This window comes from Kitasatospora sp. NPDC056181 (assembly GCF_042266225.1).
Lineage (GTDB): Bacteria > Actinomycetota > Actinomycetes > Streptomycetales > Streptomycetaceae > Kitasatospora.
In genome coordinates this window covers 1-42,381 of sequence record NZ_JBHJUK010000074.1, presented here as the reverse complement: position 1 = coordinate 42,381, position 42,381 = coordinate 1, and the positions used below count along the sequence as shown (strand labels likewise).

The 42,381-nt window shown below is 74.1% G+C and carries 39 protein-coding genes, 2 pseudogenes and 1 riboswitch; of the genes and pseudogenes, 24 read left to right on the top strand and 17 right to left on the bottom strand.

The features are described from left to right. Nucleotides 1-51: 51 nt before the first annotated feature. A complete protein-coding gene (locus ACFC1F_RS25615; RefSeq protein WP_376161625.1) occupies nt 52-1,140 on the bottom strand; it encodes an alcohol dehydrogenase catalytic domain-containing protein in 1,089 nt (362 codons plus the stop codon). 172 nt (nt 1,141-1,312) lie between these two features. Between ACFC1F_RS25615 and ACFC1F_RS25610 the strand changes: the two genes are divergently transcribed. From ACFC1F_RS25610 to ACFC1F_RS25590, 5 genes are all read left to right on the top strand, one after another. After that, on the top strand, nt 1,313-2,686 hold the full coding sequence (locus tag ACFC1F_RS25610; RefSeq protein WP_376161623.1) for a M48 family metalloprotease: 1,374 nt from the start codon (nt 1,313-1,315) through the stop codon (nt 2,684-2,686). 176 nt (nt 2,687-2,862) lie between these two features. Beyond that, entirely contained in the window at nt 2,863-3,516 is a 654-nt protein-coding gene (locus ACFC1F_RS25605; RefSeq protein ID WP_376161621.1) for a class I SAM-dependent methyltransferase, read from the top strand. A 239-nt stretch (nt 3,517-3,755) separates the two neighbouring features. Continuing rightward, complete coding sequence (locus tag ACFC1F_RS25600; protein ID WP_376161619.1) at nt 3,756-5,102, top strand: hypothetical protein; 1,347 nt, start codon at nt 3,756-3,758, stop codon at nt 5,100-5,102. Nucleotides 5,103-5,109: 7 nt separating this feature from the next. Further along, on the top strand, nt 5,110-6,153 hold the full coding sequence (locus ACFC1F_RS25595) for an N-acetylmuramoyl-L-alanine amidase (RefSeq protein ID WP_376161617.1): 1,044 nt from the start codon (nt 5,110-5,112) through the stop codon (nt 6,151-6,153). Between the two features lie 209 nt (nt 6,154-6,362). Then, nucleotides 6,363-7,295 carry a hypothetical protein gene (locus tag ACFC1F_RS25590; protein WP_376161615.1) on the top strand — a complete coding sequence of 311 codons (933 nt, stop codon included), beginning with the start codon at nt 6,363-6,365 and terminating at the stop codon, nt 7,293-7,295. A 171-nt stretch (nt 7,296-7,466) separates the two neighbouring features. Here ACFC1F_RS25590 and ACFC1F_RS25585 read toward each other — a convergent pair whose 3' ends face one another. The 3 genes from ACFC1F_RS25585 to ACFC1F_RS25575 all read right to left on the bottom strand — a co-directional run bounded on the left by ACFC1F_RS25585 (nt 7,467) and on the right by ACFC1F_RS25575 (nt 10,846). Continuing rightward, nucleotides 7,467-8,546, bottom strand: a complete 1,080-nt coding sequence (locus ACFC1F_RS25585; RefSeq protein WP_376161613.1) for a prenyltransferase — start codon at nt 8,544-8,546, stop codon at nt 7,467-7,469. Next, nucleotides 8,543-9,382: a class I SAM-dependent methyltransferase gene (locus tag ACFC1F_RS25580; protein ID WP_376161611.1), complete on the bottom strand. Its 840-nt coding sequence runs from the start codon at nt 9,380-9,382 to the stop codon at nt 8,543-8,545. Before ACFC1F_RS25580 ends, ACFC1F_RS25585 begins: the two co-directional genes overlap by 4 nt. A 153-nt stretch (nt 9,383-9,535) precedes the next feature. Next, nucleotides 9,536-10,846: a glycosyltransferase family 4 protein gene (locus ACFC1F_RS25575; protein WP_376161609.1), complete on the bottom strand. Its 1,311-nt coding sequence runs from the start codon at nt 10,844-10,846 to the stop codon at nt 9,536-9,538. Nucleotides 10,847-11,212: 366 nt separating this feature from the next. Here ACFC1F_RS25575 and ACFC1F_RS25570 point away from each other — a divergent pair, with 366 nt between their 5' ends. From ACFC1F_RS25570 to ACFC1F_RS25540, 7 genes are all read left to right on the top strand, one after another. Beyond that, on the top strand, nt 11,213-11,896 hold the full coding sequence (locus ACFC1F_RS25570; RefSeq protein ID WP_376161607.1) for a TetR family transcriptional regulator: 684 nt from the start codon (nt 11,213-11,215) through the stop codon (nt 11,894-11,896). 280 nt (nt 11,897-12,176) lie between these two features. Continuing rightward, nucleotides 12,177-12,250: riboswitch (cobalamin riboswitch) on the top strand. A 104-nt stretch (nt 12,251-12,354) separates the two neighbouring features. After that, the gene (locus tag ACFC1F_RS25565) at nt 12,355-13,638 is read left to right on the top strand and encodes a prenyltransferase/squalene oxidase repeat-containing protein (RefSeq protein ID WP_376161605.1); all 1,284 of its coding nucleotides are present in this window, start codon (nt 12,355-12,357) and stop codon (nt 13,636-13,638) included. Nucleotides 13,639-13,832: 194 nt separating this feature from the next. Further along, complete coding sequence (locus tag ACFC1F_RS25560) at nt 13,833-14,498, top strand: SCO2322 family protein (RefSeq protein ID WP_376161604.1); 666 nt, start codon at nt 13,833-13,835, stop codon at nt 14,496-14,498. Nucleotides 14,499-14,945: 447 nt separating this feature from the next. Next, entirely contained in the window at nt 14,946-16,076 is a 1,131-nt protein-coding gene (locus tag ACFC1F_RS25555; RefSeq protein ID WP_376161602.1) for a CbiQ family ECF transporter T component, read from the top strand. Then, nucleotides 16,073-16,219, top strand: coding sequence for a hypothetical protein (locus ACFC1F_RS25550; RefSeq protein ID WP_376161600.1), 147 nt, complete (start codon nt 16,073-16,075; stop codon nt 16,217-16,219). Before ACFC1F_RS25555 ends, ACFC1F_RS25550 begins: the two co-directional genes overlap by 4 nt. Continuing rightward, the gene (locus tag ACFC1F_RS25545) at nt 16,216-17,826 is read left to right on the top strand and encodes an ABC transporter ATP-binding protein (protein ID WP_376161598.1); all 1,611 of its coding nucleotides are present in this window, start codon (nt 16,216-16,218) and stop codon (nt 17,824-17,826) included. Before ACFC1F_RS25550 ends, ACFC1F_RS25545 begins: the two co-directional genes overlap by 4 nt. Beyond that, the gene (locus ACFC1F_RS25540) at nt 17,823-18,770 is read left to right on the top strand and encodes an ECF transporter S component (protein WP_376161596.1); all 948 of its coding nucleotides are present in this window, start codon (nt 17,823-17,825) and stop codon (nt 18,768-18,770) included. Before ACFC1F_RS25545 ends, ACFC1F_RS25540 begins: the two co-directional genes overlap by 4 nt. Before the next feature lie 454 nt (nt 18,771-19,224). Here ACFC1F_RS25540 and ACFC1F_RS25535 read toward each other — a convergent pair whose 3' ends face one another. Next, on the bottom strand, nt 19,225-20,073 hold the full coding sequence (locus ACFC1F_RS25535) for a helix-turn-helix domain-containing protein (RefSeq protein ID WP_376161594.1): 849 nt from the start codon (nt 20,071-20,073) through the stop codon (nt 19,225-19,227). Nucleotides 20,074-20,219: 146 nt separating this feature from the next. Here ACFC1F_RS25535 and ACFC1F_RS25530 point away from each other — a divergent pair, with 146 nt between their 5' ends. Continuing rightward, complete coding sequence (locus ACFC1F_RS25530; RefSeq protein ID WP_376161592.1) at nt 20,220-20,825, top strand: NADPH-dependent FMN reductase; 606 nt, start codon at nt 20,220-20,222, stop codon at nt 20,823-20,825. Between the two features lie 146 nt (nt 20,826-20,971). Beyond that, nucleotides 20,972-21,751, top strand: coding sequence for a class I SAM-dependent methyltransferase (locus ACFC1F_RS25525; protein WP_376161590.1), 780 nt, complete (start codon nt 20,972-20,974; stop codon nt 21,749-21,751). A gap of 250 nt (nt 21,752-22,001) precedes the next feature. Here ACFC1F_RS25525 and ACFC1F_RS25520 read toward each other — a convergent pair whose 3' ends face one another. Continuing rightward, nucleotides 22,002-22,334: an antibiotic biosynthesis monooxygenase gene (locus ACFC1F_RS25520; protein ID WP_148645357.1), complete on the bottom strand. Its 333-nt coding sequence runs from the start codon at nt 22,332-22,334 to the stop codon at nt 22,002-22,004. Nucleotides 22,335-22,483: 149 nt separating this feature from the next. After that, complete coding sequence (locus tag ACFC1F_RS25515; RefSeq protein ID WP_376161587.1) at nt 22,484-22,861, bottom strand: cupin domain-containing protein; 378 nt, start codon at nt 22,859-22,861, stop codon at nt 22,484-22,486. Nucleotides 22,862-22,920: 59 nt separating this feature from the next. Here ACFC1F_RS25515 and ACFC1F_RS25510 point away from each other — a divergent pair, with 59 nt between their 5' ends. Beyond that, nucleotides 22,921-23,397 carry a MarR family winged helix-turn-helix transcriptional regulator gene (locus ACFC1F_RS25510; protein WP_305852855.1) on the top strand — a complete coding sequence of 159 codons (477 nt, stop codon included), beginning with the start codon at nt 22,921-22,923 and terminating at the stop codon, nt 23,395-23,397. 82 nt (nt 23,398-23,479) lie between these two features. Here the strand turns inward: ACFC1F_RS25510 and ACFC1F_RS25505 are convergent, their stop codons facing one another. After that, nucleotides 23,480-25,561: an MFS transporter gene (locus ACFC1F_RS25505; protein WP_376161586.1), complete on the bottom strand. Its 2,082-nt coding sequence runs from the start codon at nt 25,559-25,561 to the stop codon at nt 23,480-23,482. A 422-nt stretch (nt 25,562-25,983) separates the two neighbouring features. Here ACFC1F_RS25505 and ACFC1F_RS25500 point away from each other — a divergent pair, with 422 nt between their 5' ends. Next, nucleotides 25,984-27,270, top strand: a complete 1,287-nt coding sequence (locus ACFC1F_RS25500; protein ID WP_376161584.1) for a peptidoglycan-binding protein — start codon at nt 25,984-25,986, stop codon at nt 27,268-27,270. Between the two features lie 7 nt (nt 27,271-27,277). Here the strand turns inward: ACFC1F_RS25500 and ACFC1F_RS25495 are convergent, their stop codons facing one another. From ACFC1F_RS25495 to ACFC1F_RS25480, 4 genes are all read right to left on the bottom strand, one after another. Beyond that, the gene (locus tag ACFC1F_RS25495) at nt 27,278-27,862 is read right to left on the bottom strand and encodes a TMEM165/GDT1 family protein (protein WP_376161582.1); all 585 of its coding nucleotides are present in this window, start codon (nt 27,860-27,862) and stop codon (nt 27,278-27,280) included. A gap of 282 nt (nt 27,863-28,144) precedes the next feature. Continuing rightward, nucleotides 28,145-28,954, bottom strand: a complete 810-nt coding sequence (locus ACFC1F_RS25490) for an ABC transporter permease (protein ID WP_376161580.1) — start codon at nt 28,952-28,954, stop codon at nt 28,145-28,147. Further along, nucleotides 28,933-30,552, bottom strand: coding sequence for a dolichyl-phosphate-mannose--protein mannosyltransferase (locus ACFC1F_RS25485; protein ID WP_376161578.1), 1,620 nt, complete (start codon nt 30,550-30,552; stop codon nt 28,933-28,935). Before ACFC1F_RS25485 ends, ACFC1F_RS25490 begins: the two co-directional genes overlap by 22 nt. 149 nt (nt 30,553-30,701) lie before the next feature. Continuing rightward, nucleotides 30,702-32,009 (bottom strand): MFS transporter, encoded by a 1,308-nt coding sequence (locus ACFC1F_RS25480; RefSeq protein ID WP_376161576.1) that lies wholly within the window; start codon nt 32,007-32,009, stop codon nt 30,702-30,704. Nucleotides 32,010-32,178: 169 nt separating this feature from the next. Here ACFC1F_RS25480 and ACFC1F_RS25475 point away from each other — a divergent pair, with 169 nt between their 5' ends. Then, nucleotides 32,179-32,739, top strand: coding sequence for a MarR family winged helix-turn-helix transcriptional regulator (locus ACFC1F_RS25475; RefSeq protein ID WP_209413442.1), 561 nt, complete (start codon nt 32,179-32,181; stop codon nt 32,737-32,739). A gap of 134 nt (nt 32,740-32,873) precedes the next feature. On the opposite strand, the gene ACFC1F_RS25470 is transcribed toward ACFC1F_RS25475, so the two are convergent. From ACFC1F_RS25470 to ACFC1F_RS25460, 3 genes are all read right to left on the bottom strand, one after another. Further along, nucleotides 32,874-34,682, bottom strand: a complete 1,809-nt coding sequence (locus tag ACFC1F_RS25470) for a glycosyl hydrolase family 18 protein (RefSeq protein WP_376161574.1) — start codon at nt 34,680-34,682, stop codon at nt 32,874-32,876. Nucleotides 34,683-34,979: 297 nt separating this feature from the next. Continuing rightward, nucleotides 34,980-35,624, bottom strand: coding sequence for an FxLYD domain-containing protein (locus ACFC1F_RS25465; RefSeq protein WP_376161572.1), 645 nt, complete (start codon nt 35,622-35,624; stop codon nt 34,980-34,982). Between the two features lie 318 nt (nt 35,625-35,942). Continuing rightward, the gene (locus ACFC1F_RS25460; protein WP_376161571.1) at nt 35,943-36,503 is read right to left on the bottom strand and encodes a DoxX family protein; all 561 of its coding nucleotides are present in this window, start codon (nt 36,501-36,503) and stop codon (nt 35,943-35,945) included. A 135-nt stretch (nt 36,504-36,638) separates the two neighbouring features. Here ACFC1F_RS25460 and ACFC1F_RS25455 point away from each other — a divergent pair, with 135 nt between their 5' ends. Together ACFC1F_RS25455 and ACFC1F_RS25450 are read left to right on the top strand one after the other, a co-directional pair. After that, the gene (locus tag ACFC1F_RS25455; protein WP_376161569.1) at nt 36,639-36,956 is read left to right on the top strand and encodes a barstar family protein; all 318 of its coding nucleotides are present in this window, start codon (nt 36,639-36,641) and stop codon (nt 36,954-36,956) included. Between the two features lie 22 nt (nt 36,957-36,978). Further along, nucleotides 36,979-37,614 carry a MarC family protein gene (locus ACFC1F_RS25450; RefSeq protein WP_148645345.1) on the top strand — a complete coding sequence of 212 codons (636 nt, stop codon included), beginning with the start codon at nt 36,979-36,981 and terminating at the stop codon, nt 37,612-37,614. A 26-nt stretch (nt 37,615-37,640) separates the two neighbouring features. Here the strand turns inward: ACFC1F_RS25450 and ACFC1F_RS25445 are convergent, their stop codons facing one another. Next, the gene (locus tag ACFC1F_RS25445) at nt 37,641-38,183 is read right to left on the bottom strand and encodes an NADPH-dependent FMN reductase (RefSeq protein ID WP_209413437.1); all 543 of its coding nucleotides are present in this window, start codon (nt 38,181-38,183) and stop codon (nt 37,641-37,643) included. 159 nt (nt 38,184-38,342) lie between these two features. Further along, nucleotides 38,343-38,777: an Lrp/AsnC family transcriptional regulator gene (locus ACFC1F_RS25440; protein WP_376161566.1), complete on the bottom strand. Its 435-nt coding sequence runs from the start codon at nt 38,775-38,777 to the stop codon at nt 38,343-38,345. Between the two features lie 236 nt (nt 38,778-39,013). On the opposite strand from ACFC1F_RS25440, the gene ACFC1F_RS25435 reads away from it, so the two are divergent. The 5 genes and pseudogenes from ACFC1F_RS25435 to atpF all read left to right on the top strand — a co-directional run bounded on the left by ACFC1F_RS25435 (nt 39,014) and on the right by atpF (nt 42,288). Then, nucleotides 39,014-39,844 (top strand): tryptophan 2,3-dioxygenase, encoded by an 831-nt coding sequence (locus ACFC1F_RS25435; protein ID WP_376161564.1) that lies wholly within the window; start codon nt 39,014-39,016, stop codon nt 39,842-39,844. A 53-nt stretch (nt 39,845-39,897) separates the two neighbouring features. Then, on the top strand, nt 39,898-41,124 hold the full coding sequence (gene kynU / locus ACFC1F_RS25430) for a kynureninase (RefSeq protein ID WP_209413483.1): 1,227 nt from the start codon (nt 39,898-39,900) through the stop codon (nt 41,122-41,124). A gap of 33 nt (nt 41,125-41,157) precedes the next feature. Further along, a pseudogene (locus ACFC1F_RS25425) lies at nt 41,158-41,352 on the top strand (TetR family transcriptional regulator); the annotation flags it as partial. Between the two features lie 114 nt (nt 41,353-41,466). Further along, nucleotides 41,467-41,598, top strand: a pseudogene (locus ACFC1F_RS25420) (SDR family oxidoreductase); the annotation flags it as partial. A gap of 192 nt (nt 41,599-41,790) precedes the next feature. Next, nucleotides 41,791-42,288: a F0F1 ATP synthase subunit B gene (atpF, locus tag ACFC1F_RS25415; RefSeq protein WP_376161562.1), complete on the top strand. Its 498-nt coding sequence runs from the start codon at nt 41,791-41,793 to the stop codon at nt 42,286-42,288. Nucleotides 42,289-42,381 lie beyond the last annotated feature (93 nt).

Genomic DNA, 42,381 nt, shown 5'->3' with positions numbered 1-42,381 from the left:
GTCGCACGATGTGTCGACCGGCGGGCCCTGCCGCGTTCCGGCGCCGGGAACTCAGTCCAGCGTCACGACCGTCCGCAGCGCCTCGCCGCCCCGCATCTGCGCGACGGCCTCGTTGACGTCCGCCAGCCCGACCCGGTGCGTGATCATCCCCGCGAGGTCGATCCGCCCGGCCCGCCAGAGGTCCACCACCAGCGCGATGGTGCGGGGCACCGACGTCCCGCCGTACAGCGAGGGCAGCAGACGCTTCTCGTTGAAGAACAGCTCGCCCATGGTGAACTGCGCGAGGTCGTCCTGCGCCCCGGCGCCGATCACCACCACCGCGCCCCCGCGCCTCGCCGCGTCGTACCCGGCCCGGACGGTGGCCGCACGGCCGACCGCCTCGAAGACGTAGTCGAAGCCGCCGCCCGGCAGGCCCTTCGCGACGGCCTTCAGCTCCTCCGGGGCGAGCGCGTCGGTGGCCCCGAAGGCCAGCGCCCGCTCCCGCCTCGACACGACCGGGTCGACCACGGCGATCCGGCCCGCGCCGCAGACCCGGGCCCCCTGCACGGTCGCGACGCCCACCCCGCCCGCGCCGATGACCGCGACGGAGGACCCCGGCTCGACCTGCGCGGTGTGGACGGCGGCACCGATGCCGGTGGTCACCCCGCAGCCGATCAGGGCGGCCAGCTCGTACGGCAGGTCGGCCGGGACCTTGATCACGGCGTCGCGCTCGACCACAACCTCCTCGGCGAACGCACCGGTGCCGTAGAAGCCGGAGGCGTCCACCGGAGCACCGCCGCCGTCGAACCGGAAGCCCGGGGCGCCGAGCCGGCGCAGGCTGGAGACGCAGAGGTGCCCGCGGCCCCGCTCGCAGTGGGCGCAGCGACCGCAGGGCGCCATCCAGCAGAGCACCACCCGGTCGCCCGCCTCGACGCCGGTCACGCCCTCGCCGACCTCCACCACGTCACCGGCTCCCTCGTGGCCGGGGACGAACGGCGCGGGCTGCGGCAGGACGCCGCTCATCGCCGAGAGGTCGGAGTGACAGAGGCTGGCCGCCCGCAGGCGGACTCTCACCTTGCCGGGGCCGAAACCGACCGCCACCACGTCGTCGCGGACGTCGAGCGTGTCCTGGCCGGTCTTGTGCAGGATGGCTGCGCGCATGGGGCTGCTCCCGGATTCCCCTCGGATCGGTGGTCGGGCCGATTCTGGCACGCCCCGCCCGCCCGGAGTAGAACACGTTTCACCGGCTGGGGCCCGGCCCGGACGGGGAGGGAACCGGCCCGCCGGGAATCGGGGTGTCGGCGAAGGGCCCCCGCTGGCATGATCGTCCGCCGTGCCCACTCCCCCCGTGCCCACTCCCGCCGCGGCCACTTCTGCCGTGCCCGCCCCTGCCGCGGCCCCCGCCGCCGCCCCGCAGACCTGCCCGCGCTGCGCCGCCGCGCTGGACGTCGACCCGCGGTTCACCGTCTGGTGCCCGCACTGCGGCTGGAACCTCACCCCGGGGCCGGAGCGCGCCGCGGCCACCCGGCAGGAGGCGGCCGCAGCCGCCCGGACCGACCGGCTCTACGAGGACGTCGCGGCCGGCCGTACGGCCACCGCCGGGCGGCGGGACTGGCTGGCCGCGTCCGCCATCGCCACCGTCGTCCACCTCGCCACCGCCTCCCTGTTCTCCTGGGGTCTCTGGCTGCTCGTCACCGGCAACACCCCGCTGCGCTGCCTCGGCGCGATCGTGCTCGCGGTCGTGGTCCTGCTGCGGCCGCGGCTCGGCCGCACCCCGCGCGACGAGGGCGTGCTGGACCGGGCCCAGGCACCCGCCCTGTACGAGCTGGCGGACCGGGTCGCCGCCGAGGTGGGGGCCGGGCCGGTCGGGGTGATCCGGGTCGACGGAGAGTTCAACGCGAGCGTGGAGGCGGTCGGGCTGCGCCGGCGGAACGTGCTCACTCTCGGCCTGCCGCTCTGGGAGGCGCTCGGCGAGCAGGAGCGGGTGGCCCTGCTCGGCCACGAGTTCGGCCACCGGGTCAACGGCGACCACCGGCGGGGCCTCTGGCTCGGCTCGGCGATCCACGCGATCGCGCACTGGCACGAGCTCACCCGGCCGCGCACCCACGCCGGCGGCGGGGTGGGCCTGATGCACCTGCTGCTCCACTTCACCGACCTCGTCACCAACGCCGTGCTCGGCGTCGTCGCCTGGATGCTGCGGCGGGTGTTCGGGCTGCTCGACCGGCTCACCGCGCGGGCCGGACAGCAGGCCGAGTACCACGCGGACACGCTGGCCACCCGGGTCGCGTCCACCGGGGCGACCCGCCGCCTGCTGCGGACGCTGCTGCTGCTCGGGACCGTCGACACCGTGGTGACCCGTGTGCGCGCGGAGCTGCAGGGCCGCCCCCGTGCGCCCCGCCGCGGCGCGGACCCTTCGGCGACGGGGCCGGCCCCGCAGGCCACGGCCACCGAGGAGCTCTGGGAGAAGCTGCGCGACCACCTCGCCGCCGTCCCGCCGCTGGAGCACGAGCGCCTGCTGCGCCGCTCCGCCCTGGACCGGGGTGCCGTGGACTCCACCCACCCGCCGACCCACCTGCGGCTGGCCCTCCTGGACCGGAGGCCGGACCTCCCGGCCGCCGTCACCACGACTCCCGCCGAGGCCGCCGCCATCAACGCCGAGCTGGCCCCCCACCGCACCCGCATCGCCCGCACGCTCCTCGCCGGCTGACGGCGCCGGCCGGCGGACCCGCTGACGCCGCCCGGCGCGGGAAGGCCGACGGCGCCGGGCCCGCCGCTCCGTGCCGCTCCGTGCCGGTCGGGGCGGTCGGGACGACGGGACGTACCGTCGAGTAGGGTCCGACGGCGAGCACGGAGTACCGACCACCCCCGGCAAGGAGCTGCAGCATGTCCGACCTCCTGGAGAACACGCGACCCGGGGCCGAGGTGCTGGCGGCGTTCGAGGCCGCGACCGGGTTCATGCCGGTGGACGAGGGGCTGGCGCTGTACGCGGCGGCGGTGACCGCCGCCCGGCGGACGGGACTTCCGGTACTGGAGATCGGCACCTACTGCGGGCGCTCGGCGATCCTGCTGGCGGCGGCGGCCCGGGAGGCCGGGACGGTGGCGCTCACCGTCGACCACCACCGCGGGTCGGAGGAGCAGCAGCCCGGCTGGGAGTACCACGACCCGACGCTGGTGGACCAGGAAGTCGGCCGGATGGACACCCTCCCGCGCTTCCGCCGCACGCTGCACGCGGCCGGGCTGGAGGAGCACGTGGTGGCGCTGGTCGGCCGTTCGCCGCAGATCGCCGCGCTCTGGGGCGGCCGCCTCGGCCTGGTCTTCATCGACGGCGGCCACACCGACGAGCACGCCACCGGCGACTACGAGGGCTGGGCGCCGCACCTGGCGCCCGAGGGCCTGCTGGTGGTGCACGACGTCTTCCCCGACCCGGCGGACGGCGGGCAGGCTCCGTACCGGGTCTACCTGCGCGCGCTCGCCGAGGGGTTCGAGGAGGTCTCGGTGACCGGTTCGCTGCGGGTGCTGCGCCGTACCGCCGCCTGATCCGGCCGAAGCGAGATCCGCGGACCCGCCCCACGGGCGATCACGGATGCTCTAACGTCGAGCCGGGGCTGTCGGGCGGGGGTTCGAACGGTACGGTGTCCGCGCGGCGCCGACGGGTGCCGCACGCGACGGAACGGCGACCGGGCGGCAACCGGGCGACACGGCGGTACCGGGGCACAGTGGTACCCCGGCACGGCACCAGGCAGAGCATCCGGGCAGACGGTGGGGGCTAGAGCGCAATGACCGACCAGCAGAACACCGCTCCGGCGGTCTGGGACCCCACCGCGCGCGGCGGCGCCGGCGGCTGGGTCCGCGGGCCGCAGCAGCAGCCTGCCCCGGGCGCCGCACAGAACCCCGCCGCACCCGCGCCCGCCACGCCCGCGGCGGCGCCACCCGCCGGGGCACCCCAGCCGCCCGCGTTCCAGCCCCCCGCGCCGCAACCGCCGGCCCAGCCGGCGCCGGGACAGCGGCCGCCGATGCAGCAGCCGCCCGCGCCGGGCGCCGTCGGCGACCAGGGACCGCCGCTGGGGGCGCGCCCGTACCTGTCGGGCGCCCCCGGCTACGACGCCCCGACCGCGCCCGCCTTCCCTGCGACCGCCCCGCAGCCGGTCACCCCGCCCCCGGCCGCCCCGCCCTCCGGCGGCTTCCCGGGCCACGCCACCCCGCAGAACCCGGGCCCGGGCGCGCACCAGGGCCAGCCCGGCGGCTACGGACCCCCGGCCGCCCCGCAGCAGCCCCCCTACCCCCAGCAGCCGTACGGGCAGCAGCCCTACCCCCCGCAGCCGTACGGCCAGCCGCCGTACGGACAGCCGGACTACGCCACCGGCTACGAGGACCCCGAGGACGAGGACCGCCCCGGCAGCAAGCGCGCGCCCGTGCTGATCGGCTTCGCCCTGCTCGTCGTGCTGGCACTCGGCGGTGGCATCCTCTGGGCGGTGAAGGGCGACGGCGACCCGGCCGAGAAGGCCGCCGCCCCCGGTCCGTCCGCCACGGCCGCGCCCACCGACGCGCCGGCCGCCGGCAACGCGCAGCCCGCCCCGACACCCACCGGTGCGCCGACCCCGGCCGCCACCGACACCGCCTCCGCCTCCGCCTCCGCGAGCCCGACCGCCGGTGCGGCCGGTCCCAACGCGCCGACCCAGGCCAAGGCGCTGGACGACCTGCTGACCCAGGGCGAGAGCGCGAAGGCGCCGATCGGCAGTGCGGTCGCCAAGGTGAGCAGCTGCCCGTCCAAGGCGGACATCGACAGCGCGGCCCAGGTCTTCGACTCCGGCGCCAAGCAGCGCGACCAGCTGCTCACCAAGCTCGCCACCCTGGCCGTCACGGACCTGCCCGGCGGTGCGGACGCGGTGGCGTCGCTGAAGTCGGCCTGGCAGCTGTCCGCCGACATCGACCGCGCGTACGCGAGCTGGGCCCGTGCGGTGTCCGCGCAGGGCTGCTCCGGTTCCGCGCCGAACACCACGGACAAGAAGCACGCGGACGAGCTCAATCCGCAGGCCACCCAGGCGAAGAAGGACTTCGTGACGAAGTGGAAGGCCATCGCCGACACGTACGGCCTGACCGCGCGCACCCAGGACAGGATCTGAACCACCCGTGACCCGCACCACCCAGGGCAACCCGCACGACGAACCACCGCGCCGCTCCCGCCTGTTGCTCACCACCACGGTGGCCGGCGCGCTGGTGCCGCTCGGCCTGGCCGGCTGGCTGCTCTGGCAGGCCGTCGGCGACCCCGGCAAGGCGGGCGACGCGGGGCCGTCGGTCCACGCGGCGGAGGCGGCCGCCCCGCCCGCGCCCTCGGCCACGACGGCCGCCGGGACGGCCCCGACCTCCCCGGACGCCACCGCCGCCTCCACCCCGACCGGACCGGAGCCGACGAGTGCCGCGCCGGCCACCCCCGAAGCCGGCGCCACCACTCCCGCCTCCGGCCCGGCCACCACTCCCGGCGCCTCCGCCCCCGGGTCCACCGGCCTCGCCGGCCGGACGGTGCTGCTCGACCCCGGCCACAACCCCGGCAACTTCGCCCACGCCACCGAGATCAACCGCCTGGTCGACATCGGCAACGCCCGCAAGGAGTGCGACACCACCGGCACCTCCACCAACGCCGGCTACACCGAGGCCGAGTTCTCCCTGGACGTCTCCCGCCGGGCCCGCGCGATCCTCACCGCCCGCGGCGCCACGGTGGTGCTGGTCCAGGACGGCGACCGGCCGTGGGGACCGTGCATCGACGAGCGCGCCCGGGCGGGCGCGGAGGCGCACGCCGACGTGGCGGTCTCGGTGCACGGGGACGGCGGCCCGGCCGGCGGCAGCGGGTTCCACGTGATCACGCCTGCCAAGGTGGTCGCGGGGAAGGCGGACAACTCCGCGATCGTCGCCCCCTCGCAGCGGCTCGGCCTGCTCCTGCGCGACGGCTTCCGCGCGGCCACCGGCGAGCAGTACGCCGACTACACGGCGAGTCAGGGGCTCGACACCCGCTCCGACCTCGGCGGGTTGAACCTCTCCACCGTGCCCAAGGTCTTCATCGAGTGCGGTAACATGCGCAACTCGGTCGACGCCAGGCGGATGACGGACCCTCAGTGGCGCCAGCAGGCGGCCCAGGGGATCGCCGACGCGCTGACGACGTTTCTGACCACGCGGTAGGCGCCTGCGGCCGAGGGGCCTGCCCGACCATCAGGTGGACGGCAGGAGTCGGGCCCGCGCAGTTTGCAACGACTTCGCCCCATTCCCGAGCCCGCTGTGCACCCGCGAGGCGGTTGGCCCTAGGCTTCTGGTCCGTTCGGAGTTTTCCGGACCGGTCAAGCCGACCGAGCACCACCGCCGTCCACGACACACCAACGAGGGGAACGTTAGTGAATCTGCGCGCTCTCACCAGGGGAGACGCCGCCGTCGCAGGTGCGGCCGTCCTGCTCTTCATCGCCTCCTTCCTGCCGTACTGGACCGTCGACTGCAGTGGCAGGTACTGCGGCGACACGTCGCAGAACGCCTGGGACAGCGTCCTGTTCCCCGTCCTGCCCTCGGTCTTCCTGCTCGGCATCCTCGCCGCCGTGCTGATCCTGGTGCAGCGCTTCCAGGGTGAGGCCGCCGCCAACCGCCAGGTGCTCGGCCTGCGGCTGGACCAGTGGGGCATCGCCTTCGCCGTCGCCGCGCTCTGGACCTCGATCTGGTCCCTGGGCGGCGGCCCGAAGGGCCTGGACCACGGCTTCGGCGCCTGGCTCGCCGTCATCTCGCTGATCGTGCTGGCCGGTGCCGCCGCGGCGAGCCCGCTGATCCCCGCGCTCAAGGCGCCCCTGGTCACCGACAAGCCGGCCGTCCCGCAGGGCTACCCGGGCGGCTACCCGGGCCCGCAGGCCGGCCAGCCGGGCCAGCCCGGCCAGTACGGTTACCCGGCCCCCGGCCAGGACCCGCTCCAGGCGCAGCCGCCGGCGTTCGGCGGCCAGCCCGGCGGTTACGGCTACCCGGCCCCGCAGGGCGGTCAGCCCCAGGCCGGCCAGCCGCAGGACGCCGCGGCCCAGCACGCCGCCCAGCAGGCTCCGGCCCCCCAGGCCCAGCCCGCCCCGGCGGCTCCGGCGGCTCCGGCTGCCGACTTCGCGCCGTTCTGGTTCGCCGTCCCGGCGCCGCGTCAGCTGGCCCCGAAGGACAACCCGGCCGGGGCCCCGGTCGGCGAGCTGGTCCCGGGCACCTGGTACCTGGCGGTCGAGCAGCGCGGCGCCGCGCTGGTCGCCCAGCTCCAGGACGGCTCGCAGGGCCTGCTGACCGACACCACGGGCATCCAGCGCGGCTGACCCGTCGCCACCGCCGCACGGCGGTCGCACGCAACGCCGAAGGGCGGGACCGGATCGATCCGGTCCCGCCCTTCGGCGTTCGTTCCCCGTGGCGGCCACCGAGGTCGTCGGCCCCCCGTGGCGGCCGCCGACGCCCGCCTCAGTGGCGGCGTGCGCGGGCGGGTGCGCGCCTCAGCAGCAGTCCTGCACCACCAGTCCGGCGGGCAGCTGCTCACCGCCGAAGACCGCGACCGTGGCCGGGTCGCCGCCGAGCGCGGCGACGGCCAGCAGCAGCGCGCCCGCCGTCCAGGTGGTGCGCTCCTCGGGCCAGATGGCGTCGTCCTCGAACACGTACCCGGTCCAGTACGAGCCGTCGGTGTGCCGCAGGTGCTTCTGGATCCAGCGCAGGATGTCCACCGCACGGTCGGACTCGCCGACCGCCCAGAGCGCGAGGGCCAGTTCGGCGCTCTCCCCGCCGGTCACCCAGGGCCGGTCGCTGACGCAGCGCACGCCGAGGCCGGGGACGACGAAGCGGTCCCAGTCCCGTTCGATCCGCTCCAGTGCGGCCGTTCCGCGCAGCGCGGTGCCGAGCACCGGGTAGTACCAGTCCATCGAGAAGCGGTCCTTGTCGAGGAACCGCTCGGGGTGGTGGGCGATGGCGTGCCGCAGCCGGCCGGCCGCCAGCTCCCAGTCGGGCTGCGGCTCCTCCAGGTAGTCGGCGATGGCCAGGCCGCAGCGGAGCGCGTGCAGGATCGAGGACGAGCCGGTGAGCAGCGCCTCGTCGGGCGCCTCGCCGTTCTCGTCGACCCGCCAGGAGATCGGCCCGCCGGGCAGCCGCAGGCCGACGATGAAGTCCAGGGCGCGCCTGACCACGGGCCAGATCCAGTCCAGGAAGGCGTCGTCGCCGGTGCTGAGGTGGTGGTGCCAGACCCCGACCGCGATGTAGGCGCAGAAGTTGGTCTCCTTGGCCGGGTTGGAGACCTCGCCGTCGGTGCCGCCCTGCCCGTAGGCGTAGGCCGCGTACCAGGAGCCGTCGGGGTTCTGGCGGGCCGCCAGCCAGCGGTAGGCGGCCTCGGCGGCGGCGTGCTCGCCCGCGGTGTCGAGGGCCATCGCGGCCTCGGTGTGGTCCCACGGGTCGAGGTGGTGGCCGGTGAACCACGGTATGGCGCCATCGGCCTGCTGCTCGGCGAGGATGCTGCCGACCGTGCGGGCGGCCTGCTCGGCGTCGAGCACCCCGTCCAGCAGCAGCACCTCGGGAACGGCGGCGGTCACTCGCCGGCCCGCCCGGTCTCGGCCCGGTCCGCCTCGGCACCGGCCGGCTCGGCACCGACCGGCTCGGCACCGACCGGCTCGGCACCGACCGGCTCGGCGCGGTTGGGCTCGGCGCGGTTGGGCTTGGAGGCGTAGGCGACGAAGCTCTTGCCGATGACCGGGTTGAGCGCCTTCTCGGCGGCCTTGGTGAGGGTGCTGATCACCGGGGTGCCGACGATGTCCCAGACCAGCAGCTGGTGGTAGGCCTTGACCGGCAGCGCCTTGTCGTTGTCCACGCCGACCGCGCACTTGATCCACCAGTACGGCGCGTGCAGCGCGTGCGCGTGGTGGGTGCCGTACGGCTCCAGGCCGGCGTCCTTGAGCTTGCCGAGCAGTTCGTCACCGCGGTAGATGCGGATGTGGCCGCCCTCGACCTCGTGGTACTCGTCGGAGAGCGCCCAGCAGATCTTCTCCGGCAGCCAGCGCGGCACGGTGACGGCGAGCAGGCCGCCGGGCTTGAGGACGCGGAACATCTCGTTGAGCACGCCCTTGTCGTCGGGGATGTGCTCCATCACCTCGGAGATGATGATCTTGTCGAAGTACTCGTCCTCGAACGGCAGGGCCAGCGCGTTGCCCTCCATGGCGACCGCCGACGCGCCCTCGGGGGCCTCGCCCGCCTGCTCCATGGCCGCGAACCACTTCCTGACCTCGGCGATCTCCTCGGTGTTCTGGTCGAGGGCGATCACGTTGGCCCCGCGTCGGTAGCACTCGAACGCGTGCCGCCCCCCGCCGCAGCCCAGGTCGAGCACCCGGTCGCCGGGGGCGAGCGGGAAGCGCGAGAAATCAACGGTCAGCACTGCGGGGCTCCCATTCCTTTGGTACCAAGCGTTTCTGACGCCACGTCAGAACTGTGGGGGACAGCGTGAGAACAGGGTGACCTGCCGGACGGCCGACGGGGCGACGCGCCGGGTACCGTCCCGGCCGGGCGGCCGGTCCGGTCCGGCGGCCCGTCAGGCCACGTAGCGCCAGCCCGGACCGGAGCGGGCCCGCTGCCCGACGCCGGTGGCGATCGCCGCCCGGTAGCCCTCGACGGTCAGTTCGGCGGCCCGCTGCCAGGTGAACCGTTCGAGCACCCGCTCGCGCCCGGCCCCGCCGAGCGCGACGCGCAGCTCCGGATCGTCCAGCAGCCGGCCGAGTGCCGCCGCCAGCGCGTCCGCGTCGCCCGGCGGAACGGCGAGACAGCTCTCGCCGTCCGGCCCGGCCACCTCCGGGATCGCCCCGCCGGTGGTGGCGACCAGCGGCGTCGCGGTGGCCATCGCCTCGGCGGCGGGCAGCGAGAAGCCCTCGTACAGGGAGGGCACGCAGGCCACCTCGGCCGAACGGTAGAGGTCGACCAGCTCCTGGTCGGTCAGGCCGCTGCGGAACTCGATGTGCTCCTCCAGGCCGAACCGGCGCACCGCGTCGGCGACCGGCCCGCGCTCCTTCTGCGGCTTGCCGACCACGACCAGGTGGGCGTCCCGCTCGGTGCGGACCTTGGCCAGCGCCTCCACCAGGTACACCAGACCCTTGAGCGGGACGTCCGCGCTGGAGGTGGTGACGATCCGGCCGGGCACCCGGCGCACCGTCTCCGACGGGGACCAGAGCCGCGTGTCGGCGCCGATCGGCACCACCGAGACCGCGCCGGGCGCGGCGCCCAGGTGCTCGACGATCTCCCGCTTCGAACTGCCGGAGACGGTGATGATGTGGTCCAGCCGGGCGGCCACCCGGCGCTGCATCCGGGTGAAGGCGTACCAGCGGCGCAGCGACAGCCGCCGCAGCCGGGTGGGGGCCGCGTCCAGCTCCAGCTGCCGGTCCACGGTGATCGGGTGATGGATCGTGGTGACCAGCGGGAAGCCGTGCCGTCCCAGGCCGAGCAGGCCGTAGCCGAGGGTCTGGTTGTCGTGCACCACGTCGTAGCGGCCCTTGTGCAGGGCGAGGTGGCGGCGGGCGCGCAGCGAGAAGGTCAGCGGCTCGGGGAAGCCGCCGGTGCGCATGGTGGCGACCTCCAGCACGTCCACCGGCCCCCGGTACTCGGCGAGGCCCGGGGTGCGGAACGGGTCGTCGGCGCGGTAGAGGTCCAGGCTGGGCAGCTCCACCAGCCGGACCGAGCCGGGGCCCTCGACCTCGTCCAGTACGGGGTAGGGCTGAGCACCGATCACGTCCACGTGGTGGCCGAGCCGGGCCAGTTCACGGGAGAGGTGTCGTACGTAGACGCCCTGGCCGCCGCAGAACGGGTCGCCGCGGTACGACAGCAGGGCAATCCGCAGCGGTTGCGCGGTCATCCTCGGCCCCCATCTCTGCTACTAGGTGTGCTGCCGGTCGCTAAAGTAGATCAGGTTTCAGTGTGGTGTGGAGTTCACCAGTGACCATGTGAACAATGAGAGACCTCGAAGATACCGGCCCGTAGCTTCCCGTCAGGAGCCAGGGCTGGTGATTCACGCCACGCCGGAGCACCCGACCGACCTGCCGGACCCACCTCGCGGGACCGGCCGGCCCGGCATGCTCCGGAGCTGTTCCGGACCTGCTCCGGCACTCCAGGAGCACCCCGCCACTCTCGCGCACCGGGAGCACCCTTGCACTCGCCAGCCGCACCGAATGCCGCACCGCCCGCCGACGCACCATCCGCTCCCCGCACCGCACCGGGCTCCGTGCCGAACCCCGTGCCGAACCCCGCGACGCCCGCCGACGCGCACCCGGCGCCGGCCCCCGCGACGCACCCCGCACCGGCCACCGCGCCCTCCGCCGTACCGCCCCCCGACGGCCCGCCGCTGACCGCCCGACAGGCCGAGCGGCGCCACCGGATCCTGCGGTCCGCGACCGTGCTGGCGGCCCGCGGCGGGTACGAGGCGGTGCAGATGCGGGAGGTCGCGGAGGGCGCGCAGGTGGCGCTCGGCACCCTGTACCGCTACTTCCCGTCGAAGGTACATCTGCTGGTCGCGGTGATGCTGGAGCAGTTGCAGGGCCTCCAGGAGCAGGTCCGGCGGCACCCGCCGGCCGAGCGCGAACCGGCGCCGCGGGTCGCCGAGACGCTCACCCGGGCGTTCCACGCGCTCCAGCGCGAACCGCTGCTCGCGGAGGCGATGGTCCGGGCGCTCTCCTTCGCCGACCGCTCGGTCAGCACCGAGGTGGACCTCGTGAGCACGGCCACCGGGCAGCTGATCCTGGACGCGATCGGCCAGTCCGGACCGCCCACCGAGAGCCAGCGTGCCGCCGTCCGGGTGATGGAGCACACCTGGCACTCGGCGCTGGTGTCCTGGCTCTCCGGCCGGTCCTCGATCGCCGAGGTCCGCGCCGACCTGAACACCGCCGCCCGACTGCTCACGCTGCCCTGACCGCCCGGCCCCGGCGGCTGCCGCTCCGCCGGCCGGCCGCCGCCCTGACACCGGCCCGACGCCCGCCCGCCACCGCCGCGGCGGCCGCACCGCCGGTGCCCGGCGGACGCCGTGCCGGTGCCGTGTCAGCACCGAGGCGCCGCTCCGCCGCCGGCGTCCCACCGCCGTGCCGCCACGCACCCCGCCCAAGTGGAACCTGTTCTCGTCAGGGCGGGTCGGACGGGCGCCGAACGGCGGCTAGAGTCGACCCGCAGGACAACTCCATCCCGCTTCTCCTCCGGGGAAAGCCGGTGCGAATCCGGCACTGACCCGCAACCGTGAGCCCGGTGGACAGCCGGGCGAGTCGGAGTGCCCGGGGAGGGGCGAGCGGCCGGACCGGGCACACCCGTGCCCGGCACCGTCGAGGACTACGGAGGGCCCCCGGGCCGCCACCGCTCACCGAAAGGCTCATCTCCACCATGCACACCGCCGCCCGTCTGGGCGCCGCCGCCCTGTCCGCCGCACTGCTCACCGGCACCGCCGCCGCACCGGCCCTCGCCGACAGCCCCTCGCCCGGTGCCGTCACCGTCCCCGAGGGCCTGTACGGCAAGAGCGACCCGCAGTTCGACGGCGTGTGGCGGCAGTCGCTCGCCCTCACCGCGCTGGCCGGCGCCAAGGTGACGCCCGCCGACTCCGCCGTCTCCTGGCTCACCGGCCAGCAGTGCGCGGACGGCGGCTGGCCCTCGTTCCGCGCGGACGCCACCGCGGCCTGCGACGCCACCACCGAGGACAGCAACGCGACCACCCTCGCCATCCAGGCGCTGGTCGCGCTCGGTGGGCACCAGGACGCCGTCGACAAGGGCGTCCAGTGGCTGAAGACCAACCAGAACGCGGACGGCAGCTGGGCCTACAACCCCGGCAGCCCGGGCGACGCCGACTCCACCGGTCTCGCCGTCAGCGCCCTGTTCGCCGCCAAGGTGGACCCGGCCGGCGTCGCCAAGGCCGGAAAGAACGCCTTCGACGGGCTGGCGCTCTTCCAGCTCGGCTGTGCCGCCCCGGCCGACCAGCGCGGAGCCTTCGCCTACCAGCCCAAGCCGGACGGCACGTTCGAGCCGAACGCCCTCGCCACCGGCCAGGCCTCGCTGGCCGCGGCCGGCGGGAAGCTGCCGGTCACCAACACCAACCGGACCGACGCCGCGCCCAAGGCGCTCGTCTGTGCGGACGGCTCCACCGGCGCCACCGGCGCCACGTCGACGGCCGTGCCGCGCGCCGACTCCGGCGAGGCCGCCGGCGCCTACGTCACCGCGCAGCTCGCGGCGGGCGGGCAGCACCTCACCCTCACCACCCCCGGTGCCGCTCCCACCCCCGACCACACGGCCACCGCGTGGGCCGCGCTCGGCCTGATCCAGGGCGGCCACCCGCAGCAGGCCGCCGGCGCGGTCGACTGGCTGGCCAAGGAGGGCACCACCTGGACCAAGGGCGGCACCGACGCCGCCGCCACGGCCAGCCTGCTGCTCGTCGCCCAGGCCGCCCACCGCGACCCGGCCTCGTTCGGCGGCGACCTGGTCGCGCAGCTGACCGCCCTCGGCCCGGCGCCGAAGGCGGCCGCCCCGGCGGCTTCGGGTTCGGCCTCTGCTCCGGCGAAGGAGGAGAAGAAGGACGGCGGCATCAGCCAGTGGTGGCTGATCGGCGTCGGCCTCCTCATCGGCATCGGCGGCGGCCTGGTCCTGAGCCTCCAGCGCAAGCGCGGCCCGAAGCTGTGACCAGCCCCGGCGAGCCGGCCGGCGCGGACGGGTCGGCCGGCGCTGGCGGAACGGCGGGCCCGGACGGGACGGCGGGCCCGGACGGGACGGCCCGCGCGAGCGGGTCGACCGGCGCGAGCGGGTGCCCGGGGGACCGGTCGGACTCGGCCGGCCTGAGCGGGTCGGCCGGGGCGGCTGTCCGCTGTGGCCGGCGGGTGACGCCCGCGGTCGTCCGGTTCGTCGCCGGGGTGGTGGCCGGGGTGCTGATCCTGCTGGTGCTCGGGGCGGCCCCGGCCCAGGCCGCCGGGTACCGGTACTGGTCGTTCTGGAAGTGGTCCGGCAGCGCCTGGGCGTACCAGCAGCAGGGGCCAACGGTCTACGTGCCGCAGGACGGCGGCGTGGACGGGTGGCGCTTCGCCGTCAGTCCGGACGGCGGCCGGGACGCCGCCCGTCCCGGCACCGACGCGGACTTCGCCACCATCTGCGGAGCCACGCCCGAGCAGCAGGGGCGCAAGCGGGTGGGCGTGGTCCTGGACTTCGGCACCGCCGCCGACTCCGCCGGCGAAACCCCGCCCGGACGCCGCACCGCCTGCGCCGTCGTGCCCGGCAACGCCAGCTCGGCGGAGGTGCTGGCCACCGTAGCCCCGCCGCTGCGGTACGACAGCAACGGACTGCTGTGCGCCATCGCCGGCTACCCGAAGTCCGGGTGCGCCGACCAGCTCGGCGCAGCCGGGCAGCCCTCGTCCGAGGCCACCCTCGTCGCCGTCCGCGACGATCCCGCGCCCGGTTCCGACGGCCCGGACCTCGGAGTGATCGGCGGCGCCGTACTCGTCACCGCCCTCGCCGCGGGCGCCGTCTGGCAGGTGCGCCGACGACGGTGAACCCGGGCGAATATGTAGACCGGTCCATAGATGCCGACGCGGCCAACCTGGCCGACTCAGTCGACCCGGCCAACCCCGCCAACCCGGCCAACCCGGCCAACCCGGCCGGCATGAATCGAATATACCGATCGGTCTACATATGTAGACCGGTCCATATATACCGACCGGTCTACAGATAACGGCCCCACCGCGAACACGCCGGAGTGGGAAGTCGGCCCAGTCGACTTCCCACTCCGGGCCTAGCCCCCAGCGCCCGGCCCCCGGCGCCCGGCGCCCGGCGCCCGCCCGCGAACGCCCCAGCCCACCAGCCGCCGCCCATCCGCCGACCCGCTCGCCCACCGGCCACCGGCCACCGGCCACCGGCCACCGCCCACCGGCCCATCACCCCGCGACCCGCCAACCGCTCCCTCCCCCAGCCCACCCGCGCCGACCTGGACCCCCTCCGCCGTGACCACACCCCGCGCCGCCGGCCCGCCCCGCGCCGCCCGCTCCCGCCGCCCGCCCATCGGCCCCCGCCAACTGCATCCCGGGGCCTGGTGGCTGTGGGCGCTGGGCCTGGGCGCGGCGGCGACCCGCACCACCAATCCGCTCATCCTCCTGCTCCTCGCCGCCGTGGCCGGCTACGTCGTGGCCGCCCGCCGCGGCGATGCGCCGTGGTCGCGCTCGTACGGCGCGTTCCTCCGGCTCGGACTGCTGGTGCTGGGCATCCGCCTGGTGTTCGCCGTAGTGCTCGGTTCGCCGGTCCCGGGGACGCACGTCCTCTTCACCCTCCCCGAGGTGCCGCTGCCCACCTGGGCACAGGGCGTGCGGATCGGTGGCCGGGTCACCGTCGAGGGTCTCCTCGCCGCGTTCTACGACGGCCTGCGCCTGGCCACCCTGCTGGTCTGCGTCGGCGCCGCGAACGCCCTCGCCAGCCCGGCCCGCCTGCTGCGCACGCTTCCCGGCGCGCTCTACGAGGCGGGCGTGGCCGTCGTCGTGGCGATGACCTTCGCGCCGAACCTGGTCGCCGATGTCCGGCGGCTGCGGGCCGCCCGCCGTCTGCGCGGGCGCACCGACCGGGGCATCGCCGCCGTACTGAGCGTCGGGATTCCCGTCCTGGAGGGCGCGTTGGAGCGCTCGGTGGCGCTCGCCGCTGCAATGGACACCCGCGGCTTCGGCCGCACCACCGACATCCCGCCGCGTCTCGCCCGCACCACCGCCGCGCTCACCCTGGCCGGCCTGCTCGGCGTCTGCCTCGCCACGTACGGGCTGCTGACCGCCGGCGGCACCGGCTGGGCCCTGCCCGTGCTGCTGCTCGGCCTGGCCGCGGCCTTCACCGGACTGCTGCTCGGCGGACGCCGTTCCACCAGGACGCGCTACCGGCCCGACCCGTGGGCGCTGCCGGAGTGGCTGACCGCCGGTTCGGGCGTGGCCGTGGCCGGGCTGACGATCTGGCTGTCCGCGCGCGACCCGGCCGCCTTCGCCCCCACCGTCGTCCCGCCGACCGCCCCCACCCTGCCACTGGCCGCCGTGGTCGCCGTCCTGATCGGCCTGGTCCCGGCGTTCGCCGCGCCGCCACCACCCCGGAGGGCTTCGTGACCACCCCGGAGGACCTCATGGCCACCCCCACCCGGCCCACCACCCCGCACCGGGCCGCCACCCGAGCCACCGCCCGGCTCACCACCCCGCACCGGGCCACCACCCGGCCCACCACCCCGCACCAGCCCCGGAGGGCCTCGTGATCACCTTCGACCAGGTCTCCGTCCAGTACTCCGACGCCGCGGCCCCCGCCCTGAGCGGTGTCGACCTGACGATCCCCGAGGGCGAACTCTGCCTGCTGGTCGGCCCGTCGGGCTCCGGCAAGTCCACCCTCCTGGGCACGGTCAGCGGCCTCGTCCCGCACTTCACCGGCGGCGTGCTGCACGGCCGGGTCACCGTCGGCGGGCGCGACACCCGCGAGCACCGGCCGCGCGAACTCGCCGATCTGGTGGGCACGGTGGGCCAGGACCCGCTGGCACACTTCGTCACCGACACGGTCGAGGACGAACTCGCCTACGGCATGGAGTCGTTGGGCCTGGCCCCGGACGTGATGCGCCGCCGGGTCGAGGAGACGCTCGACCTGCTCGGCCTTGCCGACCTCCGTGACCGCGCCCTCGGCTCCCTCTCCGGCGGCCAGCAGCAGCGCGTCGCGATCGGCTCGGTGCTCACCGTCCACCCGCGCGTGCTGGTCCTGGACGAGCCCACCTCCGCGCTCGACCCGGGCGCCGCCGAGGAGGTGCTGGCCGTGCTGCAGCGGCTGGTCCACGACCTCGGCACCACCGTGCTGATGGCCGAGCACCGGCTGGAGCGGGTCGTCCAGTACGCCGACCAGGTCCTGTTGCTCACCCCCGGCGCGCCACCCGTCCTCGGTGAGCCCGCCGCGGTGATGGCGCACTCGCCCGTCCACCCGCCCGTGGTCGGCCTCGGCCGGCTCGCCGGCTGGGACCCGCTGCCGCTCTCCGTCCGCGACGCCCGCCGCAAGGCGGCCGGCCTCCGCGCACGGCTCGACGGCCTGCACCCGGACGCCGCTCCCGCGCCCACCGGCACGCCCGTCGCCGAGACGGGACGCCTCGCCGTCAGGCGCGGCCCCGTCCCCGCCCTCCGTGGCGTGGACCTCGCCCTCCACCCCGGCGAGATCACCGCGCTCATGGGCCGCAACGGCGCCGGGAAGTCGACCCTGCTCGGCGCCCTGGTCGGCCTGCACGCGCCTGCCGCCGGCAGTGCCCGGGTCGGCGGGCTCACCCCGCACCGCAGCCGGCCCGCCGACCTGATCCGCCAGGTCGGACTCGTCCCCCAGGACCCGCGCGACCTGCTCTACGGCGAGAGCGTCACCGCCGAGTGCGCCGCCGCCGACGCCGACGCGGGCGCCACCCCCGGCACCTGCCGCGCCCTGGTCGAACGGCTGCTGCCCGGCATCGCCGACACCACCCACCCCCGCGACCTCTCCGAGGGCCAGCGGCTCACCCTGGCCCTGGCCGTCGTCCTCACCGCCCGGCCCCCGCTCCTGCTGCTCGACGAGCCGACCCGCGGCCTCGACTACGCCGCCAAGTCCCGCCTGGTCGAGATCCTGCGCGCGCTCGCCGCCGACGGCCACGCCGTCCTGCTCGCCACCCATGACGTGGAACTGGCCGCCGAACTCGCCCACCGCACGGTGATCCTGGCCGAGGGCGAGATCGTCGCGGACGGTCCGACGCCCGAAGTGGTGGTCTCCTCGCCCGCGTTCGCCCCGCAGGTCGCCAAGATCCTCACCCCCTCCCCCTGGCTCACCGTCCACCAGGTCGAGCGGGCCCTCGACGGGAGCGCCGGATGAGCCGCCCGACCCCTCCCGACGGCCCCGTCCCTCCCGACGGCCCCGTCCCACCCGGCAACCCGACCCCACCCGGCAGCCCGGCCCCTCCCCCCAACACCCTCCCCCTCGGTCGCCCCGTCCCCCTGGGCCGCCGCTCGGTCGCGACGCTGCTCCTCACCTCCCTGGTCGGCGTGGCCGCCTTCGGCTGGCCGCTGCTCGCCGCGACCGACTCCGCGCTGGTCGGCCACGCGACCGACGCCCCTTGGCTGTTCGCCCTGCTCCTGCCGCTGCTGCTCGCCGTCGTGGTCGCCCAGATCTCCGAGGGCCGCACGGCGGGCGGCGGCGCTCCGGGACTGGACGCCAAGTCGGTCGCCCTGCTCGGCGTGCTGGCCGCCGCGGGAGCGGCCCTGCGCCCGCTCGGCGCCGGCACGGCCGGGCTGGAGCCGATGTTCTTCCTCATGGTGCTGTCCGGACGGGTGCTCGGCCCGGGCTTCGGCTTCGTGCTCGGCTCGCTCTCGATGTTCGCCTCCGCCCTGCTGACCGGCGGAGTGGGCCCCTGGCTGCCGTTCCAGATGCTCGCCATGGGCTGGGTCTGCCTCGGCGCCGGTCTGCTCCCGGGCCCCGCCACCCTGCGCGGCCGCCGCGAACTCGCCCTGCTGGCCGGGTACGGGGCGGTGGCCTCCGTCCTCTACGGCACGGTCATGAACCTCCAGGGCTGGCCCTACATCGCCGGCCTGGCGAGCTCGATCTCCTTCGTCCCCGGCGACCCGGTCTCCGCCAACCTGGTCCGCTTCGCCGCCTACTGCCTCACCACCTCGCTCGGCTGGGACCTCCCCCGCGCCGCCCTCACCGTCGTCCTCTGCCTCAGCCTCGGCACCCCCCTCCTGCGCGCCCTGCGCCGGGCCAGCCGCCGCGCCGCGTTCGCCGCCCCGGTGGAGTTCCGCCCGCCCGGGGAGGCACCGTAGGGACGTAACCACCCGGCCGGGAACGGGGACCGGCCCGGAACGGGGACCGGACGGGAAGGGGACTGGACCGGCAGTGGGCCGGTCAGGATTGCACCGGGTCACCGATCCGACCCGCGAAGGCGACGGGTCCGTGTTGAGCATCGATCCGTTCTCCTTGGCCGACGCCACCCTGGTGTCGGTTGTGGCCGCCGTTCTCTGCACGGGGACCAAGGCCGTCGCGGCGCTCGACGTTGCCGCGTTCGCTGGTCCCGGGAGTCGAGGCGTTCGGCGAACTGCGCTCGACATGGCGGCGTTCCCGGACCGACGGCACGAGCGAGGGTACAACCGGGCCGCCACGCCGTGCAGGGCCTGAGGCAACAGGAGCCGCCGCAGTACCGGCGGAAGCCACCGCAGTCCGTCGCCACCACAGTCCGTAGCAGCAGTCCGTGGCAACCGTCCGGCTCCACCGCAGCCCTCAGACCGCCCGCAGGGCACCCGGGCGGCGGCCGGTGAGGCGGTCGAGTGCGGCGGCGGTCGCCTCGTCGGCCGGGAGGTGGACGACGATCCGCTGGTCGTCGTCGGCGGGCAGTTCGAGCGTCTCGTAGGCGAGCCGCAGCTCCCCCACCTCCGGGTGGACGACCCGGGTGAGCCCGTTCGCCTGCGGCAGCCCGGGCACGGACTCCAGCCGGCCGGAGAACTCCGCTCCGCACGCGACGGTCAACTCGTCCATCAACGCGCCGACATGGGCGTCCGACCGCCCCGGTCCCTGCTTGATGGCGGCGACCTGCTCGTCGGCGACCCGGTCCCAGTCCGGATAGGCCGCGCGCGCCCGCGGATCGGTGAAGACGAACCGCGCGAGGCTCGGCCGCCTGCCGTCCAGCAGTCCGACCGGCCCGGCCAGCCGCCGGTAGCCTTCCGTGCAGGCCAGGATCTCGCTCAGCCTGTTCAACACCAGGGCGGGAGCCGGTTCCAGGTGGTCCAGCAAGGCCTGCACGGTCGGCCGGACCACCCGGTTCGGCCCGGCGCCTCCCGTACAACTGAAGCCCGGATCGGCACCCTTGACGAGCCGGTGCAGGTGGACCCGCTCGGCGGCGGTGAGCCGCAGCGCGTCCGCCAGCGCCGACAGCACCGGAGGTGACGGCCGCCGGTCCCGCCCCTGCTCCAGCCTGGTGACGTACTCGACACTGACCCCGGCGATCGTCGCCAGCTCCGCGCGACGCAGTCCGGGCGTACGCCGCCGCGGTCCGACGGGCAGCCCGGCCTCGGCCGGCGTGACGGCCTCACGGCGGAGGCGGAGGAAGAGGCCCAGCTCGTTGTCGCTCACCCGCCGAACGTAACACCCGTCCCCGGAGCGGATCGTGGCCCTGCCACTACCACTCTCCAGCCGGTCTCCCTCCCGGATCGTCCCGCCCGGCAGATTGGAGTCGTCAGGCCCGCCCCGGGCCACCCGACAACCCACGGAGCACCCCCATGTCCAATGAACGACTCAACCTCGCAGTGCTGGTCGGCAGTGTCCGGGACGGCCGCTTCGGCCCGGTCGTGGCGAACTGGTTCACCGAACAGGCCGGACGGCACGGCGAGTTCGCCGTTGACCTGATCGACCTGGCGGACTTCGACATCCCGCTCGAACTGCCCTCCGTGCCACCGGCGATGCAGCCCGACCTGCCCCGCCCCGCCGGGATGGCCGAGCTGACCCGGCGGCTCAGGACCGCCGACGCGGTCGTCGTGGTGACGCCCGACTACAACCGCAGCTTCCCGGCCGCCCTGAAGGCCGCCATCGACTGGCACTACACCGAGTGGCAGGCCAAGCCGATCGGCTTCGTCGGCTACAGCGGCGCCAGCGGCGGCCTGCTGGCGATCGAGCAACTGCGCCAGGTGTTCAACGAGTTGCACGCCCACACCGTCCGGGAGTACGTCTCCTTCCCCCGCTACTACCTGCTCTTCTCGCCGGACGGCACCCTCATCGCCCCGGAGGAGCCGGAGGGCTCGGCCAAGGTCCTGCTCGACCAACTGCACTGGTGGGCTGCGGTCCTTCACGACGCCCGCCGCGACCGCCCGTACGTCGCCGGCCGGTGACCCGTCCGACACCCCGGGGCGCCGGAACCCTCCGTCAACCCGGGCCCGGAGACGCGTCGTTGCGCCGCCGGACAGCCGTCGTCGAAGTGGTGAGGAGGTGGCGAGGAGGGGTGGTCGGCCGGGAGTGGCACGGATACCGTGATCGCATGAAACAGGACGATCAGTTACTCCTCAGCTCGTCGTTCGGCACGGCGGCGGGCGCGTACGCCGAACACCGCCCGGACTACGCGCAGGCCGCGGTGAGTTGGGCGATCGAACCCGCGCCCGGCCTCCGGGTGCTCGACCTCGGCGCCGGAACCGGCAAGCTCACCGCCACGCTGGTCGCGGCGGGTGCCGAGGTCACGGCGGTCGAGCCCGACCCGGCGATGCTGGCCGAACTGCGCCGTGGACTGCCGACGGTCCGCGCCCTGCAGGGCAGCGCCGAGGCGATCCCGCTGCCGGACGCCTCCGTCGACGTCGTGCTGGCCGGCAACGCCATGCACTGGTTCGACATGGCGGTCGCGGGACCGGAGATCGCCAGGGTCCTGGCACCCGGCGGCGTCCTGGCCGGCCTGTGGAACCTCCTGGACGACCGGGTCGAGTGGGTCGCCGGGCTCACGCGGGTCAGCCCGGTCGAGGCCATCGGTCCCCGCGACACGCCCGCCAGTTGGCGCGCCGAGACGGCCGGGATGCACCTTCCCAAGACGGACGCGGCCGCCCGGTTCGGCTCACCGGAGCAGGCCGAGTTCCCGCACGGGCAGCGCCGCACCGCCGAGTCCCTCGTGGCGACCCTCGCGACGAGGGCCGGGATGCTGGTCATGCCGGAGCAGGAGCGGGAGGCCGCGCTCGGCCGGGTCCTCGCCTACCTCGCGGGTCAACCGGACACCACCCACGGCGAGTTCACCCTCCCGATGCTGACCGGCGTGCTGCGCGTCCGGCGGCTGTGAGGCATCGCGCCAAGCGGAATCGAAAACACTTCGGTCCCCACCCCGTCAGGGAGGGGACCGAAGGACGAGCAGGCGCGGCGCCGGATGCGGCGGCCGCGGTGTGGTGACCTCCGCGGCCCCGACCGGTACGTCCGGCCGGGGCCCGCGAAGAAAGGGCCGGACCAGGCCCTGGGGCCGCACCAAGGCTCGGGCCTGACCAAGCCATTGGGCTGGACCATGCCTTCGGGCCGGACCAGACCTTCGGGCCGGACTAGGCCTTGGGGCCGGCCGACTGGACGACCTCGAAGGACCACAGGGTGGAGCCGGTCGCCGCGGGGCGCTGCGGGGCCTCGCCCTCGGCGGGCGGCGGGCCCTGGCGGTGGGCGGCCTGCATGGGGCCCTCCATCCAGGCCTTGAAGTCCTCCTCGCTGCGCCAGCGGGTGTAGACGAGGTAGCTGTCGGTGCCCTCGACCGGGCGGAGCAGCTCGAACCACTCGAAGCCGTCCGAGTTCTCGACGGCCCCGGCCCGGGAGGCGAAGCGCTTCTCCAGCACCTCACGCTGTTCGGCCGGAACGGTCAGCACGTTGATCTTCACGACGGACACGCCGCACCTCCTCGTTCACCGCGGCCCGTGCGGGCCGCGGTTCTGATGTGTGTCAGCAGCAGTCTGCTACACCACACACCACCGGCCGGACCAAGGCCGGGCGGAGATCCGTGGAGGTCGGACGGAGGCCGGCGAAGGTCAGGCGAAGGTCAGGCGATCCACCCCGGGGTGAAGCGGTCCTCCTCCGGGTCGCCCACCTTGAACACCCGGGCGCCGCCCGGCGCGGTGACGACGGCACTGAAAGCGGCCTCGGCGGTGATCCGGCGCGCCACCCCGGCCGGCAGGACGACGGTGTCACCGGCCGCCACGGTGAGGGTGTCGTCACCGAGTTCGACGGTCGCGCCGCCGGACACGACCGCCCAGATCTGCTCGGCGTCGAATACGTGCAGCGGGCCCTGCCCGCCCTCCTTCATCTCGACCCGCCACAGGGAGTTGGTGGCGCCGCCCTGGGTGGGCGAGGCGAGGGTGGTCATCACGGCGTTGGGCGTCTCGGTGCGACGGGCTTCGGTGCTGCGGATGACGGTCATGCGTGAACCCCCTACAATGGACAATCAAGTTGTCTATATAGTCAATGAGGTTGTCCATCTTGTCAAGCGACTCCGCACCCCCGGGTTTCGAGCTGCCGCTCCGCCTCCTCCTCGCCTTCCGCCTGATCATCGACGAGCTGCACGAGCGCATCGCCCGCGAGGGCCACCCGGACCTGCGCCCGATGCACGGGTTCGTCTTCCAGGCGATCGGTCCCGGCGGCACGACCGCCGTCGAGCTCGGCCGCCGGCTGGGCGTCTCCAAGCAGGCCGCCGGCAAGACCGTCGAGCAGCTCGAACAGCTCGGTTACGTCGAGCGCGGAAGCGACCCGGACGACGCCCGCCGCAAGGTGGTCCGGCTCACCGCACGCGGCACCGACTGCCTCGTCCGCTCCGCCCGGATCTTCGACGAGCTGCGCACCCAGTGGTCCGAGACGCTCGGCGAGGAGCGGCTGCGCGCCCTGGAGTCGGACCTGCGCGCACTCGCCCCCGGCGACCCGTTCCGCCTCGACACCCCTCGCTGGTTCGGTTCGCCCTGAGGGCGGTTCACCCTGAGGGCGGTTCACCCTGAACACGGCTCGCCCTGAGGGCGGTTCGCCCTCAGGGATGAGGCGGCCGCACTCAGAACGAACGTCCCTCCGCGTGGTACGGGTGCTCCGGTCCGACCAGGTCCGGCCGGTCCGGTCGGTCGCGCTCGTCGGCGCAGAGGGCGGAGGAGAGCCGGGTCAGCAGGTCGGCGAGGTCCGCGTACTGCTTCTCGTCCCAGTCGCCGAGGAGTTCGGAGAGCTGCTCCCGCCGGGCGGCCACCAGCCTCAGCGCCACCTCCTCGCCCGGTTCGGTGAGCCGCAGCGGGAGACCGCCGGTGCGCGAGGCGAGCCCCCCGCCCTCGACCTCGCGGACGGCCTCGTCGATCACCGCCATCGGGACGATCCGCCGCTCGGCCAGTTCGGCGGGCTCGACCGAGCCGTGGTGGTACATCTGCAACAGCAGCCAGCTGGAGGCCGGTTTGAGGTCCAGTCCGGCGCCCTCGGTGATCCGCCGGAAGAGGTCGCGGCGGGCCTCCCGGGTACTCAGTACCGAGAGGGCGCGGGCGATCTCGTCCAACGAGGACCGCTCGACCGGGTTGAGGCCGATGGACTCGCTGAGGTCGGGGGCGGTGACCGTCGAGCGGAGCTTCTGCTCGCGCAGGAAGAGCGAGAGCACGAAGGCGACGACGGCGACCGGCACCGCGTACAGGAAGACCCGGGTGATCGACTCGGCGTACGCGTGGTAGATCGCGTCCTGCACGTCGGTCGGGAGCCCGGCGATGACGCGCGGGTCGGAGGTGACCGCCCCGGGGCTGAAGCCGGGCGGCAGCGGCACCCCGGCGAGGGCGTCCTGGAGCCGGTCGTTCAGCCCGGACGCGAAGACGGTGCCGAACACGGAGACGCCGAAGGACGCCCCGATGGAGCGGAAGAAGGTGGCGCCGGCGGTGGCGACGCCGAGGTCCTGGTAGCCGACGGAGTTCTGCACGATCAGCACCAGCACCTGCATCACCAGGCCCAGGCCGAGGCCGAAGACGAGGAAGTAGCAGCTCATCTCGAAGGTGCTGCTGTGCTCGTCCAGCCGGGAGAGCAGCAGCAGGCCCACGGTGGTGACGGCCGTTCCGGCGATCGGGAAGATCCGGTAGTGGCCGGTGCGGGCGACGATCTGGCCGGAGCCGATCGAGGTGACCAGCATGCCCAGCACCATCGGCAGCATGTGGATGCCGGACATGGTCGGCGAGACCTGCATGACCACCTGGAGGAAGGTCGGCAGGTAGGTGAGCGCGCCGAACATGGCGAAGCCGACGACGAAGGAGATGACGGCGACCAGGCTGAACGTCCGCGAGCGGAACAGCCGCAACGGCAGCACCGGCTCGGCGGCGGCCCGTTCGACCAGCACGAACGCGACCAGCAGGACGAGGCCCAGCACGCCGAGGCCGACGATCTGCCAGGAGTTCCACTCCCACGTCGTACCGCCGAGGGAGGTCATCAGCACCAGGCAGGTGGCCACCGAGGCGATCAGCACGGTGCCCAGGTAGTCGATCCGGTGCCGCCGCTTCACCTCCGTCCCGTGCAGCACGGCGGCGATCACCACCAGGGCGACCACACCGATCGGCAGGTTGATGTAGAAGACCCAGCGCCAGCTGAGGTTGTCCACGAAGAGGCCACCGAGCAGCGGGCCGAGCACGCTGGTGACGCCGAAGACGGCGCCGAAGAGGCCCTGGTACTTCCCGCGGTCCCGGGGTGAGACCAGGTCACCGACGATGGCCTGCGAAAGCACCATCAGCCCGCCGCCGCCGAGGCCCTGCAGGGCGCGGAAGGCGATCAGTTCGCCCATGTTCTGGGCGATGCCGCAGAGCACCGAGCCCAGCAGGAAGATCACGATCGAGGCCTGGAAGAACCGCTTCCGGCCGTACATGTCGCCGAGCTTGCCCCAGAGCGGGGTGGCCGCGGTCGAGGCGAGCATGTAGGCGGTGACCACCCAGGAGAGGTGCTCCAGTCCGCCCAGGTCGCTGACGATGGTGGGCAGTGCCGTGGAGACGATGGTCTGGTCGAGCGCGGCGAGCAGCATCGCCAGCAGCAGGGCGCTGATCGGGACCCAGAGCCTGGGGACGGCGGCCTCCGGCGGGCCCGGCTCGCTCGCGGGGCTCCGGTCGGACGCGGCGATCGGATCCGTCATGGGGTCTCCGTAGGGGTCGCGGGCCTGGGGCGGGGCGCGGGCCCGGGGTTGCCGGCCCCGGACGGCCGGGGGTCCGTGCGGTCGATCACTCCCGGTTCACCATGCTGTCAGAAATGCCCTGGTTTGCGCCGTTCAGTTGAGCCGAACGCAAGAGCGGCGGCCATCCGGGTGACACTCCGGCCCCGCCGACCGTTCATCAAGTCCCAACCGCCACCAACCGGCACAACACCCCCAGAGCGGGCCGGACGCCCCTGTCCCACCGTCCGGGACGTCCTGCATAATCAGGCGCGTTCGCCCCCGGGAACACGCGTCCGGGCACCTGCGTCCGAGAGAACGTCCGAGCAGGCGTCCGGGAGCAGACGCCCGGGAACGCGCAGGGGGAGCAACGCGAGAACTGATCCGAGACCGAGGAGGACCGGCCGATGCCGGACCAGCACTGCCCGACGTGCGGCACCGCACGCTCCGCCGGGTGCCGGTGCCTCCCGGACCCGAGCCTGACCGAGACCACCGTCCTGCCCCACCTCGAAGGCCCGCCGCTGGTCCGGCCGTACGTGGCGCAGACCGCCGGACAGGTCGCGGACGCCCCGCCGAACGGCGCTCAGGCCGGCGGCGTCCAGGCCGGTGGCGCTCAGGCCGGCGGCGGCGTTGCGGCGGACCCGTTCGCCACCGCCCTGCTGCCACCCGTCCAGCAACCGCCGCTCCAGCAACCGCCGTTCCAGCAGCCCGTCCAGCAACCGCCGTTCCAGCAGCAGCCGCTCCAGGCGCCGACGGCACCTGTGGCACCGATGCCACCGACCGCACCCATGACGCCGCCGGGCCCGATGGCGCCGCCCTCGGTGCAGGCGACGACCGTCCTCCCGCAGGTCCCGCCGGCCGGGCCGGACGCCGGTGCGTACGCGACCACCGTGCTGCCCCCGGTCATGGCGGCGCCCCAGGACGACCAGCACCTCCCCCCCGCCGACGGCGACGAGATCGGCCTCTTCCCCTTCACCCACTCCGCACCGCCCGCCGCCCCCGGGGCCGCGGCGGGCACCGGCGGCCGGGCCGCCCGGCGCGCGGCGGAGCAGGCGGAGGGGGGCGTGTCGGCCCGGCGCAAGGGGCTGCTGGTGGCCGCCGGCGCCGGACTGCTGGCGGTCACCGTCGGCCTGGCGTACGCGGTGACGCCCTCCGACGAGCCGAGCCACCAGGCGCAGCCGGCGCCCTCGACGACCCTGGCGCCCCCGCCGGTCGACCCGACCAAGCCGCCGGAGCCGAGCCCGAGCGCACCGCCGTCCACCAGCGACGCCCCGAGCCCGACGGCGACCAGGACGGCCCGGCCGAGCCCGACCAGGACGGCGGCGCCCGCCCCCACGGCCGCGACCCCGCCGCCCGCGGCCGCTCCCCCGGCACCCACCACCCCGCCGCCCGCGGCGCCGAGCCCGTCGGCCAGCCCGACGCCGACGCCCACGGCGACCACCCCGACGCCCACCGCGTCCCCGACGATCCGGGTGCTCCAGCTGAACATGACCGGACCGGACGTCAAGGACATGCAGCAGCGCCTGTGGGCCGCCGAGTGCGGCATCGTCGACAAGTCGATCATCACCGGCACGTTCGACTACTGGACCCAGACGGTGCTGAACGACTTCCAGCGCTACAACCGGATCAAGGGCGAGAACAACGTCTACGGGCCGAAGACCCGGGCCGCACTGGAGGCCGACCCGGGCTGCTGACCCTTCGTCAGCCGGTGACCGCCTGGAAGATGCTGACCCCGGCCATCAGGATCATCACACCGGCCGCGACCCGGATGATCACCTTCATCGGCACGTACTTCAGCAGCTTCTGCCCGCCCGCGATGGCGATCCCCGCGACGGCGCACAGCGCCAGCCAGGCCCCGAGGCCCACGGCCAGCGGATCGGCGTACTTGGCGGCCAGGTTGGCGGTCATGATCTGGGTGAGGTCGCCGAACTCCGCGATCGCGACGACCGCGAAGCTGGCCCCGGCCACCTTCCAGAAGCTGTTGGCGGACGGCTCCTTGGCGGCGTGCCCGTCCTCGTCCTCCCCGCCGTGGAAGAGCAGCATGGCGGCGCCGGCCAGGAACAGCAGGCCGGTGACGCCCTCCACCCAGCGGTGCGGCAGCAGCGAGAGCAGGTGCCCGGCGACCAGGGCGAGGCCGACCTGGACGGCCATGGCGGCGGCGACACCGGCGAAGACGTAGCCCGCCCGGTACTTGGTGCCGAGCATCAGGCTGGCCAGGGCAGTCTTGTCCGGCAGTTCGGCCAGGAAGATGATGCCGAAGGTGACGGCGAGCACGGTCAGGCTCATGCGCCCGCCCCGCTTCGCTCGACAGGGGCATTCGCCCGTACGCACCTTCGGACGGTTCGCTCGCTCATCGGAGGTTGGATTCCCTCGGTCGGGCTGTCCGGCCTCGGCAGCTCCGCAAGGGGTCGCTTCGGCCCGACAGCACTGGTCATGGTCACAGCACTGCGGCCGAAGGTCTCGCCGGCACCCGCACGCGACCGCGCGGACTGCCCCGGGCGCCGGGCCCCGGGGGGCCAGTATGTCGACGGTCCGGTGGAGGGCTACTCCCCTTCAACGCCGTCCAGCCTACCGGACGCCGTCGGGCACGGGCTCCGCGCCCACCAGGCCGCGGGCGACCAGCTCCAGCACCACCACGATCGCCACCGACTCCACCGCCAGCAGCGCGACCAGCACGAACAGCTGCACCGCCCCCGCCTGCACGGGGGTGGCACCGCCGAGCAGCATGCCGACGAAGGCCCCGGGCAGCGTGACCAGGCCCACCGTCCGGGTCTGGTCGAGCGCGGGAACGAGCGAGGTGGCGGCAGCGGTACGGCAGATCTCCAGCCGGGCGTCGCGCGGCTCGAAGCCCAGCGCGAGCGCCGCCTCCACCTCGCCGTGGCGCTGCCGCAGCTCGTCCAGGGCACGGCGGCCGGCCAGCGAGGTGGCGGTGAGCGCGCCGCCGATCAGGATGCCGGCGACCGGGATGACCGAGAGGCCCTTGAGCGGCAGCAGCCCGACGCCGAGCAGCAGGGCGAGCACCGGCAGCACCCCGGCGCCGATCGGCGCGGCCGCCCTGGTCCACTCCGGACCGGGGGTGATCCGCCGGCCGGCCGTCCGGACCGCGACCGTGAACATCAGCAGCACGAAGAGCGCCGACCACCAGAGCGAGCCGACCACCCAGGTGATCACCAGCGCGACGGCCGCCAACTGCACGACCGCGCGCAGCCCGGCCCGGAGCACCGCGTGCCCGTGGCCCAGCAGGCCCCACCCGGCCACCGCCACGGCGGCGGCCAGCAGGACGGCGGTGACCACCCCGAGCACCGGGGTGACCGGCAGCAGCTGGCCGCCGCCCGCGGCCGCGAGCGGCACCGGCGTCAGATCCAGCTGGTGAACCACATCCGGTCCTGCCAGGACGTCATCGGGATCACCTCCGCCGTGTAGAGCGGGTAGAAGAAGGCGAAGCAGCCGACGACGGCCAGCACGATCAGCCCGGCCCCCACGGCTCCGTAGCGGCGCCGTTCGGGCGTGCAGCCCTCCGGCCCGAGCATCGCGCCGAGCATCTGGGCGACGGCCAGGCAGAGGAACGGCACCAGCACGACCATGTAGAAGGAGAAGACCGTCCGCTCCTGGTACTGGAACCACGGCAGGTAGATCCCGGCGACGCCGCAGAGCACGGCGCCGGAGCGCCAGTCCCGGCGGAAGAACCAGCGCCAGAGCAGGTAGACCAGGGCGAAGCAGGCCGCCCACCACAGCACGGGGGTGCCGAGGCCGAGGATCTGCGCCGCGCAGCCGCCGGAGGCGGTGCAGCCGTGCTGCCCGTTCGGCACCTGTTCCCAGTACATGGAGACCGGGCGGCCCTGGACCAGCCAGCTGAAGGGGTTGGACTGGTACGTGTGCGGGGTGCTCAGCCCGGTGTTGAAGTCGTACATCTGCGAGTGGTAGTGCCAGAGGCTGCGCAGCGGAGCGGGCACCCAGGTCATGGGGATCTGCGGCAGCGGGACGCCCAGGAAGCTGTCCGGGGAGAGGCCGGCCCGGCTGTCGGCCCAGTGCCGGTCGTACCCGCCGCCGGTCCTGCCGCCGGCGACGAGCCAGCCGGTCCAGGCGCCCACGTACACCACCAGGGCCGAGCCGACCACGGCGAGGAAGGCGGGAGCGGCGTCGCGGCGCAGCATCGAGCGCCACGGGCGCCGGGCGCCGGCCCAGCGCCGGCCGGACTGGTCCCAGAGCACGGTGAGCAGGCCGAAGGCGGCGAGGATCATGGAGCCGTTCCACTTGACCGCGCAGGCGGCGCCGAGGCACACGCCGGCGGCGATCCGCCAGGGGCGCCAGCCGAGGCGGACGGTGTCGCCGCCGTAGGCGTCGCGGACGGCGGCCAGGCGGGCCCGGGTGTGGTCGCGGTCGATCAGCAGGCTGCCGAAGGCGGCGAGGACGAAGAACATCTGGACGCCGTCGAGCAGGCCGACCCGGCTCATCACCAGCTGGAGGCCGTCGACGGACATCAGCAGGGCGGCGGTGCAGCCGATCAGGGTGGACCCGAAGAGCCGGCGGCCGATCCGGGCCAGCATCAGCACGGTGACGGTGCCCAGCAGGGCGGTCATGAACCGCCAGCCGAAGGGGTGCAGCCCGAAGGCCGCCTCGCCCAGCGAGATCACCCACTTGCCGAGCGGCGGGTGGGCGATGAACTCGGGCGCGGAGGTGAGCGGGACGTTCTGCGGCACGGCCAGGATGTCGGCGTTGGCGCTGTCCGACCAGGTGCCCTCGTAGCCCTGCTTGAGCAGCGACCAGGCGTCCTTGGGGTAGTACGTCTCGTCGAAGACGAAGGCGTTGGGGTAGCCGAGGTTCCAGAACCGGAGGAGTCCGGCGAAGAGCGCCACGCCGATCGGCCCGAGCCAGCCGGACCGGTCGGCCGCCCAGCGCAGCAGCCCCCGCGGCGCCGGTGTCGGGGCCGCGGGGGCTGGTGGTGCGGGTGGGTGCGTGAGCGCCGCTTGCGTCATAGCCTCGCCGATTCGCCTGTCTCGCCTGTGCCGGCCGGGGCCGGGCGGTCAACAGCAACTGACACTATGTGCCGCTGGTCGCGAATCCAAGCGCGACGGGCGCCGTCCAGGTGACCCGGACGGCGCAGTCGCACGGCTGCTCAGCGCGGTCACGCCGCGGTCTGCAGCTCCCGGACGGGCAGGGTGGTGCGGACCACGACCGGGGCCGCGTTGTCCTGGGCCGCGGTGAGGTACGGGCGCAGCTTCAGCGCCAGGACGACGATCAGCAGGGTGGAGCCGGCCATCGCCGCCAGGTAGAGCGGCCAGGTGCCGGAGCCGACCAGCAGCACGCCGACGGCCGGGCCGACCGCGATCGCGATCTGCTTCACCAGGGCGTACCCGGAGTTGTAGGTGCCGAGCAGCCGGGCCGGGGCGAGATCGGCGACGATCGGGCCCATGGTGGGGGCGAGCAGCGACTCGCCGACCCCGAACAGGGCGTAGATCGAGACGATCGCGACCGTGGCGGCCATGGTCTCGGTCCGGATCAGGCCGGCGACCAGGGCCATCGCCCAGGCGCCCAGCCAGACCACGCCGGCCGCGGCCATCGCGGTGGTGCGCCGGCGGCGCGCGGTGATCCGCACCACGAACATCTGGAGCACCACGATGGTCAGCGCGTTGGCGCCGATGGCGATGCCCAGGGTGGAGGGCGCGGTGCCGACGGTGTCGGTGGCGAAGGCCGCGACGCCGGACTCGAACTGGCCGTAGCAGGTGAAGAAGATCAGCCCGGCGAGCACGCAGAGCCGCAGCATCGCCTTGTCGGCGACCAGCGCGCGCAGGCCCTGCGGCCCGCCCTTCTGGTCCTGGACGAGGACGGGTGCGGCGTTCGGGATCCGCGCCGTGCCGGTGACCAGGGCGAGGCCCAGGAAGGTCGCCGCCTCGATGGTGAACAGCCTGGTCAGGCTGGCCGGGTCGGCGACGTCGACGATCTGGCCGCCGACCAGCGCGCCGATGCCCATGCCCAGGTTGACCAGGGTGAACTGCAGCGCGAAGGCGTGCGAGCGGGTCGCGGCGGTCGAGCAGCGGACGATCATCGTGGCCAGCGCCGGCTGGCAGGTGGTGACACCCGCGCCGAAGAGGAAGGAGGAGACCAGCAGGGCCGGGGTGCCGGTGGCGTGGCCGAAGGCGAACGCGCCGGTGGCGGCGAGCGCGGCGCCGGCCAGCAGCACCGGGCGCGGGCCGTACCGGTCGATGCCGCGGCCGGTGAACGGGAGAACGGCGAGCGCGGCCAGCGCGAAGACGGTGAACACCATCCCGGCGGCCAGCGAGCCCAGCCCCCGCACCTGGTCCACGTACACGAACATGTACGGCATCGTGAACCCGCTGCCGAACGCACTGAGCGCGTTGCCGATCTGGACGCGGCGCAGCGGGCCGCCCGCCCCGCGCGTCTGCTGCCTCTGCTGCTTCACCGTGCCGGTCACCGTGCACACCCCTTCATGAGGTCCCTGCCGGCCCACGAGCCGGCTTTCGCTGGATACTCTTAAGTCCGTAAGATTTAAGAGCTAAAGTCTGACGTCATAAAGTCTTAGCACCAGAAGAGTGAGGAGTCAAAGGCTTAAGGGGTGCACCCCGCGTGCGACACTGTTGCGCATGACTGCAGAGAAGCCCGCGCCGGCCACCGCCCGCGAGCTGGGCATCGCCGAGCAGGTGGCCGTCTACCAGCGGGAATTCCCCGATGTGGACCCCCAGGTGGAGACCATCGTGCAGACCCTCTCCCGGGTCGCCCGGCGGATGAGCGTCGCCTACGACCGGCAGCTGACTGTGCTCGGAATCACCTCCGCCGAGTGGGAGGTGCTCAAGGCCCTGGTGGTCGCCGGGAGCCCCTACCGGCTGGGCCCGGGCGAGCTGGCCAAGCGGCTCGGACTCACCCCCGCCGCGATGACCCACCGGATCGACCGGATGGTCGCCGAGGACCTCGTCACCCGGGAGCGCGACGAGACCAACCGGGTCCGGGTGATCATCGAGCTGACCGACAACGGCCGCGACAAGTGGCTGGAGTCGATGCGGATGGCCGCCGTCTTCGAGGAGGTGCTGCTCCAGGACCTCGTCGGCGAGGAGCGCATCGTGCTCTCCGGCATGCTCGCGCGGATGCTGCGGAGGATCGAGGAGACCCAGCCCGACGCCCTCGGGCGCACCGACGACCTGGCCTGAGCACCGGGCATCAGGTCGGCGCCGAGCCGGACAGCACGAAATCCGGCCCGCCGGGGGGCTCCCCCGGCGGGCCGGACCGTTCCTGGTGGTGCGAGGGTCCGTCAGGCCCTCATGTGCTCAGTCGCTCGGGCGGTTCAGCAGGGGCCGTTGTCGGTCCAGACGCCCCACTGACCGGTGGTGGTGGGGTCCTCGCCCTTGGTCCACCACTTGTTGGTGTAGTAGTGGCCCTTCCAGGAGACCTTGGTCGGGTTGGCGTAGGTGGCGGCCGAGTCCCAGCCCGGGGCGGCGGAGCAGCCGGCCGGGGTGGTCGGGGTCGCGGTGGCGGTCGGGGTGGCCGTGGCCGTCGCGGTGGCGGTCGGCGTGGGGGTCACCGTCGGAGTCGCGGTCGCGGTCGGGGTGGGCGTCGGCGCGGCCGGGCAGCCGGCGGCGGAGCCGTTGGTGGCCTCGACCATCTTGTCGAACAGCGCGGTCTTGGTGCCCAGGTCGTACAGCGAGAAGGCGAAGGAGCCGCCGAGGCCGTTGCAGTGGGCGTAGTCGACCTTGGCCTGGATCGACCGGGCGTCCTCACCGGACCAGAAGGTGGAGCCGTCGTAGAAGTACGTGGTCTTCGCCGTGTCGTCCCAGAAGGTCTTGGCCGGGTTGTCGACGAAGCCCGCGAGCTCCTTGTACATCTGGATGCCGGGCACGCTGCCGGACATCGAGGCGCCGGCGGCCGGGCCGGTGGCGGGCTGGAAGAGGCCGTTCTTGCCGTTGTTCTGGACGCCGGTCCAGCCGCGGTAGTAGAAGGGGACGCCCACGTTGATCTTCTTCGCGGGGAAGCCGCCCGGAATGCCGTAGTCGGCGTCGCCGGCGGTGTACGCCTTGATCGCGGCGTCGACCGAGTACTTGCCGTGGCCCGGCGCGGCCGGGGTCATCGGGTCGTCCGGGCCGGAGTAGAGCGGTGCCTGGTGGTTGGTCGGGCCCTTGGCGTCCCACGCACCGTGCATGTCGTAGGTCATGATGTCCAGGAACGTCAGGTACTGGCCGATCTTGTCGGTCTCGACGTTCCGGATCTTGTCCTGGCCGGCGCCGACCGCCGCCGCGGTGGCGTAGGTCTTGCCGTCGGCCTTGCCCTGGGCGTCGAGCTGCTCGCGCAGTTCCTTCAGCAGCAGGGTGAAGTTCTGCTTGTCGTTCGGGCTGGAGAGGTTGCCGGTGTGGCCGCCGCCGCCCGGGTACTCCCAGTCGATGTCGATGCCGTCGAAGACGCCGGCCGCCGCACCCTGGCCGCCGTAGCCGGCGTCGACCGGCAGGTTGCCCTTGATGAACATGTCGATGCAGGACGAGACCAGGTGCTTGCGCGAGGCGTCCGTGGCGGCCGCCGCCGAGAAGTACTTGGAGTAGGTCCAGCCGCCCAGCGAGATCAGGATCTTGAGGTTGGGGTTCTTCGCCTTCAGCTTCTTCAGCTGGTTGAAGTTGCCCGCGATCGGCTGGCCCCAGACGTCACCGACGCCGTCGACCGAGATGTCCGGCCCGAAGCTCTTCTGGTAGTCCGCGAAGGCGTCGCCCGCGCCGTCACCGGCGTTCGGGTTGTTGTCGTCCTGGTTGGCGGCCTTGGTGGCCTCGAAACAGCCCAGGTCGGTCGGGTTGATGTTGGCGAACGAGTAGATCAGGTAGTCCAGCTTCCCGGCCACGCCGGTGTCCTGGATCGTCTTGGGGTAGTACGCGTTCGCGTAGATCGACCACTGGTCGAAGTAGGCGACCTTGATGCCGCCGCTGGTGGCCGGTGCGCCGGTGGAGTTGGTGACGGCCGCGTTGGCCGGGGCGCCGCCGGAGAGGGCGAGGCCCGCGCCGAGCAGCAGGGAGGCGGTCGTCCCGGCCGCGACGGCGGCCAGGCTCTTCGGGCGCCGGCGGCGGCCGCCCTCCTGGGCCGGGGTCCCGGCCCTTTCGATACGTGAACGGAGCATGGGTGCGTGACTCCTGGTTGTGGGGGATTCCGCCGCCCCGGCGGGTCCGTACGGGGTGGGGCCGCACGACCAGGGCATGACAGAACGAGGGAAGGGAATCGAGCGGGAACATGCCTTGACGGACACCGGGATATGCCGAACCGGCGCCCGCGGCCAAGACCGCTGACGCCGGTTCAGGGGCTCCCTGCACCTGGGAATAAAATGGACTAGACCAAATCCCCCGTCAAGGGGTGATGTTGAGCCTTGAGCCGCCCTTAAGGTTGGCCGATTTCCTCGTCACCCCCGCTGACCTGCGGGTCAGTAGCGGACGGCATTTGCCACTTCGGCCTTGACCGTGCCGGTCAGATCCCGGTTGCTGTGCGCGGTGGCCTGGGCGCTCTGCCCGGGGGCGACGTCCGGAACGGTCACCGCCGTCGCGTCCAGCACGTTGCCGGAGCCGTCGGTGAAGTTGACCTGGATCACGTAGCGGCCCGACTGCTGCCCGTGGTTGGTGATGGTGAGCGGCACCTCGGCCTTGCCGTCCGAGCCGATCGTGACCGCTCCGGCGGCGACGTCGCCCTTGGCGTCCAGCCCGCCCTTGATGCCCGCGACGGCCGAGGAGGCCGCCGCCTCGGCCGACGCGGCCGCCGACGCGACGGCCGAGGAGATCCCGCCCGCGGCCGAGGCGGCCGCCGAAGCCGCCGCCGAGGCCGCGGCGGAGGCGGCCGCGGAGAGCCCGGACTCCACCGCGCCCGCGACCGAGGAGACGGCGCTGCTGGCCTTGCCGTTCGAGGAGCAGCCGGCCAGCGCCGTCGCGCCGAGCACGACCGCGGCCAGCACGCCGGCCAGCGCACGGCGGGGGCGGTGGACGACGGGAGCGTCCGGGTCCTGCGCGGTCGGCCGGAAGGGGGCCGCCGTCCGGCGCCCGGGCCGCTGCTGCGGCCCGCGGTCGGACCGGTGCACGGGCCGGCTATCGGCCCGGTTCTCAGGCCGGTTCTCAGACCGGCACTCGGGCCGGCGCTCGGGCCGGTGGTCCGGCTGACGATCCATCGGGGTCCTCGATTCTGCCCGGCGCCGGGGTACCCGGCACACCTCCCGCCCACCCTCCGAGGCCGTGGTCGCGGCCGCCAGCGGGGCTGGTGCGTCCGGGTGAGCGCGGCCGTGGGGCGCCGCACCCGGGTGACGGCACGGTGCACGGGAAGTCGGCCGGCCCGACTTCCCGTGCACCGGTTCCCCCGGAACAGGCGGCCTGCAGGACTAGCGGTCTCAGGACGGGCGGTTTCAGGACAGGCCCGAGCCCTCCTGCTCCTCGGCCTCCACCGCGGCCCGCTCCTCGCTCAGCCGGACCGCGTGCCGGCGGCGGGCCACCACGCCGTACGCCGAGGCCGCGCTGGCCACGAAGGCGAGCATCCCCACCCACGGGCGGTCGAAGGCGTGCCCGGTCAGGTGGTCCAGCGAGTACCGGCCCGGCCCGGCCAGGCCCAGCGCCAGGCCGGTCGCGCCGAGGAAGGCGGGGTACTCGTAGCCCCCCGCGGTGACGAAGAAGCCGGCCGGCGCGTGCACCGCGACCGCGCCCGCCATGGTTCCGGCCACCACCGCGCCGGCCACCGGCGTGGCCAGGCCGGCCACCAGCATGGCACCGCCGCCGGCCTCGCCGAGGCCCGCCGCGATGGCGCTCTGCCGACCCGGATGGAAGCCCATGTGCTCCATCGCCTGGGCGGTGCCCTCCAGGCCGCCGCCACCGAACCAGCCGAACAGCTTCTGGGTGCCGTGCGCGATCAGTACCCCGCCGACGGCGCCGCGCAGGGCCAGCAGGCCCAGGTCCTTACGGTTCAGACACATGTCGCATCCTCGTTCCAGCGCAGGGTGGTCCCGCTTCCATAGCAGCCGAAAGGGCGGGCCTGATCGACCTGGGACCGCCATCCGGGGGAATATCGAGGAGGAGGGGAATACGGGGCGAGCAGGAGTGGAGGGCAGATGACCGTCACCCGGCCGGAGCGGCCCACGTACGTTCTGGACGGCCGCGGGATCACCGACCGCGCCGCCTTCTACACGGCCCTCGGCGCCGCCCTGAACGGCCCCGGCGGCTACTACGGCTCCAACCTCGACGCGCTGGCCGACTGCCTGCACGGCGGGTTCGGCCCCACTCCCCCGTTCACCCTGCTCTGGAAGGACGCCGACACCGCCCGCCGGCACCTGACCGGCACGGTCCTCCTCGGCGAGCGGCAGGTCGGCTACTTCGACGCGATCCTCGTCACCCTGCGCGCCGAGGGCGTGGCGGTCGAACTGCGATGATCATCCCGGCCATGCTTGGCCCATGTTCGTCTTCAACCTGAGCGGCGCCTTCATCGCCTTCTTCGCCGTCGTCGGCCCGCCGAAGGTCCTGCTGTCGTTCGCCCGGCTGGCGGCCACCCGGAGCACCGCGGAGCTGCGGCAGCTCGCGGCCTGGTCCACGCTGATCTCCGCCGTCATCGCGGTGGTGCTCGCCTACACGGCCGACGCCGTCACCTCGCTGTTCCACATCAGCGACCAGTCGCTGCAGCTGGCCGGCGGGACGATCTTCTTCGTCTACGCCGTCGCGCTGGTCCTCGGCATCCACCTGGGCGTCGGCCCGGACGAGGCCGACGAGCACCTGCCGAACCCGATGGTGGACGGCATCCGCGAGCTGCTGCTGCCGTACATCGCCAGCCCGCTGGCGGTCACCGCGGTGCTGGTGGCCTCCCTCAGCAAGGACGACTGGGGCTGGCGGACCACCATCGTCGGGGCCTACCTCGCGGTCGTGGTGATCAACTACTTCTGCGTGGCGGCGCTGGCCCCGCTGATGCGGCGCACCCACCGGACCTCGCTGGAGGTGCTCTCCCGGCTGCTCGGCCTGCTGCTGGCGGCGGTCGGCGTGGAGCTGTTCCTGAACGGCCTGGCGGGGCTCGGCGTCCACCTGCCGGACGGGCACTGAGCCCGGCCGACAGGGGGCGCTGCGGGTCAGCCGGCCGCCAGCCGGGCCAGCACCTCGCCGATCCGGTCCCGGACCAGCGGGTCGGTGGCCAGACCGTCCGGGCCCACGGCCGCGCGGTCCAGCGGGATCCGCACGCAGGCCTCCTCCAGCACGGCCGCGCCGGTGTAGCCGAGCACGGTGCGCAGCGTCGCCTCGGCTCCCTGGCCGCGGCCGGGGGCGGCGGCGTTGATCCAGGCGGACGGCTTGTCCGAGATCTCGGTGCCGCCGACCGTCCAGTCCAGCAGGTTCTTGAAGGCTCCGGGCAGCGTGCCCGCGTACTCCGGGGTGCAGATCAGCAGGGCGTCGGCGGCCTCGATGGCGGCCCGCAGCTCGATGACCGGCCCGGGCAGCGGGTCGGTGTCGTCGTCAGGGTTGAAGTGCGGCAGCGCGGCCAGGCCGGTGTAGTACGTGGCGGTGACGCCCTCGGTGGTCTGCGCGACCGCGGCGGCGGTGCGCAGCACCGTCTCGTTGGTGGAGCCGGCGCGCAGGCTGCCGGAGAGCAGCAGGATGTGACACTCGTCGTTCGGCATGGCGAGGAACCTACCGCTCCGCCGGGCCTGCCGCTCCGCCGGGCCTGACGTTCCGTCGGATCCGGGGGTTCCGCCGGGTCCGCGGTCCAGCCGGGCCCGGGGTTTCGCCGGGTCCGGGGTTCCGCCGGGTCCGGGGCTCCGCCCGCCCGGAGGGGCGGCTCAGGGAACGACCACCGGGCGCCAGGGCACCGGGCTGGAGAGGATCATCGAACTGGACGGCTGCCCGTACGCGCCGAGCCGGTCGGTCAGGGCCTCGAAGTCGGCCATCGTGGGCACCGCGACCAGCAGCACGCAGCAGGCCCCGCCGGTCACCCGGTGCAGCTGGAGCACCTCGGGCCAGCAGGCCACCTCGGGGTCGCGCAGCACGCAGCGCGGACCGTAGCACTGGAGCTGCACGAGCGCGGTGATCGGCAGCCCGGCCCGGACGGGGTCGACGTGGGCGTGGTAGCCGCTGATCACCCCGTCCGCCTCCAGCCGGCGCACCCGTTCGGCCACGGCGGGTGCGGAGAGGCTCACCCGGCGGGAGAGTTCGTTGTACGAGAGCCGGGCGTCCTCCTGCAGTTCGGCCAACAGGCGGCGGTCGACGGCGTCCACGGCGGCTCCCGGGAGGTGGTGGTGGCGGATATCGGGCGGTGGGCGGCGGGCCCGGGAGGGCGGGCCCGCGGACGGCCGGATTCCGCCGTTTCGCGATCGTAAAGCAGATCGGCGCAAAGACCTCTCGAATGACAGGTCAGGAGGCCGTTGCGATGCCCGGAGCCCATTCAAGAGCCGGTGGTGGCCACCGCACAATTGGGGCCCCGCAACGGTGCGGGTCATCAGGAGGGATCGGGATGGGGCACGACGCGGTGGAGAAGCCCAACCTGTCGTTCGGTCGGGACGGCGAACCGGGTCACGGCACCCCGTACGCCCGGTACGTGCGGCTGGCCGAGCTGCACAGCCTGCAGAACCCGCGCAGCAAGGTGCCGGCCGAGCTGTCGTTCATCGTCACCACCCAGGTGATGGAGCTGCTCTTCGGCCTGCTGCGGCACGAGTGGACGCTCGCCCAGCAGGCGCTGCGCGAGGACGACCTGCCGGCGGCGCTGGCGGCGCTGCGCCGCGGCACCCACGTCCAGGACGTGCTGGTGGAGTCCTGGGACCTGCTGGCGACCATGACGCCGCAGGAGTTCAACGCCTTCCGCTCGGTGTTCGGCGAGGCCTCGGGCTTCCAGTCCTCGGCCTTCCTGCACCTGGAGTTCCTGCTCGGCAACAAGAACGCGGCCCTGCTGCGGATGTACGACGAGGTGCCGCAGACCCAGGCCGAACTGCGGGAGGCCCTGCGCTCCCCCGGCCTGTACGACGACGCGCTGGCCCTGCTCGCCCGGCACGGACTGGCCGTGCCGCACGAGCCGTCCGAGCAGCGGCACCGCGCCGACCCGGCGGTGGAGGCGGCCTGGCGGCAGGTCTACACCGACCCCGGCCACGCGGCGCTGCAGCCGCTCGCCGAGGCACTGCTGGACGTCGCCGAGCGGGTGACCCGCTGGCGCCAGCGGCACCTGGCGTCGGTCAGGCGTGCGATGGGGGCCAAGCCCGGCTCGGGCGGCTCCAGCGGTCTGACCTGGCTGCGCAAGGCCGCCGAGCAGGACGTCTTCCCGGAGCTGTGGACCGTCCGGGACGAGCTGTGAACGAGCGATCCGCCACCGAGGGACAGGACGGGAACGTGGGCGAGAGGACGGGCATGATCACGCGCGAGGAGTGCGAGGCGCTGGACGCCGCCGACCCGCTGGCGGCGTTCCGCAAGGAGTTCGCGCTGCCGGAGGGGGTCGTCTACCTGGACGGGAACTCGCTCGGCGCGCTGCCGGCCCGCACCCCCGGGCGGGTGCGGCAGGTGGTCGAGGAGGAGTGGGGCCGGGAGCTGATCCGCAGCTGGAACGAGGCCGGCTGGTTCGAGCAGCCCTACCGGCTGGGCCGCCGGATCGCCCCGCTGATCGGGGCCGGGCCGGCGGAGGTGGTCGTCTGCGACACCACCTCGGTCAACCTGTTCAAGGTGCTGACGGCCGCGCTGCGGCTGCGCCCCGGCCGTCGCACGGTGCTCGGCGACGGCGCGGCGTTCCCGACCGACCTCTACATCGCCGAGGGCGTGACCGGGCTGTTCGAGGGCGCGCGCAGCGTCCTGGTCGCGCCGGAGGAGCTGGACCGGCACCTCGACGGGGACGTCGCGGTCGTCGTCCTCTCCCACGTCGACTACCGCACCGGCGAGCTGCTGGACATGCCCGGGATCACCGCCCGGGTGCAGGCCGCGGGCGCGCTGATGATCTGGGACGTCTGCCACTCGGTGGGCGCGCTCCCGGTCGAACTCGGCGCGAGCGGTGCCGACTTCGCCGTCGGCTGCACCTACAAGTACCTGAACGGCGGCCCCGGTTCACCGGCCTTCCTGTACGTGGCCGAGCGCCACCTCGCGGCCGGGCCGGAGCAGCCGCTGAGCGGCTGGTTCGGGCACGCCCGCCCGTTCGCCTTCGAGCCCGGGTACGACCCGAAGGCGGGCATCGGCCGCTTCCTGACCAGCTCGCCCTCGCTGCTCGGCCAGGCGGCGCTGGAGTCCTCGCTGGACGTCTGGGAGCGGGCCGACCTGGCCGCGGTGCGGGCGAAGAGCCTGGCGCTGACCGATCTGTTCATCGCCCTGACGGAGGGCCTGGACGGGGTCGAGGTGGCCACCCCGCGCGAGCACGCCCGGCGCGGCAGCCAGGTCGCGCTGCGGCACGCCGACGGCTACCCCGTGGTGCAGGCGCTGATCGCGCGCGGGGTGATCGGGGACTTCCGCGCCCCGGACCTCATGCGGTTCGGCTTCACCCCGCTCTACCTGTCGTACACCGAGGTCTGGGACGCGGCGCAGCAGCTGGCCGAGGTCCTGGAGAGCGGCGAGTGGCGGGAGGAACGCTTCTCCCGGCGCGGCGAGGTGACCTGACCGTCGTCCGCCCCTCCCGTCTTGCCGTTGACAATGCCCAGCATTGAAGTCGTCGGCATGGCAAGGACGTCGGCGGGCCACGAGACCCGCGAGAAGCTGCTGCGGGCCGCGGAGGAACTCTTCGCCACCCGAGGCGTGGAAGCGGCTCTGACCAGGGACATCACCCGGCTCGCCGGGCAGAGCAACCCCTCCGCCGTGCAGTACCGCTTCGGCTCCCGCGAGGGCCTGCTCGACGCGATCATGGCCGCCTGCCAGGAACGCACCGAGCAGGCCCTCGCGCCGCTTCTGCCCGGACTCGGCACCGCCCCGTTGGCCGGACTGCTCGGCGCCCTGGTCGGGGCCGAGGCCCCCGAGATCGCCACCGCCGTGGTCTACCTGCTCTCCGACGACTCCTCCTACGTCACCGGCGCCGAACTCGCCGTGGACGGCGGCTGGACGGCCGGCCTGACGGTGAAGTACGTCATGGGGCAGTGACCCCCGGCCGGGCCCGCCGGGCCGCCGCCCGGCCCCCGGCCCCCGGCTCGCCCCGTCCCCGCTTCGCCGCCGAGCCCGTTGTGCCGCCGCCCCCGTTGTGCCGCCGGGCCTGCAACCGGCCGGTGGTGGTTCGGCCACAACCCCGACGGGCAGGTACTCCTATGACCCATCGTCAGATCATAGGAGTGGCATATGAACCTGGCATCCGGGCCGTTGAGCCCCGAGCCCACCCAACTTCTCGTCGGCCTGGCCTGCTTCTTCGTGATGACCTGGTTGCTGGGCCGCAAGGTGCTGCCGCGGATCGAGCAGGTGCAGGCCGAGCGGCGGGAGGCGACCGAGGGCAGGCTGGAGCGGGCGGAGGAGATCCGCGCCGAGGCGGAACGGACGTACGAGGCGTACCGGCAGGAGCTGGCGACGGCCCGGCAGCAGGCCGCGCTGATACGGCAGGAGGCCGCCGAGCAGGGTGCGGCGATCATCGCGGCGGCCCGCGAGGAGGGCGTCCGGGAGCGCGACCGGCTGGTCGCCGAGGCGAACGCGCAGATCGCCGTCGACCAGGCGCTTGCGGCCGTCATGCTCCGCCGGGACGTCGGCGAGCTGGCCGTCGACCTGGCGGGACGGGTGGTCGGCGAGTCCGTGTCCGCCGTCGCCGCCGGGCGCGGCACGGTCGACCGCTTCTTCGACGAACGCTGAACCGGGGCGCCGGACGGCCCCGCCCGGCCCGGCCGCGCTGACTAAGCCCCCGCGGGCGGGCCCCCCGCACCCCCCACACGACCACGAGAACAA

What these genes read in the sequence shown, in the direction of transcription:
- ACFC1F_RS25530 (WP_376161592.1), top strand. Translation starts at nt 20,220, where the DNA reads ATGTCCAATGAACGACTCAACCTCGCAGTGCTGGTCGGCAGTGTCCGG.
- ACFC1F_RS25605 (WP_376161621.1), top strand. Translation starts at nt 2,863, where the DNA reads ATGTCCGACCTCCTGGAGAACACGCGACCCGGGGCCGAGGTGCTGGCG.
- ACFC1F_RS25495 (WP_376161582.1), bottom strand. Translation starts at nt 27,862, where the DNA reads ATGAGCCTGACCGTGCTCGCCGTCACCTTCGGCATCATCTTCCTGGCC.
- ACFC1F_RS25485 (WP_376161578.1), bottom strand. Translation starts at nt 30,552, where the DNA reads ATGACGCAAGCGGCGCTCACGCACCCACCCGCACCACCAGCCCCCGCG.
- ACFC1F_RS25615 (WP_376161625.1), bottom strand. Translation starts at nt 1,140, where the DNA reads ATGCGCGCAGCCATCCTGCACAAGACCGGCCAGGACACGCTCGACGTC.
- ACFC1F_RS25525 (WP_376161590.1), top strand. Translation starts at nt 20,972, where the DNA reads ATGAAACAGGACGATCAGTTACTCCTCAGCTCGTCGTTCGGCACGGCG.
- ACFC1F_RS25475 (WP_209413442.1), top strand. Translation starts at nt 32,179, where the DNA reads ATGACTGCAGAGAAGCCCGCGCCGGCCACCGCCCGCGAGCTGGGCATC.
- ACFC1F_RS25455 (WP_376161569.1), top strand. Translation starts at nt 36,639, where the DNA reads ATGACCGTCACCCGGCCGGAGCGGCCCACGTACGTTCTGGACGGCCGC.
- ACFC1F_RS25515 (WP_376161587.1), bottom strand. Translation starts at nt 22,861, where the DNA reads ATGACCGTCATCCGCAGCACCGAAGCCCGTCGCACCGAGACGCCCAAC.
- ACFC1F_RS25445 (WP_209413437.1), bottom strand. Translation starts at nt 38,183, where the DNA reads ATGCCGAACGACGAGTGTCACATCCTGCTGCTCTCCGGCAGCCTGCGC.
- ACFC1F_RS25450 (WP_148645345.1), top strand. Translation starts at nt 36,979, where the DNA reads ATGTTCGTCTTCAACCTGAGCGGCGCCTTCATCGCCTTCTTCGCCGTC.
- ACFC1F_RS25460 (WP_376161571.1), bottom strand. Translation starts at nt 36,503, where the DNA reads ATGTGTCTGAACCGTAAGGACCTGGGCCTGCTGGCCCTGCGCGGCGCC.
- atpF (WP_376161562.1), top strand. Translation starts at nt 41,791, where the DNA reads ATGAACCTGGCATCCGGGCCGTTGAGCCCCGAGCCCACCCAACTTCTC.
- ACFC1F_RS25435 (WP_376161564.1), top strand. Translation starts at nt 39,014, where the DNA reads ATGGGGCACGACGCGGTGGAGAAGCCCAACCTGTCGTTCGGTCGGGAC.
- ACFC1F_RS25600 (WP_376161619.1), top strand. Translation starts at nt 3,756, where the DNA reads ATGACCGACCAGCAGAACACCGCTCCGGCGGTCTGGGACCCCACCGCG.
- kynU (WP_209413483.1), top strand. Translation starts at nt 39,898, where the DNA reads ATGATCACGCGCGAGGAGTGCGAGGCGCTGGACGCCGCCGACCCGCTG.
- ACFC1F_RS25565 (WP_376161605.1), top strand. Translation starts at nt 12,355, where the DNA reads ATGCACACCGCCGCCCGTCTGGGCGCCGCCGCCCTGTCCGCCGCACTG.
- ACFC1F_RS25505 (WP_376161586.1), bottom strand. Translation starts at nt 25,561, where the DNA reads ATGACGGATCCGATCGCCGCGTCCGACCGGAGCCCCGCGAGCGAGCCG.
- ACFC1F_RS25500 (WP_376161584.1), top strand. Translation starts at nt 25,984, where the DNA reads ATGCCGGACCAGCACTGCCCGACGTGCGGCACCGCACGCTCCGCCGGG.
- ACFC1F_RS25470 (WP_376161574.1), bottom strand. Translation starts at nt 34,682, where the DNA reads ATGCTCCGTTCACGTATCGAAAGGGCCGGGACCCCGGCCCAGGAGGGC.
- ACFC1F_RS25575 (WP_376161609.1), bottom strand. Translation starts at nt 10,846, where the DNA reads ATGACCGCGCAACCGCTGCGGATTGCCCTGCTGTCGTACCGCGGCGAC.
- ACFC1F_RS25540 (WP_376161596.1), top strand. Translation starts at nt 17,823, where the DNA reads ATGAGCCGCCCGACCCCTCCCGACGGCCCCGTCCCTCCCGACGGCCCC.